This window comes from Flavobacterium sp., from assembly GCF_035299245.1.
Classification (GTDB): Bacteria; Bacteroidota; Bacteroidia; order Flavobacteriales; family Flavobacteriaceae; genus Flavobacterium.
This window is the reverse complement of record NZ_DATGWY010000016.1, coordinates 115343-173013: the sequence shown is the minus strand read 5'-3', so window position 1 is coordinate 173013 and position 57671 is coordinate 115343. Positions and strand designations below refer to the sequence as shown.

At 36.1% G+C, this 57671-nt stretch carries 54 protein-coding genes (2 of these 54 running past the window's edge); 26 read left to right on the top strand and 28 right to left on the bottom strand.

Annotated elements, in window-relative coordinates:
* The 3 genes in view from VK161_RS12095 to VK161_RS12085 are tightly spaced (at most 24 nt apart) and all read left to right on the top strand, a layout consistent with a single transcriptional unit that may run on beyond the window.
* Positions 1-239 carry the end of a DUF294 nucleotidyltransferase-like domain-containing protein gene (locus tag VK161_RS12095; RefSeq protein ID WP_324215041.1) on the top strand. 1672 nt of this gene lie to the left of the window's left edge, so 239 of the gene's 1911 nt are visible here — the last part of the coding sequence; its start codon lies beyond the left edge, outside the window; the stop codon is at positions 237-239.
* 2 nt (positions 240-241) lie between these two features.
* On the top strand, positions 242-844 hold the full coding sequence (locus tag VK161_RS12090; protein ID WP_324215040.1) for a 3'-5' exonuclease: 603 nt from the start codon (positions 242-244) through the stop codon (positions 842-844).
* Between the two features lie 24 nt (positions 845-868).
* Entirely contained in the window at positions 869-1246 is a 378-nt protein-coding gene (locus VK161_RS12085) for a hypothetical protein (RefSeq protein WP_324215039.1), read from the top strand.
* Positions 1247-1253: 7 nt separating this feature from the next.
* Here VK161_RS12085 and VK161_RS12080 read toward each other — a convergent pair whose 3' ends face one another.
* From VK161_RS12080 to VK161_RS12000, 17 genes are all read right to left on the bottom strand, one after another.
* Positions 1254-1730 carry a 4'-phosphopantetheinyl transferase superfamily protein gene (locus tag VK161_RS12080; protein ID WP_324215038.1) on the bottom strand — a complete coding sequence of 159 codons (477 nt, stop codon included), beginning with the start codon at positions 1728-1730 and terminating at the stop codon, positions 1254-1256.
* On the bottom strand, positions 1727-1984 hold the full coding sequence (locus VK161_RS12075; RefSeq protein WP_324215037.1) for an acyl carrier protein: 258 nt from the start codon (positions 1982-1984) through the stop codon (positions 1727-1729). Before VK161_RS12075 ends, VK161_RS12080 begins: the two co-directional genes overlap by 4 nt.
* The gene (locus VK161_RS12070; RefSeq protein ID WP_324215036.1) at positions 1981-3258 is read right to left on the bottom strand and encodes a beta-ketoacyl-[acyl-carrier-protein] synthase family protein; all 1278 of its coding nucleotides are present in this window, start codon (positions 3256-3258) and stop codon (positions 1981-1983) included. Before VK161_RS12070 ends, VK161_RS12075 begins: the two co-directional genes overlap by 4 nt.
* 20 nt (positions 3259-3278) lie before the next feature.
* Positions 3279-3707: a hydroxymyristoyl-ACP dehydratase gene (locus VK161_RS12065; RefSeq protein WP_324215035.1), complete on the bottom strand. Its 429-nt coding sequence runs from the start codon at positions 3705-3707 to the stop codon at positions 3279-3281.
* 4 nt (positions 3708-3711) lie between these two features.
* A complete protein-coding gene (locus VK161_RS12060; protein ID WP_324215117.1) occupies positions 3712-4764 on the bottom strand; it encodes a type III polyketide synthase in 1053 nt (350 codons plus the stop codon).
* 37 nt (positions 4765-4801) lie between these two features.
* On the bottom strand, positions 4802-5518 hold the full coding sequence (locus VK161_RS12055; RefSeq protein WP_324215034.1) for a methyltransferase domain-containing protein: 717 nt from the start codon (positions 5516-5518) through the stop codon (positions 4802-4804).
* 10 nt (positions 5519-5528) lie between these two features.
* On the bottom strand, positions 5529-6647 hold the full coding sequence (locus tag VK161_RS12050) for an NAD(P)/FAD-dependent oxidoreductase (protein ID WP_324215033.1): 1119 nt from the start codon (positions 6645-6647) through the stop codon (positions 5529-5531).
* 132 nt (positions 6648-6779) lie between these two features.
* A complete protein-coding gene (locus VK161_RS12045) occupies positions 6780-8027 on the bottom strand; it encodes a T9SS type A sorting domain-containing protein (RefSeq protein WP_324215032.1) in 1248 nt (415 codons plus the stop codon).
* Between the two features lie 128 nt (positions 8028-8155).
* Positions 8156-10063, bottom strand: coding sequence for an acetate--CoA ligase (gene acs / locus VK161_RS12040; RefSeq protein WP_324215031.1), 1908 nt, complete (start codon positions 10061-10063; stop codon positions 8156-8158).
* Between the two features lie 151 nt (positions 10064-10214).
* The gene (locus VK161_RS12035) at positions 10215-12110 is read right to left on the bottom strand and encodes an acetate--CoA ligase (RefSeq protein WP_324215116.1); all 1896 of its coding nucleotides are present in this window, start codon (positions 12108-12110) and stop codon (positions 10215-10217) included.
* 171 nt (positions 12111-12281) lie between these two features.
* A complete protein-coding gene (locus VK161_RS12030; protein WP_324215030.1) occupies positions 12282-12644 on the bottom strand; it encodes a response regulator in 363 nt (120 codons plus the stop codon).
* A gap of 6 nt (positions 12645-12650) precedes the next feature.
* Positions 12651-15341, bottom strand: a complete 2691-nt coding sequence (locus VK161_RS12025) for an ATP-binding protein (RefSeq protein ID WP_324215029.1) — start codon at positions 15339-15341, stop codon at positions 12651-12653.
* On the bottom strand, positions 15334-15528 hold the full coding sequence (locus VK161_RS12020; protein WP_324215028.1) for a hypothetical protein: 195 nt from the start codon (positions 15526-15528) through the stop codon (positions 15334-15336). Before VK161_RS12020 ends, VK161_RS12025 begins: the two co-directional genes overlap by 8 nt.
* A gap of 112 nt (positions 15529-15640) precedes the next feature.
* On the bottom strand, positions 15641-15856 hold the full coding sequence (locus VK161_RS12015) for a DUF6814 family protein (protein WP_324215027.1): 216 nt from the start codon (positions 15854-15856) through the stop codon (positions 15641-15643).
* 12 nt (positions 15857-15868) lie between these two features.
* Positions 15869-17407, bottom strand: a complete 1539-nt coding sequence (locus VK161_RS12010) for an MFS transporter (RefSeq protein ID WP_324215026.1) — start codon at positions 17405-17407, stop codon at positions 15869-15871.
* A 26-nt stretch (positions 17408-17433) separates the two neighbouring features.
* The gene (locus VK161_RS12005; protein ID WP_324215025.1) at positions 17434-18717 is read right to left on the bottom strand and encodes a hypothetical protein; all 1284 of its coding nucleotides are present in this window, start codon (positions 18715-18717) and stop codon (positions 17434-17436) included.
* Positions 18718-18818: 101 nt separating this feature from the next.
* The gene (locus VK161_RS12000) at positions 18819-19238 is read right to left on the bottom strand and encodes an IS1/IS1595 family N-terminal zinc-binding domain-containing protein (protein WP_324215024.1); all 420 of its coding nucleotides are present in this window, start codon (positions 19236-19238) and stop codon (positions 18819-18821) included.
* Between the two features lie 290 nt (positions 19239-19528).
* On the opposite strand from VK161_RS12000, the gene VK161_RS11995 reads away from it, so the two are divergent.
* The 13 genes from VK161_RS11995 (at position 19529) to VK161_RS11935 (ending at position 36328) form a co-directional block, all read left to right on the top strand.
* The gene (locus VK161_RS11995) at positions 19529-22777 is read left to right on the top strand and encodes a LodA/GoxA family CTQ-dependent oxidase (protein WP_324215023.1); all 3249 of its coding nucleotides are present in this window, start codon (positions 19529-19531) and stop codon (positions 22775-22777) included.
* A 14-nt stretch (positions 22778-22791) separates the two neighbouring features.
* Positions 22792-23919 carry an NAD(P)/FAD-dependent oxidoreductase gene (locus tag VK161_RS11990; RefSeq protein ID WP_324215022.1) on the top strand — a complete coding sequence of 376 codons (1128 nt, stop codon included), beginning with the start codon at positions 22792-22794 and terminating at the stop codon, positions 23917-23919.
* A 121-nt stretch (positions 23920-24040) separates the two neighbouring features.
* On the top strand, positions 24041-24646 hold the full coding sequence (locus VK161_RS11985; protein ID WP_324215021.1) for a flavin reductase family protein: 606 nt from the start codon (positions 24041-24043) through the stop codon (positions 24644-24646).
* A gap of 121 nt (positions 24647-24767) precedes the next feature.
* The gene (locus tag VK161_RS11980) at positions 24768-27059 is read left to right on the top strand and encodes a bifunctional salicylyl-CoA 5-hydroxylase/oxidoreductase (protein ID WP_324215020.1); all 2292 of its coding nucleotides are present in this window, start codon (positions 24768-24770) and stop codon (positions 27057-27059) included.
* A gap of 47 nt (positions 27060-27106) precedes the next feature.
* A complete protein-coding gene (locus VK161_RS11975) occupies positions 27107-27961 on the top strand; it encodes an alpha/beta fold hydrolase (RefSeq protein WP_324215019.1) in 855 nt (284 codons plus the stop codon).
* 40 nt (positions 27962-28001) lie between these two features.
* Positions 28002-29591, top strand: a complete 1590-nt coding sequence (locus VK161_RS11970; protein WP_324215018.1) for an AMP-binding protein — start codon at positions 28002-28004, stop codon at positions 29589-29591.
* A gap of 58 nt (positions 29592-29649) precedes the next feature.
* Complete coding sequence (locus VK161_RS11965; protein ID WP_324215017.1) at positions 29650-31230, top strand: FMN-binding glutamate synthase family protein; 1581 nt, start codon at positions 29650-29652, stop codon at positions 31228-31230.
* Positions 31231-31371: 141 nt separating this feature from the next.
* Complete coding sequence (locus VK161_RS11960; RefSeq protein ID WP_324215016.1) at positions 31372-31806, top strand: thioesterase family protein; 435 nt, start codon at positions 31372-31374, stop codon at positions 31804-31806.
* A 73-nt stretch (positions 31807-31879) separates the two neighbouring features.
* On the top strand, positions 31880-32860 hold the full coding sequence (locus VK161_RS11955) for a carbon-nitrogen hydrolase family protein (RefSeq protein WP_324215015.1): 981 nt from the start codon (positions 31880-31882) through the stop codon (positions 32858-32860).
* A gap of 57 nt (positions 32861-32917) precedes the next feature.
* Positions 32918-34027: a cupin domain-containing protein gene (locus VK161_RS11950; protein WP_324215014.1), complete on the top strand. Its 1110-nt coding sequence runs from the start codon at positions 32918-32920 to the stop codon at positions 34025-34027.
* A gap of 57 nt (positions 34028-34084) precedes the next feature.
* Positions 34085-34999, top strand: coding sequence for a fumarylacetoacetate hydrolase family protein (locus tag VK161_RS11945; RefSeq protein ID WP_324215013.1), 915 nt, complete (start codon positions 34085-34087; stop codon positions 34997-34999).
* Between the two features lie 195 nt (positions 35000-35194).
* The gene (locus VK161_RS11940; protein ID WP_324215012.1) at positions 35195-35947 is read left to right on the top strand and encodes an Asp/Glu racemase; all 753 of its coding nucleotides are present in this window, start codon (positions 35195-35197) and stop codon (positions 35945-35947) included.
* A 138-nt stretch (positions 35948-36085) separates the two neighbouring features.
* The gene (locus tag VK161_RS11935; RefSeq protein WP_324215011.1) at positions 36086-36328 is read left to right on the top strand and encodes a 4a-hydroxytetrahydrobiopterin dehydratase; all 243 of its coding nucleotides are present in this window, start codon (positions 36086-36088) and stop codon (positions 36326-36328) included.
* A gap of 215 nt (positions 36329-36543) precedes the next feature.
* On the opposite strand, the gene VK161_RS11930 is transcribed toward VK161_RS11935, so the two are convergent.
* Together VK161_RS11930 and VK161_RS11925 are read right to left on the bottom strand one after the other, a co-directional pair.
* The gene (locus VK161_RS11930) at positions 36544-37167 is read right to left on the bottom strand and encodes a matrixin family metalloprotease (RefSeq protein WP_324215010.1); all 624 of its coding nucleotides are present in this window, start codon (positions 37165-37167) and stop codon (positions 36544-36546) included.
* A gap of 91 nt (positions 37168-37258) precedes the next feature.
* Positions 37259-37951: a Bax inhibitor-1 family protein gene (locus VK161_RS11925; RefSeq protein WP_324215009.1), complete on the bottom strand. Its 693-nt coding sequence runs from the start codon at positions 37949-37951 to the stop codon at positions 37259-37261.
* 274 nt (positions 37952-38225) lie between these two features.
* Between VK161_RS11925 and VK161_RS11920 the strand changes: the two genes are divergently transcribed.
* A complete protein-coding gene (locus VK161_RS11920; protein WP_324215008.1) occupies positions 38226-42812 on the top strand; it encodes a reprolysin-like metallopeptidase in 4587 nt (1528 codons plus the stop codon).
* 111 nt (positions 42813-42923) lie between these two features.
* Here the strand turns inward: VK161_RS11920 and VK161_RS11915 are convergent, their stop codons facing one another.
* Genes VK161_RS11915 through VK161_RS11890 form a run of 6 tightly spaced genes read right to left on the bottom strand, consistent with a single transcriptional unit; the run spans position 42924 to position 47608 of the window.
* Positions 42924-43886 carry a sodium-dependent bicarbonate transport family permease gene (locus tag VK161_RS11915; RefSeq protein ID WP_324215007.1) on the bottom strand — a complete coding sequence of 321 codons (963 nt, stop codon included), beginning with the start codon at positions 43884-43886 and terminating at the stop codon, positions 42924-42926.
* 15 nt (positions 43887-43901) lie between these two features.
* Complete coding sequence (locus tag VK161_RS11910; protein ID WP_324215006.1) at positions 43902-44855, bottom strand: L-threonylcarbamoyladenylate synthase; 954 nt, start codon at positions 44853-44855, stop codon at positions 43902-43904.
* 6 nt (positions 44856-44861) lie between these two features.
* Positions 44862-45716 carry a DUF6671 family protein gene (locus VK161_RS11905; protein ID WP_324215005.1) on the bottom strand — a complete coding sequence of 285 codons (855 nt, stop codon included), beginning with the start codon at positions 45714-45716 and terminating at the stop codon, positions 44862-44864.
* Positions 45706-45984 (bottom strand): hypothetical protein, encoded by a 279-nt coding sequence (locus VK161_RS11900; RefSeq protein ID WP_324215004.1) that lies wholly within the window; start codon positions 45982-45984, stop codon positions 45706-45708. The genes VK161_RS11905 and VK161_RS11900 overlap by 11 nt, the downstream gene beginning before the upstream one ends.
* On the bottom strand, positions 45971-46159 hold the full coding sequence (locus VK161_RS11895) for a hypothetical protein (protein WP_324215003.1): 189 nt from the start codon (positions 46157-46159) through the stop codon (positions 45971-45973). Before VK161_RS11895 ends, VK161_RS11900 begins: the two co-directional genes overlap by 14 nt.
* Positions 46160-46177: 18 nt before the next feature.
* A complete protein-coding gene (locus VK161_RS11890) occupies positions 46178-47608 on the bottom strand; it encodes an NADP-dependent isocitrate dehydrogenase (protein ID WP_324215002.1) in 1431 nt (476 codons plus the stop codon).
* Positions 47609-47693: 85 nt separating this feature from the next.
* Here VK161_RS11890 and VK161_RS11885 point away from each other — a divergent pair, with 85 nt between their 5' ends.
* Positions 47694-48620 (top strand): LysR family transcriptional regulator, encoded by a 927-nt coding sequence (locus VK161_RS11885; RefSeq protein WP_324215001.1) that lies wholly within the window; start codon positions 47694-47696, stop codon positions 48618-48620.
* 27 nt (positions 48621-48647) lie between these two features.
* On the opposite strand, the gene VK161_RS11880 is transcribed toward VK161_RS11885, so the two are convergent.
* Entirely contained in the window at positions 48648-49538 is an 891-nt protein-coding gene (locus tag VK161_RS11880) for a phytanoyl-CoA dioxygenase family protein (RefSeq protein ID WP_324215000.1), read from the bottom strand.
* Between the two features lie 13 nt (positions 49539-49551).
* Complete coding sequence (locus tag VK161_RS11875) at positions 49552-51528, bottom strand: dehydrogenase E1 component subunit alpha/beta (protein ID WP_324214999.1); 1977 nt, start codon at positions 51526-51528, stop codon at positions 49552-49554.
* 367 nt (positions 51529-51895) lie between these two features.
* Here VK161_RS11875 and VK161_RS11870 point away from each other — a divergent pair, with 367 nt between their 5' ends.
* The 8 genes from VK161_RS11870 (at position 51896) to VK161_RS11835 (ending at position 57397) form a co-directional block, all read left to right on the top strand.
* Positions 51896-52849, top strand: coding sequence for an isopenicillin N synthase family dioxygenase (locus VK161_RS11870; RefSeq protein WP_324214998.1), 954 nt, complete (start codon positions 51896-51898; stop codon positions 52847-52849).
* A 135-nt stretch (positions 52850-52984) separates the two neighbouring features.
* Complete coding sequence (locus VK161_RS11865; RefSeq protein ID WP_324214997.1) at positions 52985-53317, top strand: translation initiation factor; 333 nt, start codon at positions 52985-52987, stop codon at positions 53315-53317.
* A 117-nt stretch (positions 53318-53434) separates the two neighbouring features.
* Positions 53435-54301, top strand: a complete 867-nt coding sequence (locus tag VK161_RS11860) for a nucleoside phosphorylase (protein ID WP_324214996.1) — start codon at positions 53435-53437, stop codon at positions 54299-54301.
* A gap of 92 nt (positions 54302-54393) precedes the next feature.
* Complete coding sequence (locus tag VK161_RS11855; protein ID WP_324214995.1) at positions 54394-54630, top strand: hypothetical protein; 237 nt, start codon at positions 54394-54396, stop codon at positions 54628-54630.
* Between the two features lie 17 nt (positions 54631-54647).
* Complete coding sequence (locus VK161_RS11850; RefSeq protein ID WP_324214994.1) at positions 54648-55025, top strand: VOC family protein; 378 nt, start codon at positions 54648-54650, stop codon at positions 55023-55025.
* Positions 55022-55552 (top strand): GNAT family N-acetyltransferase, encoded by a 531-nt coding sequence (locus VK161_RS11845; protein WP_324214993.1) that lies wholly within the window; start codon positions 55022-55024, stop codon positions 55550-55552. The genes VK161_RS11850 and VK161_RS11845 overlap by 4 nt, the downstream gene beginning before the upstream one ends.
* 40 nt (positions 55553-55592) lie before the next feature.
* Entirely contained in the window at positions 55593-56444 is an 852-nt protein-coding gene (locus tag VK161_RS11840; RefSeq protein WP_324214992.1) for a substrate-binding domain-containing protein, read from the top strand.
* 20 nt (positions 56445-56464) lie between these two features.
* Entirely contained in the window at positions 56465-57397 is a 933-nt protein-coding gene (locus VK161_RS11835) for a transglutaminase (RefSeq protein WP_324214991.1), read from the top strand.
* A 1-nt stretch (position 57398) separates the two neighbouring features.
* Here VK161_RS11835 and ung read toward each other — a convergent pair whose 3' ends face one another.
* Positions 57399-57671: the end of a uracil-DNA glycosylase gene (gene ung / locus VK161_RS11830; protein ID WP_324214990.1), read on the bottom strand. The gene runs 393 nt beyond the window's last position; the window shows 273 of its 666 coding nt (coding positions 394-666); the start codon falls outside the window, past its right edge; its stop codon occupies positions 57399-57401.

Genomic DNA, 57671 nt, shown 5'->3' with positions numbered 1-57671 from the left:
AACAATTGGCTATTTCTGATCCGAAACACGCTGAAATTTACTTGAATTGCGCCGAAGCATTTCTCAGTTTATCTAAGTTTAGAACTGTAAACGGAATCAAAAATGATTCGGATGGTCAATTTATTAATATTGAAGAGCTTTCTAAATCGGATAAAGAAAAACTCAAAAATGCTTTCGCACCGATGGAAGATTTAGAGGAATTAATTAAAGACCGTTTTCAACTCACTCAATTTTCATAATCATGCTTGATTGGTTAAAAAACATCAATAAACCGTATCCAGAGTTTTACAAAAACTACTTGTCTAAATTTGAAAAAAAATCAAACCGATTTGTAGCAATAAGTATAGAAACAACTGGCTTGAATGTTGAAAAAGATGTCATTCTATCTTTTGGTTGTGTAGCAGTCATCAACGATACAATCATTGTTGGTGATGCATTCGAAATTGCCATTCCGCAATACAAATACCTTCATGATAACGGAATCACCAACGATTTCATCATCGAAAGTAGTATTCCGAAATTAGCCGAACCGGCAGCAATTGAAAAACTTTTGGAATACCTTGGTAATGCCACTCTAATTGGTCATCGGATTCATTTTGATATTGAAATGCTCAACGAAGCCTTGTCAAAATTAGAATGCGGTCGTATTAAAAACGAAGCATTGGATATTGAAGTAATGCATAGAAAATTATTGGATATTACGGACAAAAGTTTTTCTTTAGACGAATTGAGTACGGCTTATAAAATACCTAAAGCCGAGCGAATTACAGCTTCAGATGATGCTTACACTATTGCGTTACTGTTTTTAAAGTTAAAATCTCGCTTGGGAATTTCGCTGCAGTAATTTTTGATACATAATTTTAGTAGTATGAAACGGCTTATAAATTTAAGTTTACTGATAACATTTCTATTTTGTTACTTAGAATGGCCACCTAATAATTCTATGTTTGTTTTTCAAGGTGAATATGAGATTTTCACCAACACTAAAAACTGGGTTAGTAATTTCACACATCCATTGATTTTACTGGGATTATTAGCGCAACTGATTTTAATTTATGCTGTCATTAACCCTAAAATCAATACGAAACTAAATCATTTAGGTGTAGCAGTTTTAACTCCAATTGTTCTTTTGTTTTTTGTGGTTGGATTGTTGTCTTTCAATTTTAAAATTATGGCATCAACATTACCCTTTTTGATTTTGGTAGTTTATTATGTTGTGCAAGCAAAAAGAAAACAATTACAGTAGAAGCTTTTTAAATCAGCGTAATGATTCTCTCAAATCTACCGTGATGCGTTATGGATAATTGCTTTTTTATTGAATCGGATGATTCTAAATAATACGGAATTCCATCTTCTTTTATGATAACTGAAGGTCGAGAAATACCTTGAATTTTATTAAAATCATTGCTGTTCAAAACGGCTTCGCTGTAAATGAACTCGGAAGTGATTGTTGTTTTGGTGAAATAAACTTGATCATCAAAAATAACTTTTCCATCATCCAAACATTCCAACTGAATGGGATTGAATTTTCGAATGCCTGTTGTACGATTGAAAATTTTGTAAACGGCTTCCTTTCTACTCCATAAATTCCAAACCATAATTTCTGGATTGATGGATGAATGAATCATAAGTTGCTCATCTGAAGTAAAAAGTTTGTTTAAAAAACCGTTCCGCTTCCAATTGCTCTCTTTTTGTGCTAAAGCCAAATCTACAATATCATTTCCAATCATTTTTTTTCGGCTAATTTGGTGTTTATTATCTCTAAAGCAGCCTTAATCGTCAGCATTTTTTCCATTGATTGATTGTCTATTTCGATGTCAAATGCTTCTTCAGTATCCAAAACTATATCAACCAAATTGGCCGAATTTATTTGCAAATCGGTAATAAAGTCAGTTTCTTCATTAAGATTCATGAACGCTTCTTCATTTTTTACAAACGGTTTTACAATTGATTTCAATTGTTCTAAAATTTCTTCTTGATTCATGATTTGTTGTATTTTTTAAAAATTACACATCCATTGACGTCACCAAAACCAAAACTGGCTTTGGCTACAATTGCGATTTCTTTTTGGATTAATTGGTGTGGAATTCTAGATTCTGATACTAATGCAGCAATTTCAGGATGTAAATCTTCGCAATTGGTATTCGGAAAAATAAATCGGTGGTGAATTTGCAATACTGTAGCGATACTTTCAATGCTACCTGCAGCAGAAAGACAATGGCCAACCATCGATTTCAGTGAATTGATATACGGAAAATCGGCTCCACTCCTATTCAACGCTTCCGCCCAATTTTTGATTTCTAAACTGTCTTTGGATGTAGCGGTTAAATGACCGTTTATAGCATCAATATCGATAGCTGAAATTTGAGCATTTTTTATGGCATCAACAATGCATTTTTGCACTGCAACCGAATTGGGCGCTGTCATTGTACCTTCTCCACGTTGTCCACCCGAATTGATGTTTCCACCTAAAACTTCGGCGTAAATTTTGGCTCCGCGATTCAAAGCTGTTTCTAAATCTTCCAAAATCAATGCTCCTGCTCCACTTCCTGGCACAAATCCAGAAGCTGAGGCACTCATAGGACGCGAACCTTTTTCGGGTTCATGATTGTGTTTGAACGTACACACTCTCATCGCATCAAATCCACCCCAAATATAAGGTCCGGAGTCACTTGTGCTTCCCGCAATGATTCGCTTTGCTTGTCCGGATTGTATTCGATCAAAAGCCATCAAAATACTTTCAGTTCCTGTGGTACATGCCGATGAATTAGTAGTCACTTGATTTCCTAAGCCTAATTTTCCACCTATATAAGCACTTACTCCCGAATTCATTGTTTGCGCTACTGCAGTACTTCCTAGTTTTCGAGTTTGAAAATCGTCAATTTTGTAAATGCTTTCTCTGAATTTATCAATTCCGGATGTTCCAGTTCCAAAAATCACACCTGAATCCCAATCTGGACTTTCGTTATTATCAACAGTTAATCCCGCGTCATTCCATGCATCGAGAGCTGCGATGACTCCGTATAAAATTCCAGATGAATTGAAATTGCGCAATTCTAATTCAGAGAAATACTTCAACGCCAATTCAGTAGAAACTTCAGGCGTTCCAGCTATTTGACACGAAAATTGAAGACGCTCCAACTCAGCATCGTGTTTGATTCCAGATGTGCCCAATTGTATAGAATGGGTAAATTCGTCGAGCCCAATTCCGTTGGGAGCAACTACACCTAATCCTGTTATGACGACTCTATTTTTCAAAATCAATGTCAATTTCAATTTTAAACCAGCATTCCAGCTATTGTTCCGTTGCAGACTTCAATTCCGGATGCATTTATCATTTTTACTTTGCATTTTAGTTTACCAAATCGGAAATAAATTTTCTCCGAAATCACGGTCACTTTTTCGTTGGGATAAACAGGTTTTAAAAATTCTATTTCATTTGATGTTAAGGCAATTAGACTATTTTTATTAATGTTGTCATTCACTAAAAAAACACCTAAACACACTACTCCGATTTGCGCCATTACTTCCGTTAAAATGACTCCAGGTGTTACCGGATGGTCTTTAAAATGACCTTTATAAAAATCGGATGCTGCATCAAAAGTATAGTTACCTTCTACTCCATTTTCATTGATTGAAACAATTTCATCCACAAACAAAAACGGCTTGGAATACGGCAATTTTGAGATAATTTCTTTGCTATTCATCACTTTAAAACTCTACTAAAATGCGTTGTGCTGAAAATCCGGGTCCAAAACTCAACATTAATCCTTTTTCACCTTTATTGGGCTTCGAATCCATGATGCGCTCCAAAACATACAAAACAGTTGCACTTGACATGTTTCCATATAAACGCAAAACCTCTTTAGTATCGTTTATGTTTTTTCCCAAATCTGAAAATAAATCGTCTACTGTATTTACAATTTTTTTTCCGCCGGGATGAAAAATAAGATGGTCTATATTTTCAATTGCCAAATCATTTTTCTTCAAAAAAGGATGAATAATATCTGGAAAATGCGATGAAATAGTCTCTGGAACTTCAATATCCAACACCATTTGCAAACCCGAATTGGTCAATTTAAAACCCATCATGTGAATGTTGTCATAAAAATGATACATTTCTTCAGCAATTATTTCTGGGCCTTCATCTTCTTCATTAGATGATAATAAAACACAAGCTGCACCATCTCCGAATATAGCCGCACTGACAATATTAGCCATCGAAAAATCATCGAGTTGGAAAGTGGCTGTTGGACTTTCAACAGCAATTACAGCGGCGCGTTTTCCGGGATTGGCTTTAAGGAAATTTTTGGCATAAATAATACCCGAAATTCCTGCGGCGCAGCCCATTTCAGTTACAGGTAAACGCACAATATCTTGTCGTAATTGAAGCGAATTGATTAAGTAAGCATCGAGTGACGGAATCATAATTCCGGTGCAACTTACCGTTATAATGTAATCCAAATCCGTTGGTTTCCATTGAGCTTTATCGAGTGCTTTTTGAAGTACTTTTTCACCCAAATCGATTACTTCACGCACGTAAATATCGTTTCGTTCCTCGAAAGAGGTTTTGGTAAACACTTTAACAGGATCCATGATTGAATAACGCTTATCCACCATCGCACCTTCAAAAATCTTCTTTACTTTTCGAATGAAACGCGGTTCTTGATCGATCAACCAAGCGTCTAGAAAAGGTAAGATTTCTTCCGTGGTTCGAGAGAATTGGGGTAATTGCTTAGCAACTGTTGTTATTTTTACACTCATTTTTACTGCGAGACACGAATCCATCGCGTACTCAAATTTAGTATTGTTTTTGGATGATCCATTGATAGCGAAAAGCCCATTTCCATTGAATGGTGTACTTTTTAAAACCTAATTTTTCAGAAAAATTTTCTAATTCATTTCTTTTGAATCCACGTAAAATGGAAACTAAACCATCTTCTTTTGACATTGTATTCAAATTAAATACAAAGCACAAAGCTTGAAACAAACGATAAGCGACTGAACTTCGATGCAAATCATTGATGACTATTCCGATATTGGCATTTTTATAAAAAACCGACATTAATTGGAGTAGTTCTTCGTCTTTAAAATGATGCAATGTCAAGGCACATAAAACGATATCGTAGTGTAGCGAATTGAAATTATCCTCAAAAATATCTTCGCACAAGTAACTTATTGATGGATACTGTTGGGATAACTCTTTGGCATGGTTTATTGTAAATGGATTAGCGTCTATTCCGATTAATTTGAATTTAAGTTGTTGTTTTTGACCAAAATCAGCCAATGTTCGCAACATATCTCCATTTCCGCAACCAATATCCACTATAGTTAACTCTTGATTTAAATTTGTGTTATTCAATAAACTTTGAACTCCTTGTAAAGTTAGTTTGTTTCCGCCTAAAAGTTGGTTGATTTTTGCAATTTTATCCAAAGCATCTCGAAGAGTTTCACCTTCAAGAGCAAAATCATCCATTATTTCGGGTTTATTGGTTCGATATTTAGTACTTATTGGCATTCCAATTTATTTAAAACGATTTTCCATGAGTTCGTTTGATGATTGCATTTAACAAAAAAGGAAATACTATCAATATACGCATCAACGCTTCTGCAAGTTTTGGTTTTTGCATTGTTTTGGCTAATAAACGACCTGTTTTTAGTCGGGATTTAAAATTAGCATTCCATAACTTTTTGTATTTATTTTCTAATTCTTGTCGGGTTTTGATTGCATTATTTTTAAAATCGATGAGTAATTCAGAAGCAATTTTAGCGCTGTGAACCGCCATTGCCATTCCGTTTCCACACAAAGGATGAATCAATCCTGCGGTGTCACCAATCATCAAAATATGATTTTCTACGGCACGTTTTTCTTCGAACGAAATCTGACTAATGGTGAGTGGTTTTTCAAAAAGTAATGTTGAATTTTCAAATACTTCATTCAAATGCGGATTTTGTTTGACCACAAGGTTTTGAAAGTCGTTACTATTTTTATATTCTTTAAACTCTTTGTATTCGACTAAATAACAAATGTTGATGATGTTATTTTCTACTTTAGAAACGCCGCAATAACCACCTTTAAAATTATGTAAACCAACCAAATCATTAGGGAATTTACCCGAATAATGAGCTTTTACAGCCAGCCAAGGAGATTTTTTCTGAATGAAATCGCGATTCATTTTAATGTCTATTTTGGATCTTTTTCCAAAAGCACCGAGAACAAAGTCGGATTTTAAAATTGTGCCTTCAGCAGTTGTAATTGTGAATTTTTCATCTGAAAAAATGACATCAACGACTTCTTCTTGTATGATTTTACAACCTTTTTCAATGGCTTTTTTATAGAGATAAAAATCCAATTCATACCGACTAATCCCGAAACCACCTAAAGGTAATTTTGTGTCAATTGTAGTTCCGTCATTGGTAGAAAATTGTAGTTTAGTAATGATGGAAGGCTTTAAGTCGGCAATATTTATATCAAGTGAATTGAAATAATTTAAGACTTCATTCGAAATGTATTCTCCACACACTTTATGCTTGGGAAATTCATTCTTTTCAATAATAATCACAGATGCATTATGTTGCGCAAGATGAATTCCGGCTATCAATCCAGCCAAACCACCACCAATTATACTAATCTGCGAATCATTCATACTTCGTAAAAATACTGAAAATGATTTGCTAAAACATTACAGAATTATAAAATAATATTACACCATTTTTAGAGGTAAAGCAGTAAGCGATTAAGTTAGAAAATCAATGAAGTTTATTGGGTTTGCATCAAATCAATCAATAATTATTTTTTGATAGTTCATATTGCCTTCATTCATCAAATGAACTGCATAAACACCTTTTGTTAAATTACTTATATCAATAGTTGCGTTGTTACTAATTACTCCAGATTGGACAATTTTACCTAAAACATCCGAAATTTGGTAATCTGCCGTAGTTCCAACAAAAGTAATATTGATGTAATTATTGGCCGGATTTGGAGCAATTTTAAAGCTAGAAATGGTGTTTTCATTAACCGATAATGCTCCGTATTTAGCTTCAGCATACAGCGAATTGTCGCATTCCAACTCATTGATGTTTTGACCAAGCATTGGTAGAATTTCATAGTTTCCACTAGCTGTATTAACAATATACAAGCCAGCGGTAAAGTTGGCATCAAAACCAACAAAAATCATTGACTCTGAATCTTGGTCATAGGTTCGATTTGAGAATTGATATCCATAAATATTTTCAAGTGTAACTATTGATGATAGTTCACCTGTATTAGGATTCAAACTTCCTACCATTATTTGATTGAAATTGCCTGTAACCGGATTGTAAATGGAGTACATGGCATAAATAGTATTGGTTTCATTACTAAATTCCAAGCCAATATTTCCGCTGTTATCGGTGTTAGATAATGGAATAACAGTGTAGGTAAAAGGTTGAGAGGCAACTGAGGCAGTTACTAATTTAACTACATTGTCTTCTAAAATCAAGAAATAATATTTTTTAGAATTACTATCGTAACAAGTCGAATCCGGAAAATATCCAGTTCCTGCATTAAAAGAAAAGGAACCTAAGTTAGTTTGTGTTCCTGAAAAAGGATTAAATTCACTTAAAAACACATTGTTATTTGAATCACTGTCATAAGTATATACCAATCCATTTTCCATATCTACTTCAGAGCCACCATTGAAAATATTCTCGATTGGAGTCAACGAAATTGATTCTGAATTCGTGTTGAATTTAATTAACCGTGCTAATGTATTTCCAGTCGTATTGTCTAATACACGAGCAAAATAATTCGCTCGCTTTGAATCAAAGGCCGATGAACCCGATATAATTCCTTGAACATTTGTAGTATACACATTGTCAAATTGAGTTTCTCCTGCGTTCCATCGCACTATTGATGTTTCTTGTGTATCATAGTTAAAGGCAATCAACTTGATTGTATTTGATTGAGCAAATGAAAAATTGCCATACACAGTAAACAATAGAGCAATAGCATAAAATAAGGTTTGAGTAATTTTATTTTTCATAACAGCTTGATTTTTAAAATTATAATCAAATTTAGTTTAAAAATAGCAATCTAAAAGTTGAACAAAAGTTAAAATAAAAAACCGCTCTATTTCTAAAGCGGCTCATCACAAAATAAACTCAAATAATCTTATAGTTTTCCGTCTTTGATTTCATCAACAATTTCTGGATTGAGCAGTGTTGATGTGTCGCCAAAGTTAGAGAAGTCGCCTTCTGCTATTTTACGTAAAATTCTACGCATGATTTTCCCCGAACGGGTTTTGGGTAAACCGCTCACAAATTGAATTTTATCTAATTTGGCGATAGGTCCGATTTGATCAGAAATCAACTGATTCACCTCTTTGGCTAAGTTGTCTCGATCACGACTCTCACCTACTTCTTTCAAAATAATGAAACCATACAGTGCATTTCCTTTGATGTCATGTGGGAAACCAACAATCGCACTTTCGGCAACCGCTGGATGCTCGTTGATTGCATCTTCAATTGGTGCAGTTCCTAAATTGTGACCCGAAACGATTATTACGTCGTCTACTCTACCCGTGATTCGGTAATAGCCAACTTCGTCTCTCAAAGCACCGTCACCCGTAAAATATTTTCCAGGAAAAGCAGTAAAATACGTTTCTTTATAGCGTTGATGATCGCCCCAAATTGTACGCGCCATCGAAGGCCATGGGAATTTGATACACAAACTTCCGGTTACTTGATTGCCTTCAATTTCGTTGCGCAATTCGTCCATTAACACCGGTTGAATTCCAGGTAACGGTAACGACGCATAAGTTGGTTTTGTTGGTGTTACGAAAGGAACTGGAGAAATCATGATTCCGCCCGTTTCCGTTTGCCACCACGTATCTACCAATGGACAGCGCTTTCCTCCTACATGATCATTGTACCAGTGCCAAGCTTCTTCATTAATAGGTTCACCTACAGATCCGATTACTTTAAGTGAACTCAATGGAAAACGTTGTACGTAATCCAAACTTTCTTTTGCCAACGCACGAATCGCGGTTGGTGCTGTGTAAAATTGATTGACCTTATGTTTTTCGATTACTTCCCAAAAACGACTGAAATCAGGATACGAAGGAACACCTTCAAAAATTACGGTGGTCGCACCATTTAAAAGTGGTCCGTACAGAATATACGAATGTCCGGTAATCCAACCAATATCGGCTGTACACCAATACACATCGTTTTCTTCGTAATTGAATATATTTTTAAAAGTATAGGCTGTGTATACCATGTAACCTGCAGTTGTATGCAACATTCCTTTTGGTTTTCCTGTAGAACCTGAAGTATAAAGGATGAATAATGGATCTTCAGCGTCCATGATTTCGGCTACATTATTCGGAATGGCTTCGTCTAAAAGAGGTTGCAACCAGATGTCGCGACCTTCTTTCATGTTGACGTTAGTATGCGTTCTTTTAACTACTAAAACTTTCTCAACACAAGGCGATTTTTCCAAAGCTTCGTCAACAATTCCTTTCAAATCGATGGCTTTGTTTCCGCGGTAACTTCCATCAGAAGTGATGACCATTTTACATTCGCAATCGTTGATTCGAGCCGAAACAGCCGATGCAGAAAATCCGGCAAAAACCACCGAGTGAATCGCTCCAACTCGGGCACAAGCTAATACAGCCACTGCCAATTCTGGAATCATGGGCAAATAAATGCAAACTCGGTCGCCTTTTTTTATACCTTGATCACGTAATACGTTGGCCATTTTAGCTACTCGAGCATACAATTCGTTGTACGATATATGTTGTGCTTCTTCGCTCGGATCGTTGGGTTCGAAGATGATTGCTGTTTTTTCACCTCTTTTAGCCAAATGACGATCAATGCAATTTTTAGTGATGTTTACTTTGGCATCAACAAACCATTTGAACTTGGCTTCTTGCATATCAAATTCGAGTACTTTATCCCATTTTTGATACCAAGTAAAGTTTTCATCGGCAATACGATCCCAAAATTTGCGGGGTTCACGTACCGATTTTTTATACATTTTAAAATAATGCTCTAAATTCTGTATACTGTAGTAACTCATTGTTCTTCTCTTAATATTATTTGTTTGTAATGTAAATGTAAGGATTCTGTTCAAGTGAAAAAGAAAATTCTTGCTAAATAGATATAGTTATTTTTAGAATAAATGAACTTAGAATAAAGAAAAAAGATGCTACTCTGTTTTTCATATCAATTTATCTGAATGAACCTATTTTACTGTGTTGAAAAACTTCGGTAATTTCATCTATAATAGCTTCATCATCAATAGTTGATGGAATTTGGAAATTCTCACCATCAGCAATACTTCTAAGCAATTTGCGTAGAATTTTTCCTGAACGAGTTTTCGGCAATCGTTGCACAATAACCACGTCGCGCAAAGAGGCAACTGCGCCAATTTGTTCGCGAACCAATTGAACTACTTCGTGTTGCAATTGAAAATGCTCGATACTTTCACCAGATTTGTTGACTACCATTGCTAACGGAACTTGGCCTTTAAGTTCATCGTTGATTCCAATAACAGCACATTCTGCTACCGAATGATGAGAAGAGACAATTTCTTCCATTTCGGCAGTTGATAATCGATGGCCAGCCACATTGATGACATCATCTACTCTTCCTGTGATAAAAATATAATTGCTTTCGTCTTTGAAACCACCATCTCCAGAAAAATAATAACCTGGAAATTTATTGAGATAGCCTGCTTTGAAACGTTCATTATCGTTCCATAAATCGAGCATGGTTCCCGGAGGTAAAGGCAACTTAATGACTACATAACCTTCTTCATTCGGACCTAATTCTTGACCATTTTCGCCAAAAATCCGGATGTCATAACCCGTTACTGCTTTTCCGGCCGAACCAGGTTTGATAGGTAAATACTCTACTCCCATCATAATGGCAATCATTGGCCAACCCGATTCGGTTTGCCACCAATGGTCGATGGCTGGAACCGGAATGTGTTCGCGGTACCATTCTAATGTAGCCACATCGCATCGTTCGCCCGCTAGAAATTGAGTTCGCAAACACGATAAATCGTATTGTTTTATGAATTCTCCGTTTGGATCTTCTTTTTTAATGGCTCGAATGGCTGTTGGTGCCGTAAACATTACGCTGACTTTATGTTCGGCAATGACTCTCCAAAACGTACTCGCATCGGGAGTTTTGATTGGTTTTCCTTCAAAAATTACAGTCGTGTTTCGGTTGATTAGCGGACCATAAACAATGTAACTATGTCCGACAACCCAACCCACATCCGATGCTGCCCAGAAAACTTCATCTGAATTTACCCCATAAATATAGTTCATTGAAAATTTAAGTGCTGTAGCATAACCTCCTGTATCTCTGACAATTCCTTTTGGTTTTCCTGTAGTTCCTGAGGTATATAAAACATACAATGGATGAGTTGATTTTACAGGAACGCAAGGAGTTTCTTCTGAACCATAAACCAACGCATCGTAATCCACATCGTACTTTTTAAACGGAATTCTTGCGCCTAACTTTCGGTTGAGAACAATAACTTTTTTGGGTTTGTGTGAGGCTAATTCAATGGCTTCATCAACCAAAGGTTTGTAGGCTATCAGTCGGTCGATTTCTATTCCGGATGAAGCAGTAATAATCAATCTTGGTTTACAATCGTCAATTCGGATGGCGAGTTCATGTGGAGCAAATCCGCCAAAAACTACTGAATGCGTTACTCCTATTCTAGCGCAAGCCAACATTGCAAAAGCTGCTTGTGGAATCATTGGCATGTAAATAACAGCGGTATCACCAGTTTTTAACCCGAGTGAGATCATTCCGCCCGCTAACTTAGCAACTTCTGTTTTTACTTCATTGAAAGTATATTTCTTAACAGTTTGAGTAACGGGTGAATCGTAAATAATGGCAATTTGTTCACCAAATCCATCTTGAATGTGTTTGTCTAAAGCCAAATAACAAGCATTTAAATCTCCATCTTTGAACCAAAGTGGGTAATCATTATTGTCTTTTGATAGAATTGTGGTTGGTTTGGTGTACCATTCTATTTGATCTGCTTGTTCTTTCCAAAAGTCTTCAGGAGATTGAATGCTTTTAGAGTAAAATTCTTCGTAATTCATTGGTAATGGATAGTTTGTGGTTGTTGTAATAGTATAGTAAATGTAGTTATTTTCAAGGTACGATTTCAAAAATTATTGCTAAATAGATATACACGAAATCGATTTCGTTAAGTGCAAAAAAAAAGACTGAATTATTACGTTCAGTCTTTCAATTTATAATTGTTTTGCTACTTAAGAAATCAACTCCATGACTTGTTCAACTACTTTTTTGATGGAAAAAGGTTTGGTGAGATACGCATCCGCTCCGAGTGCTAATCCTTTTTCGATGTCACTTTCTTTATTTTTAGCCGAAAGGAAAATGACTTTGGTATGTTTAAGATTATCATCTTTTCGAATTTGTTCGATTGTGGCATAACCGTCTACCATTGGCATCATTACATCCAAAATGATTACATCAGGATAACTTGTTTTTACAATATCTAACGCTTCTTGACCATCACGAGCGATGAATACTTCAAAATTGTTCTTTTTGAAAGTATACTCTAAAGACATTACAATATTAGGTTCGTCGTCTACGATTAAAATCTTTTTCATATTTTATTATTCAATATTCTTATTCTTGGGTAATGTAAACACTACACATGCACCTTTTATACTTGATTGCGCCCAGATTTTTCCTTTATGGTGTTCAATAATCTGCTTACAAATCGCCAATCCCAATCCGCTACCAACAGGTTTTTTTATGTTTTGGTTGGTCGATTGATAAAACTTTTCAAAGATAGCTTCAAAATCGTTCGGATTGATACCTTTACCGTTATCTTGCACTAAAGTATGAATAAAATCATCTTTTTCAAACACTTGAATTGTAATTAATCCTTCATCATCAGGGCAAAATTTGACGGCATTCGAAATCAAATTAGTGATTACCTGAACGATACGATCTTCATCATAATAAGCTGTTACCTTGTCTTTGCTTTCTATGTGAACTGCTATTTTTTTGTTCTTGATTAATTGTTGCAAAGGCTCGATTGCATTTTCAATGGTGTGAATTAAATTATTTTTAGACGGATTGATGGTTTGTTTACCTGTTTCGAATTTCTCTAAATCAAGAATTTTATCAATCAGGCGATTCAAACGATCGGATTCGGATATGATGTTTTGCAAAAATTGCTTTTTGAGCTCGTCTGGAATGTCATCGTCATCGTGTAAAATCTCACTAGAAGCACGAATTGCAGTAATTGGTGTTCTGAGTTCGTGCGTAACGGTATCTAGAAATTCGTCTTTTTGTTTGTCTTTAAGCATCAACGACTCGTTGGCGTCTTTTAGTTTAGCCGAGATTTCTTTCAATTCATTTGACGTTTCGGTAAGTTTTTTATTGATGATGATATTTTCTTTGGATTCTTCTAAGATTTTCAACACTTCAGGTAAAGTGATTTTTTCTTCTTTGACCACACTTGAAATTAAAATTCGTGCTGAAGCCGTTCCGATGTGACCTGTAAGTAGATTTTCAGAAAACTTGATCAATCGTGCATCGGCCAATTCAATATTTGAATCAACATTGTATTTTACATTGAAAATATGCATGGCACGTTTGGTACGTTCTTCTCCTAGGAAGCGAATCAATACTTTTTCAATATCATTACGGTACGCAGTTCCTTTCCATATAAAAGCATTTTCGTGATTGGTAATGTATTTATTGATGTCGACAAACATTTCGGCATAATTGCGTTCGCGGTAATTCCCTTTAAAACTAACCGAAACCGAAAAATAAGTAATTGTATTGAACAGCATACTCCAAAACAAAGCATGCGGAACAGGTTGCAAATAATCCAAACCAAATAGTTGAAAGGGTTTAAGCAATTGGATTCCCATGAAACCTTCGGTTATAAAGTTACTATCACTCGATGAAATTCCGATGCTGTATGGAATTAAAAGTGTGTAAATACAAACTGCAAATCCGACTAAAACACCATAAATTGCTCCCAAACGCGAACCTCTTCGCCAAAATAAAGCACCGAAAAATGCGGGTGCTAATTGAGCAATAATGACAAAAGCTACTAATCCTATTGAAACCAAACTATAATCCAATCCAAAGAAGCGATAGATAAAATACGATAGAATAATCAGAGAAAAAATACCAATTTTTCTACTATTCAAAATGGTTTTACTACTGATGGTTTCAGCACTTTTTAATTTTCCTAAAAGATTATACGGAATTAATATATTGTTGGTCACCATAGTGGAAAGTCCGATTGATGATACTACAATCATCGAAATGGCAGCTGAAAATCCGCCTAAAAACACCATAACGGTGAGCACTTTGTTATTGAATAACTGCGGAATCAAAAGCGAATAAGCATCTGAGTTCACTTCTTGACCATCAAATAGAAAATTTCCGCCCCAAGCAATTGGATACACAAAAATATTGAAGATTAACAGGTATAGTGGAAACAACCAAACAGCAGTGTTGATGTGGTTTTCACGATTGTTTTCGATTACTCCAACTTGAAATTGTCGTGGCAACAAGAATATGGCAAACATCGATAAAATACAAAGTAAAAACCAGTTGATGGCTTGAGGCAAACCACCGATAGTATTTTTTTCTTTGAAATGTTCTAAAGTTGATGCTTTTTGGTAAATATCATTAAAACCATCAAACACAAAATAGGTCACATAAACCCCAATGATGACGAAGAAAACCAATTTCAAAACACTTTCCATGGCTACTGCAGTAACAATTCCTTTGCGTTTTTCGGAAGCATCTACATAACGCGTTCCGTAATACGATGAAAACAAGGCCAAGGCAACCGCTACATAAGTAGTTGTGTCGTCAAAAATATACGAACGGATTTCAGTATTGGTTACCACATGAAACGTTTCGGCGATGGCTTTGAGTTGCAAAGCGATGTAAGGTAAAATTCCGGTTAAGCAAATAACAGTTACAATAGCTCCTAAAAAACGACTATTTCCATACCGCAAGGAAATAAAATCGGCTATACTTGAAATTTTGTTTACTCTTGAAATTCGGATGATTTTCTTTAGAATTAAAATCCACGATGGCGCAATAATTATTGGTCCGAGGTAAATGGGCAAATAGCTTAATCCACTATCTGCTGCTACACCAATACTTCCGTAGTACGTCCAAGCGGTGCAATACACAGCCAATGATAAAGTATAAACATACGGATTATTTGTCCATTTACTGTTTCCTTTTTTTTCTGCCCAGTGTGCGATGTAAAAAAGTACAGCTAAATAGCCCGATAGAATCACTAAAAGGATTATACTATTCATTGTATCGTTTTACAATTAAAAAAGAAGCTAAAATAGAAAACAACCAGATAGAGAAAAAATAAATATAAATGACTGGAAATCCGAACAAATTCTGAGCCGAATCAAACAATAAAGCAATAGGAAGATTTAATCCTATGAGCAAAATCATTGAAACGATTACAAGTTTTTGTTGGTGTCTTTTTTTCATTTTTACACTAAAGCCTTAAGGCACTAAATTAATTTATTTTTTCAAATATATATAAAAACCCAAAAGCCCTTATAAAAATAAGAGCTTTCAGTGCTAACCAATAGCAATCTAATTAATCATCGTACTCATCGGTGATTGCATACCAACCAAAAATGGTCAAACCGGTAACAACCATGGGTAAAAGAATGAAAAATATGATAATTCCAAATACCAAATCATCTTGTTTTCCAGAAGTCAATTTTCCTCCGAAAATACCAATTGCATAATAAGCAACTGCTGCTGCTAAAGCAATCCAAACTATTCCTAAATATTTTTTTAATGTGTTCATAATTTTGGTGTATTAATCGTGAAGAGTATTAATTTTTTTATCGATGTAAATCATTCCGATGACAAAACAAACGGCTGCAATTCCGATGGGATACCAAAGGCCTTCTAAATAGAATTCGGCATCTCCGGCATCTTTAGCCTGAGTAACAAAATAAGTTGAAATGGCTGGAAGTAATCCTCCAAATATACCATTTCCTACGTGATAAGGCAACGACATCGAAGTATATCTGATTTTTACTGGGAACATTTCTACTAAGAATGCTGCAATTGGTCCGTACACCATAGTTACAAAGATTACTTGTATGAAAACCATGAAAATCAAGAACCAACGATCACTATTATTGATTGTTTTGGTAACTTTCGTTTCAATTTTATCTTTTCCTTTATCATCCAGCATTACTTTTCCGTTTTCAAAATGAATGGTTTTGATTTCTTCTACTTTTGTGCCGTCTGAATAGGCTTTAGTTGTAGTGTAAATAGAATCCATTTTAGCAGCATCAACTTCTTTTATGGATGGAACTGTTTTTGTTTGATCAACAAGTTCTGTTTTTAAAGTTAAATCAGTTGAAGCATACATGGCTCTGTAAATTGGGCGGTACAATAATATGGCCAATAACATACCTGCCATCATGATTGATTTTCTTCCTAATTTATCACTCAACCAACCAAATACTACGAAGAATGGAGTTCCTAAAATTAAGGCAACACCCAATAACATATCCACTTGTGAAGAATCAATGCTTTGTACTGTTTTTAGGAAGTTCATAGCATAGAATTGTCCTGTATACCAAACCACACCTTGACCCATTGTAGCTCCAAATAAAGCCAACAAAACAAATTTTAAATTGTATTTGTGTCCGAAACTTTCTTTTAAAGGATTTGTTGATGTTTTACCTTCCGATTTTGCTTTTGCAAAAACTGGTGATTCATGCATATTTTTACGAATCATGTATGAAATATAAACCATCAAGATGGATACCCAAAAAGGAACTCTCCAACCCCATTCGTCAAACGCTTCTTTGGATAAGGCAGCTTTGGTTAATAAGATTACCATCAATGAGATAAATAAACCTACTGTTGCAGTAGTTTGAATCCATGAAGTCCAATATCCTTTTTCGCCTTTGGGTGCATGTTCAGCTACGTAAGTTGCGGCTCCACCGTATTCACCACCAAGGGCTAAACCTTGAAGTAAACGAAGGATCAATACCAAAACTGGCGCTGCAAAACCAATGGTTTCATAACTCGGAATACATCCGATTACAAAAGTGGCTCCACCCATCAACATTAATGTTACCATGAAAGTATATTTTCTTCCGATTAAATCGCCTAATCTTCCGAAGAAAAGTGCACCAAACGGACGAACTACGAAACCTGCAGCGAATGTAGCTAAGGTTGATAAGAATGCAGCTGTAGGATTATCGGTTGGAAAGAATTTGGTAGACAATACAACGGCTAAACTACCAAAGATGTAGAAGTCGTACCATTCAATCATTGTACCCATTGAGGAAGCGGAAATCACTTTCCAAATTCCGGTTGTTTTTTTGTCGCTCATAATTATTTTTTTAGATGGTTAATGGTTTAAAATGAATAAGCGCATGAAATCATGGCTCTGAAGTTGGCTACATCTTTTTGGTTTAAATCGGCTGTAGCATTTGCATTTGCATTTAAATCGCCCCAAGTAGCAGTAGTGTATTCTAATTCAGGTGTTATTCTGAATTTGTTTTGCTTGAAATCAACTCTTCCTGAAATTCTCATCACGTTATCCACTACTCTAGTTCCAGAAACACCTCTCATGTAGTATTTTACAGTTTCGCCAGCAGCAAGCCCATTTTTGTCTACACCATCATTTTTGGTATATCCGAAGAATAAACCAGGTGCTATTTTTTTGCCATTGCCAGCAATATCAAACCAAAAAGCGGTAGTTTTTGAAGATTCGTATTTCTCTGCTTGTCCGGGTTCGGTGTAACCAACGAAACCGCCTAACATTACTAAATTGTACATATCAGTTCCTGTGATTCCGTATCCTTTGATGTGGAATTTATCGTTTGAATATTTAAAATATCCCACAAATGAAGTGCTGTTTGCTTTTTCATCTGATACTTTTCCACCTGATTCAGTTAAAGGTTGTAATGATTTGAATTCGGCTCCCAAACCTGCAATCCAATTTTTGTTTTTGAATTGAAATTGACCATGAAAAGTAGGGATTGGTGAGTTGATTGATGCTGAGTTTTGAGTTCCTCCAGCGGCAGTTTGAGTGGTAAATTCTCTTTCTTTATAGGCTGTTACAGCAAATGAAAGTTCTTTGGTTAAATTTTGTTTAAGGCGAACTTGGGAAGCCCAACCAAATGGATTGAATAAAATTCCAGTACTGAAATTAGCAACTCCAGGAAAAACTTCTGGAATAAAAGTTGGGTACCATGTTTGTCCCATTGTTAGAGAAGTTTTAGACCAATCTAAGTTTACATACGCATGACGCAAACGAAACAAACCAATTGAAGCTTCTGTATTTCCGAAGAAATCACCTTCTAAAGTACCATTTACTTTTGCTCCCCAAACATTAGGTCCTTTTGCTTTAACACCTAAACGAGAAACAACTGATAAAAAGTTAGAAGCACCAGCATCATTTAAATCGGCTCCATTAGCATCTAAAACTTCATCTAAAGGATATAAGTTTAAGTTGTATTCTCTTACTTGAGCTGATTTACGAGTATCCCAGATGTAATCGGTTCTAACAAAACCGTAAAGGCTTACATCCCACTCTTTTTCTGCAGGAGCAGCTGGCGCTGGCGTTGCTGTAGTTGTCGTTTGTGCATTTCCTGTAAATGAGAAAGCAACAAAAGACAATAAAATAATTTTTTTCATAAGGTTTAAAATTTGGTTAGTAATACATTTTTTGCATGACCAAATTCTAAATTTTTGTGAATGAAAAAAATTATGATATATATTTATGTAAACTACTATAGTTAATCTTTAAAACGCTCCCATTTTATGAGCATAAATTTGTCCCCTAATTCGGTAATAATCATCCCAGCTCCTTTTAATTGTTCCTTGTTTTTTAAGAATTCCACTAATTCTAAATGGTTATATATCTTATATGTAGGATGATAATCTGTATGATTTGGTTTAGTGACTTTGTACTCTTTCACCCAATTACTTATTGTAACATGCGAAACCCCAATAATACGCTCAATTTCTCTGAAACTCAAGCCTTCTAAATACAACTGCAAAGCTTTAGTAACATAATAGCTATCAATCTTTTTACCTAGTTTATTAACCGTAAAATAATAGTTGCAGCTTTTGCATAAATACCTTTGTCGGTCTTTGATGACACCGCTTTTAACAATAGTATCACTTTGGCACTTTGGACAAGCAACAATTTCCATATATATAAATTTTGCATAAATATACTAATTTAGCAAATATACAAAAGCATTTTTTATACTTTTTTTGGATAAAAATTATTCACTATGCAATTTTAAAGGGAAATAATTGTGTTAAGTGTAATTTTTAGGAATTTTACAAAAAACGAAAGTTTTTCAAGAATTATAATCCATTTTAAAGTAATCTTCTATCCAATGCAATGATGCTATTTAAAAACGGGTATTTATACTCTATTACAACCATAGGATATGAATTAAATTTGAACAACTTAACTAACCAATTATCATAAACTATGGCACAAAAACCGGACAACCCGAAAAAAAACAATGCTTCTAACAACAGCAAAAACAAACAAAACAATGTTTTGAAAAATAAACCCTCAGCAAACGATGTAACTTGTTGGGACAGTAATGGAAATCTAAAAGTGGTTACTCAGCGACTCGAAGAAATGTTTGTAGAAATGGGTCAAAAAACCCGAATTGAAAATGGTCAAAAACCTGCTGAACGTCCAGTTTTCAGGAAACAGCACGGAATTGCATATGGAAACTTTGTTATAAATAAAGACATTGATCCAAAATTTAAAATTGGTATTTTTAGCGGAGAATCGTATGAATGTGCGGTTCGTTTTTCAAGTGATACCTCGCCTACTTCACCCGATTTGTATTCAACACTTGGAATTGGATTAAAACTATTTGGAGTTAAAGGCCCCAAACTACTTGGTGAAGGCAATAACGCTGATTTTATCTTTCAAAATATTGATCGATTTTTTGCTCGTGACGCACAACAAATGTGCAGTTTCACAACCGCTGGTGTGGTCGACAAAGATTACGACACCTATATTAATCATCATCCCGATGTGTCTGAAATCTTAAACGCTATGACCAAAGTAGAAGCAAGTTGCCTAAGCGCAAGTTATTGGGCTATTTTGCCTTTCAAATTAGGCGATAAACAAATCGTAAAGTACCGTTTAGTTCCAGACGATACTTATCAAGGCGCACCAGCAGATGACAACAACTACTTGGCACTTGATTTACAACAGCGTCTTCGCAATCAATCCGTTAAATTTCGATTTGAAATTCAACTCCGTACCAATGACAAAACAATGCCATTAGATGATGCTCAAGTGGTTTGGAGCACAGAAGAAAGTCCGTACCTATGCATCGCCGAACTTCATTTTCCTCAGCAAGACATCTGTGGTATTGGTCAATCGGAATTTGGAAATAATCTTTCGTTCAACATTTTTAGAACATTAGCAGAACACGAACCTCTCGGATCTATTGCTGCTACCCGAAAAGTAGTATACGCAGCAAGTTCAGAAGTTCGACATCAAGCCAATGGTTTATCTACTCAAGAGCCCAATCAAATTAATCGTCCTTTTAAAGGCAATGATGATGAAAATAGTGATTGCATTGTAAAAGCAGGTATCTACCCACCAATTGGTGTAATGCGTGTTGGAAATAGCGAAAAAGAATTCTTTGTTGGACCATTAGTTTCAGAACCGGTTCCAATGTCTGATGAAAATGCGTACAGAGACGAAACAGGCGCTTTAAAGCGTCAAGCTGCTCAATTTAGAATCTACGGATTCAATGCTGCTGGTAAAGCGATAAAAGAATTAACTACAGAGAATTCCAAAATTACATGGTATTCTCATCTTGCCAACCAAAAAGCCTCTTGGTATCAGTTTCAGATGGCTTTGGATATTCCTGATGCTACTACTGCTCCACCTTCTTTTTTGAGAAATATCGATGTCAAAGATCGAAGTTCTCTGATAATTGATGGTGGCGAACAATCGGTTGGGAAACCTAATGTGAAAAGCGGACATGAATTTATAGGTAAATTCCAAGGAAAACCTGTATACCTCGGAGAAATGCAAACCGATGCAAAAGGACGTTTGCTAATGCTTGGAGGTCGTGGTTTATCAGAAAATTTGAATGGTGATATTGCTATCACTTTTGCCAATAATGAAGGTTGGTACGACGATATTTCAGATGGTCCAGTAACAGCTGATGTTGAGTACAACGGAGTACAACTCAAAGTTGATCCTGCCTGGGTTGTTTGCGCTCCACCTGATTATGCACCTATGCAAAAATCAGTCCGAACTATGTGGGATCTAATGAGAGATGTTGCGGTAAGTTCGGGAATGTTGACTCGACCCACTCGTCCTTCATTTACCAAAGATATTTTACCCATTTTTGAACGAATGACCAATTTGCAATGGGTTAATGCCGGATTTGCAGCTGCTTTTGGTTGGGGTGGACAATTTGATTATACTACATCCCAATGGAAAGTTCGATTGAACGATCCTTCTCCTGCCAATATAGAAATGCGTCGAACCATTTCAAATAATTTCAGACGATTTGATGTTTCAGGTGCCGAAGCACCACAATTATGGCCTTGGTTGTACGGAGATGCGATTAGTATACCTACTGAAGGTTCGGTAAGACAACATACTACTCTGTCTAATTTGCAACTCTCCTTTCTTGACCAATGGGTTATGGGTGATTTTGATGCTGATTATGTTGATATGACAGGTTGTCCTTATGTTCCAGAGCCAATAACATTAGATAAACTACCAGTAGCTGAACAACCAGACATGATGACGCGTGCTGCAATGGAGTTTTGTCTAGCCGATGCCTTCCATCCGGGTTGTGAAATGACATGGCCAATGCGTACTGCGGGAATGTATATGGCACCTTTTCGACTATTACATGCTCCAAAAACGCCATTAGTCAACACCTCCTATTATGGTCCAACAATGAGTAGTGATGTTTTTACTTTGGCGAAAGGTCCACTTTTAGGAGGTCAAGTTGCGGGCGGAATTACACGTTGGATGGCCATACCGTGGCAAACCGACACAGCAAGTTGTCGTGATGGCTATGTATCTACTTACGATCCTTATGTTCCAACGTTTTGGCCAGCTCGAGTTCCTAATAATATTTTAGATGAAGAGCGTTACAAAGAAGCCATCAACACCAGTCTTCCAGAGGAAACTCGTAAACAAGCCTTTGCTTACAGGAGAATGTGGTTGGATGATTTACCTTTAGATGGTCAAGATCCAACCTATACTAATCAAATTAATAGCATGGTCAAATACTTTGATAAATTAGCGATTGTTCAACCTCAAAAAGGTGTTGAAAACGATCCTAATTTTCCAAGTAAAATGCAAGTCGGACTTACTCCAACTCCAGAACAAGAAGCGCGTTTATTAAATCAAGCCATGAAAGAATTGGAAGGTATTCTGAAAAGTAAAAAAGCTTTGGATAAAAATGTACAAGTTGTATTAAAATCGGCTGTTACTCAATTGTCAGATAAAGATTTATTTACTGAACAAGATTTAACAACTAGTGCAAAAGATCAATTAATTGCATTAGTCGAAACCGAATTAACGGATGATTTTAAATCATCTTCAACCGTTCAAAAATTACTGAACTTATTATCATCCAAAACCAACCAATTAGTAAGAGCCAAACACCCAGGAAGTAATCGAATTAATTTGGCCATGACCGATAAAGGGAATCGATTCCGTCGTTACAATCCTTAGTGAAGTAGTGATTTATGGAAATAACGCAATCAAATTCAGTTGACATTGCAATTATAGGCGGTGGTGTAGCAGGTTGTACTGCTGCCATCGCCTTATCCAATTCATATAATGTTGCACTAATTGATAAATTATCCGAACCTGTTGAACGTGTTGGTGAATGCCTAGCGCCAGCAGCTCGACGCATTTTCAAACAACTTGGTTTACTTGATGAATTTGAGAAAAAAATTAATGAGATTCATCAACGAAATAACGGTATGCAATCGTATTGGGGAAGTAAAAATGTACAAATTGTCGACCCTTTACGTAATCCAGACGGATTCGGATGGCAATTGAACCGTAAAGAATTCGAAAGTTTTCTACGAAAAAAAGCTGTTGAAAGAAGTCCAAATTGTTTTTGGAGTTATCAATTATTTCAGTGCAAGTTTGAAAATGAACATTGGGTACTCACTTTTGCTTCAACCAACGAAATTTCTAAAAAAAAGGTTATTAGAGCAAAATTTGTAATTGATGCTAGCGGAAGACAATCCCATTTTGCAAAAAAAATAGGTGTTGAAAGACAAAGTGTAGACAAACTTATTTCGATTTGGGCCACCTTGACTAACGAAGAAATTTCAACTTTAAGCACCATTTCTGCTTCTCAATCAGGTTGGTGGTACACTGCGCCATTACCAAATAAAAAACGCATTATGGCTTTTCAAACGGATTCTGATTTAATAGAACACGCCCAACTTAAAACAAAAGAAGCTTTTATAAATTTAGCCCTGTGCAATGAGCAAATGAAAACTATTTTGGAGAAAAGTAAAAATTCAATCCAATTCAATGGTATAGTTGCAGCAAATTCAACTCAACTCAAGCAAGTAACAGGACAACAATGGGCTGCTTTGGGTGATGCTGCCATTAGTTTTGATCCATTGTCTTCTCAAGGAATGTTCAATGCTATGGCAAATGCTCTTCAACTCACCGATTTACTCACAGAACATCAAATTATTTTCCAACCAAATTCTGAAAAAACAAATCAATTTCAAAGAGAATATTCTGAACAAGTCAATCAAATCTGGAAACACTATCTCCATCACAAACGCATTTTCTACAGTCAAGAACTTCGATGGAGCAATAGCGAATTTTGGAAAAGACGAAGATAGTTCTTGTTTTATTTCAATGTATTACTAAAAAAACACCTTCATTCATTCTCATAAATTTTAATTTCCATCATAAAAATTCAAAAAAATAGTTTTAATTTGTGTAGAACAAACAAAACTAAAAATGCATTTCGACCCAAATGAATTAGAACATTCGGCAGTATACAAATTACTCACCGGTTCTGTAATTCCACGACCTATTGGTTGGATTTCGTCCATCGATGAAAACGGCATTAACAATTTAGCTCCTTTTTCCTATTTCAATGCTGTTGGTGAAGATCCACCTCATGTCATGTTTTCCACTGTTCGAGGTAACAATACCAATAAAGACACGTTGAATAATGTGTTGTCAAACGGTCAATTTGTAGTAAATATGGTTACTGAAGAATTAGCTGAGCAAATGAATACTACTTCTCAATCAGTAGCATCTGATGTTGACGAGTTTCAATTAGCTAACCTTACACCTATTTCTTCTATAAAAATAAAACCCATGCGAGTGAAAGAAAGTCCTATTTCTTTTGAATGCGAACTCGTACACCATTATTTTTTAGAAAATCACAAAAACGGCGGAGCTTGTATACTGATTGGTAGAATTGTGATGATGCATTTTGCTGATGGTATTCTGATGGAAAATTACAAAATCAATTTAGAAACCTACAAACCAATAGCGCGTCTAGCAGGATCGAATTATGCGAAATTAGGAGAATTGTTTTCAATAAAAAGAAGTTAGTGATATATAGTATATTAGTAATAAAATTTCAGAAATCTGTAACTCAGAATAAAAATAAATAAATAAAATCCGTGGAAATCCGCGTTGCAAGGCATCCGTTTCATCCGCGTTCAACCAAATTATGAAAATAGCAGTAATCGGTGGTGGTCCAGGCGGACTTTACTTTTCAATCCTTACTAAAAAAGCAATGCCACATTGTCAGATCGACGTGTATGAACGCAACAAACCCGATGATAGTTTCGGATTTGGTGTGGTTTTCTCAGACGAAACCTTGGGCGAATTTCTGAAACGTGATATGCAATCCTACGAACTTATCCGCAGTGAATTTGCTTATTGGGATGATATTATCGTAGCTCGTGATGGGCAAAATGTTAGTATATCTGGAAATGGTTTTTGTGGATGTTCTCGTAAAACACTTTTAAAATTATTGCACCAACGATGTGGAGAAGAAGGAGTAAATCTGCACTTTGAGCAAACTATTGACGACTTATCACAATACAAAGACGCCGATATGATCTTGGCATCCGACGGAATTGGAAGCGGAATCCGAACGCAATACGAAAAAGAATTTGGAACTAAAATCGTTTTAAAGAAAAACCGTTTTGTTTGGTTAGGATCAACTAAACCCTTGGATGCTTTTACCTACTTTTTCAGAACTACTCCACACGGAACCATCGTTGCTCATACTTATCAATACGAAGCTGGAATGAGTACTTGGATATTTGAATGTTCCGATGAAACGTGGCAGAAATTCAAGTTTGAAGTCACCAATGAAGAAGATACGATTACTAAAATCAGTGCAATTTTTGAAGAAGAATTAGACGGTCATCCGCTAATTTCAAATAAATCACATTGGCGTCAATTTCCGCATGTAACCAACCAAAATTGGCATCACGAGAACATTGTTTTATTAGGCGATGCGAAAGCAACCGCACACTACTCTATCGGTTCGGGAACCAAATTAGCTATGGATTGTGCTATTGGTTTATCAGATGCCGTGATTGCCAATCCGAATGATATTCAAGCAGCATTCAAGCAATACGATGCTACTCGTAGAAACACTGTCGAAATGATTCAACACGCGGCTTTAGTTTCGCTCGATTGGTTCGAAAACATGGATCGCAACAGCCAACATCCATTTTATCAATTTGCTTTCGGATGCATGACGCGTTCCAAAAAAGTGACCTACGAAAACCTTCGTTTGCGCGACCCATCGTTTACTAATAAGGTTCTAGAAGAATTCAATAGCAACAACAATGTCGATTCCAAAAATCAATCGGCTGCTTTTTCTAAATTCAAACTGCGCGATTTGGAATTGCAAAACCGAATTGTCATGGCGCCAATGGGACAATATTCGGCACAAAACGGTCTTATTAACGATTGGCATTTTCAACATTATGTTTCTCGAGCGGTTGCTGGATTGGGATTGATTATTACTGAAATGACTGCTGTCTCAGAAACAGGACGCATTACTTTAGGTTGTGCTGGTTTGTATAATGAAAATCAAACAATTGAATGGAAAAAAATAACCGATTTTATACACATAAACACTGCAACTAAAATCGGAATTCAGTTAGGTCATTCGGGTAGAAAAGGAGGTTCGAAAATTCCGTGGGAGGAAACTTTCAATGGAGCTTCTTGGGAATTACTTTCGGCTTCAGCAATACCATTTAGTCAAAATTCAGCTGTACCAAAAGAAATGACTTTGACCGACATGGATTTAGTCACTTCTCAATTCGTTCAAGCTACCAAAAACGCTAATGAAGCGGGATTTGATTTAGTCGAATTACAAGCACATCACGGATTCTTACTGGCTTCTTTCCTATCACCTTTAACCAACATTCGAAACGACGAATTTGGCGGAAGTGTAGAAAACCGATTGAAATTTCCGCTCAGAGTTTTCAACGAAATGAGAGCCGTTTTCCCTAAAGAAAAACCAATGTCGGTTCGAATATCAGCTTCTGATTGGGCCGAAAACGGAATTGCAGAAACGGATGTATTCAAAATTGCAACTGCATTTAAAAACGCTGGCGCAGATATCATCAATGTTTCAACAGGAAATACAGTGGAACACCAAAAACCGCAAACGGGTAGAATGTGGCAAACTCCTTTTGCCGATGCAGTGCGAAACACCGTTCACATTCCAACAATCACGGCTGGATACATTCAAGATATTGATCAAATTAACACTATTATTTTAAACGGTAGAGCCGATTTAGTAGCGTTGGGAAGACCTTTATTATTGGATGCTAATTTTGTGCGAAATGCTCAGGCTTATGAAGCATTTGAAGCTCAAGATATTCCGAATCAATACAAAATGGGTGTTTCACACCTCTATCCTTTAAAAACCAATGAGCGAAAGCAATTGGAAGGAATGAAAAAAGCATTGAAACCAAAAAGTAATAAGAAATAGTGATGAAGATTACTGTAGTGTTACTCGTTTTTTTTAATTATTTGGGAATGGCACAAAATAGCGAAACAATTGTCAGCGGGAATTCCAAATTGAATTACACCACTTTTGGTTCGGGTAAACCTATTTTAATTATTAATGGCGGACCCGGAATGAACAGTGACGGTTTTGCTTATGTTGCGCAAGAATTAGCCAAAATGAATTTTCAAACCATCATTTACGACCAGCGTGGTACAGGTAAATCGACAGTAGAAAACCCCAATAACAAAAACATAACTATGGATTTAATGACCGAAGACATCGAAAACCTTCGTCGTCATTTAAAAATTGAAAAATGGACCATTTTAGGACACTCTTTTGGTGGAATCATGGCAACCTATTACGCTACAAAACATCCAGAAACTATAGACAAATTAATTTTTTCTTCATCGGGCGGTGTTAATATGAAATTCACTTTATACCTTCAAGAAAGACTGAATAAAAACCTTACGAAATCTGAAAGAGACAGTTTAAACTTTTACCAAAGAAAAAGAGACGCAGGTGATAACTCAAAAGAAACCATTACAAAAAGAGCTCAGTTTTTGGCAAAAGCTTATGTTTTTGACAAATCCAATTCGGATGTAATAGCACAACGTTTGACACAAATAAATTTTACTGTCAATTCGCTCGTTATTGAAAATCTGCAAAAAATCAACTTTGACTGTTCTTCTTTATTCAGTAATTTCAGACAACCAGCATTAGTTTTACAAGGAAAAAACGACATCATTTCAGTTGAAACAGCTCAGGAAATCGCCACTGCTTTTCCAAATTCAAAATTAATCCTAATTGAAAATTGTGGTCATTACGGCTGGTTAGATGCAAACGAACTGTATTTTAATTCGATAAATATATTTTTAAATAATTAGGCTCAGCAACTCAGTTACTCAGCCACTTAGTAACTTAAAAATGAAACACTACGACGATTCTTTTGCTCATGATAATTTGCCAAGTTTAGACTTGCAACCAAACTATATTTTTCATGATTTACCGCAATTTCAACATCCAGAAATGCTAAATTGTGTTCACCGATTGTTGGATTATCACGTTGAAAATGGTAGCGGAAATAGCATTTGCATTCGCACCTTTGAAGAAACTTGGACGTATCATGACTTGTATGAAAAAGCCAATCAAATTGCTCATGTTTTAGTAGATGATTTAGGCTTGAAATCAGGTAATCGTGTACTCATTCGCTCCGCTAATAATCCAATGATGGTCGCGTGTTGGTACGCTATTTTAAAAGCAGGCGGAATTGTAGTAGCGACCATGCCGTTACTGCGGTCAAAAGAATTAACTACAATAATTGATTGTGCCGAAATTTCACATGCTTTGTGCGATAAAGAGTTGGAAGAAGAAATGCATTTAGTGAAATCACCATTTTTAAAGCAAACATGTTTTTATGGCAATTCACAGTTGGAAAATCTGATGCAATCCAAATCCAAAACTTTTGATAATTACCATTCTAAATCGGATTCGGTTGCCTTAATAGGTTTTACCTCAGGAACTACAGGTTTACCCAAAATGACCTCTCATTTCCATAAAGATATTTTAAACATCTGTGAATGTTTCCCACAGTATTCGCTCCAACCAACTCCTGATGACATTTTCACTGGAAGTCCGCCTATTGGTTTCACTTTTGGTTTAGGTGGATTGGTTTTGTTTCCAATGTATTTTGGTGCTTCCACATTTTTAATAGAAAAACCAAGTCCCGATTTATTATTAAAAGCCATACAAGAGCACAAAATCACAACCTGCTTCACTGCTCCAACTGCTTGGCGCATCATCACTACGAAAGTCAACGAGTTTGATATTTCTAGTTTGCGCAATTGTGTCTCAGCCGGCGAAACCTTGCCTTTAAAAGTCTGGCAAGATTGGTACGATGCGACAGGTTTAAAAATAATAGACGGAATTGGCGCAACTGAAATGCTGCATATTTTTATTTCATCCAATAAAGATAATATGAAACCCGGTGCAACTGGAGTAGCAATTACAGGCTACGAAGCAAAAATCATTGATAGTCAAGGAAATGAATTGCCTAGAAACGAAGCTGGACGATTAGCAGTACGAGGAATAACGGGCTGTAAATATTTAAATCGAATTGAAAAACAAAAAGAATACGTAGAAAAGGGTTGGAATATTACAGGTGATATTTTCCGTCAAGATGATGACGGCTATTTTTGGTTTGTAGCTCGAGGTGACGATATGATTATTTCGGCTGGATACAACATAGCAGCGATTGAAGTAGAAAGTGTTTTACTTACACACGAAGACATCTTAGAATGTGCTGTGGTTGGTCTACCCGATGAAGAACGCGGAATGTTAGTTTGTGCTCATATTGTTCTTAAAAATCAATCTAAAGCAACCGACGCAATGAAAAACCGTATCCAACACTGGTTCAAAGAAGTAGCTGCACCGTATAAATATCCGCGCGTTATTTATTTTACAGAAAATCTACCTAAAACAGAAACTGGTAAAATCCAACGATTTAAATTGAAATAATATTCCTAACAGGTTTCAAAAACCTGTTAGGTTTTACTAAAATTATTTAGCAATTATAATGAGAAAAGCATTCTTAGTCATTAGTTTCACACTGCTTTCCTTAACCGGAATACTAATCTACATCAATTGGAAATTCGCTTTCCTCCTATTGATATTCATCCCCTTAATCCTAATGGGTTTGTACGATATGTACCAATCCCAAAAAACCATTCGCAGAAATTTCCCACTTTTAGGAAGAATGCGCTATTTACTAGAATCATTAGGTCCGGAAATGCGTCAATATTTCATCGAAACCGATACCGATGGAAAACCTTTCAACCGTTTGCAACGCAGTTTGGTGTACCAAAGAAGCAAAAAACAAAGTGATTCGATGCCTTTCGGAACACAATTAGACGTTTATGAAGACGGTTACGAATGGATCAATCACAGTATTCGTGCCATTCTGTTTTCACAAGTCAATCCCAATCCGAGAATTAAAGTTGGTTCTTCTCAATGTACTAAACCTTATGAAGCGAGTTTGTTCAACATCAGCGCAATGAGTTTTGGTTCGTTGAGTAAAAATGCGATTATTGCATTAAACAATGGAGCCAAACAAGGAGGATTTTACCACAATACTGGCGAAGGTGGTTTGTCGCCCTATCATTTGCAAGGTGGCGATGTAGTATGGAACATCGGAACAGGATATTTCAGTTGCCGTACTGATGACGGAAAATTCAATTACGACGAATTCGTCAAAAGAGCGACTTTAGACAACGTCAAAATGATTGAAATTAAGTTCTCTCAAGGTGCCAAACCCGGTCACGGCGGAATATTACCAAAAGAAAAAGTAACCGACGAAATTGCTGCTATTCGTCTAGTATCCAAAGGAAAAGACATTTTATCACCACCAACACATTCAGCCTTTACCAATCCGTTAGAATTAATGGATTTTGTACAATTATTGCGTAAAGGTTCGGGTGGAAAACCCATCGGAATTAAGATTTGCATCGGAAATAAATCAGAATTCCTTTCCATTTGCAAAGCCATGGTCGAAACCAAAACCTATTTGGATTTCATCACTGTTGATGGCGGTGAAGGCGGAACTGGCGCAGCGCCACAAGAATATTCCGATCACGTTGGAATGCCTTTGCGCGATGCTATTGCCTTTGTGTATGATGCTTTAAATGGCTTCGGACTCAAAGATCAAATCAAAATCATAGCGAGCGGAAAAGTGATTTCAGGCTTTGATATTGTTCGCACGCTTTCGTTGGGTGCTGATTTGTGTAATTCGGCTCGCGGAATGATGTTCGCTTTGGGCTGTATTCAGGCATTGGAATGTCATAATAATACGTGTCCAACCGGAGTAGCTACTCAAAATCCTCACTTGATGAAAGGATTAGTTCCAGAAGAAAAAAGCGTTCGTGTAGCGCGTTTTCAACACGAAACAGTCAAAAGTGCCATGGATTTAATGGCTTCCGCAGGTTTAGCGCACCCAGATGATGTAACGCGAGACGCTGTAACCACGCGTATTGACCGAAACAAAGTAGAAACCTATGCCGAGATATTTCCCGAATTAGAAACCGGATGTTTGCTTTACGAAAGTACAGTTCCCAAAGAATTTTTGTACTTTTGGAGAAAAGCTAGTGTGGAGAAGTTTTAGGAGCTATTTCCCGCTATTCGCTATATCTTTCGCGGCGAACACCGCCACAAAAGGATATCGCTACTATCGGGGCTAGAACATAGAATTTAAATAGGACTATAATTTAAACTTAGTGACAAAATCGCGACTTACAATAGAAATATGAATCAACCTTTTACCAAACAAGAAAAAATCCGTTTCAAACACATTGATTATGCTGGAATCGTATTCTATCCGCGTTTCCTCGAAATGCTCAATGATTTAGTAGAAGATTGGTTTGAAGAAGCGTTAGAACGACCTTTTTCTAAAATGCACGAAACCAACGGAATTCCGACAGTGGATTTAAAAGTACAATTCAAAAATGCCGCCCGAATTGGCGAAATACTAACCAAACAACTTTGGGTAAACCAACTGAAAACATCTTCTATTATCTGCGGATTTAAGTTCGCCAACCAAAACGATACTACAGTACTAGAAGGCGAAGTCACTTTGGTCAATGTAAAAATTCAAGAAGATCGTAAAAGCATCAAAGCCGAGCCTTTCTCAGAAGAAATGAAAAGTAAAATTATGAAGTACGAAATACTAAGTACGAAGTAGAAAATCAATCAAAATCTGCGGTTATCCGTGTTTGCAAAGCAATCCGTTTCATCCGCGTTTCAAAAATAATAAAATGGAGTTTAAAAAATTCAAAGCCGCAACCGTTCAAACCTCACCAGTTTTTCTCAACGTAGAAAAAACGATTGAAAAAGCCATTTCATTCATCAAAGAAGCCAGTCAAAACGGTGCGCAACTCATCGCTTTCCCTGAGGTATTTGTTGCGGGTTATCCGTATTGGAATTGGGTACTAACTCCAGTTCAAGGAAGTAAATGGTACGAAGAATTGTATAAAAACTCAGTTGCCGTTACCGATGCTTCCATGCAACCGTTATACCAAGCGGCCAAAGATCACAACATTCATATTGTCATCGGAATTAACGAACGTGGCGACAGTTATGGCGAAATTTACAATACCAATTTAATCATTGATAATCACGGAAAATTAATTGGAAAACACCGAAAATTAGTTCCAACGTGGGCCGAAAAACTAACCTGGACTTCGGGCGATGGCTCGTCTTTGAAAGTGTATAACACTGAAATTGGTCCAATTGGAACCTTGGCATGTGGAGAAAACACCAATACTTTGGCACGATTCACTCTACTATCTCAAGGCGAATTGATTCACATAGCCAACTACATTTCGTTGCCTACTGCTCCACCCGAATACAACATGGCAGAAGCCATTAAAATTCGCGCAGCAGCACATTCTTTTGAAGGAAAATTATTTACGATTGTTTCGTGTTCCACTATCTCCAAAGAAATTGTGGATATTTTAAAACCAGAAGCACCACAAATTGAAGAATTGGCCCAACGAAAAGATGCCGCTTTTTCCGGATTTATTGGTCCGAATGGAGCTGTAATCGGTCAACCCTTAATAGATGATGAAGGAATGATTTATGCCGATATCGATTTGGAAAAATGCATCCAACCGAAACAAATGCACGATATACTCGGACATTACAATCGATTTGATATATTTGACTTACGAGTGAATACAGCTCCAACTCGTAAAATTACATTCATTGACAATCATGAAGACTTTAATAAAAGATAAATTATAAACTTAACCCTCGAAGGGTTTGAAACCCTTCGAGGGTTAAAACATAATAATATGGAAACAAAACATTCAGACGACGTTATCGGTCGCGCACGAGTTCAAGACACACCCGAACTTGAAGCCTATTATAAAGAATTAGAAACTCTTGGCGCCGGTGCATTGTGGACAGTAGCCAACGATATAGAACCATGGGAACCGAGAAGCTCATCTGTTCCTATGTTATGGAAATACGATGATTTACGTGAATTAGTGCTCAAATCATCCGAATTAGTTACTCCAGAACAAGCAGGTAGACGCGTTGTTTATTTAGTTAATGACAAACGCAAAGACGTTTCGGCTGCCGTGGGTTGGTTGTACACCGGAATTCAAGTCACTCGCCCGGGCGAGAGTACTTCTGCGCATCGTCATCGCGCATCTGCATTACGTTTCATCATGGAAGGCGACAAAGGTTATACTGTTGTTGATGGCAACAAAATCATGTTGGAAGTCAACGATTTTGTCATTACTCCTAATTCGACTTGGCACGAACACGGCGTAGAAGAAGGCGGAAAAACCTGTATTTGGCAGGATGGTTTGGATATTCCGTTGGTAAATGCTTTGGAAGCCAATGATTATGCAGTTTACGACGGAAAACAGCCTTTAGTTGCGCCATTAAATCAATCGCCCATCACTTTTGGTTGCGCCGGATTGATACCAGCCGACAAATCGTGGGACAAACCGTATTCTCCTTTATTTAAATTTTCGTGGTCAAAAGTGTATCCAGCTTTGTTAGAAGCACAAAAAGTAAACGACATTAATCCGTTTGACGGAATTTTCATGAATTATTCGAATCCGTTGACTGGCGGACACGTAATGCAAACTATGGGTGCAGCGATGCAATTATTGCCTGCCGGTTTCAAAGGAAAAGCACACAAGCATACGGGTTCATTTGTATACCAATGTGCTAAAGGAAAAGGATATTCAATCATCAATGGAAAACGATACGACTGGAAAGAGCGCGATATTTTCTGTGTTCCATCATGGGCGTGGCACGAACATCACAATGCATCAGAAACTGAAGATGCGTGTTTGTTCAATTTTAATGATTTGCCTGTAATTGAAGGCTTAGGATTATATCAAGGAAGAGAATATTTAGAAAACAACGGACATCAGAAAATAGAATAAAGAACATATAGAATAGACTTATAACTTGGCGTCTTTGCGCCTTTGCGAGAAATAAACATGAAACTACTTACTTACACAACAGCCGATACAGAACCACGACTCGGATTCATCCACAACAATCAAGTGATTGATATGGAAGATTTTGGTGAAATATCCAATTTTCCTTTGCCTGATAATATGTTGGATTTGATTGATATGGGAATTGAAATCGTAGAAGAGCTCAACGATATGATAGCCGAAACGGAGCCGTCTTTCTTTGAAGAAATTGCCTACGAAATGAACGAAGTAACGTTCCTCGCTCCTATTCCGAAACCGCGTAAAAACATCATCGGAATTGGACTGAATTATACTGAGCACGTTGCCGAAAGCGCTCGTACATTAGACACAACTGGAAAATTACCTCAAAAACCCATTATTTTTTCAAAGCCACCCACAACGGTTACAGCTACGAATACTGAAGTGATTAAAAACACTCAACTTACTTCGCAATTGGATTGGGAAGTAGAATTAGCGGTTGTCATTGGTAAAAAAGGGAAATACGTTCCGAAATCAGAGGCTTTGGATTATGTTTTTGGATACACCGTAATTAATGATATTTCTGCACGTGATTGCCGCCGTGAAGGCCAATGGATCGTTTCCAAAGGACAAGATACCTTTGCGCCAATGGGTCCGATTTTAGTGACCAAAGACGAAATTGAAAATCCGCACAACTTAAACCTATCATTAAAAGTAAACGGAGTTGAAAAGCAAAATTCAAATACCAAATTCTTATTATTCAACATCAATGATTTGATAGAAGATTTGAGTATTGTTTTCACATTAGAACCAGGTGATATTATTGCAACCGGAACTCCAGCCGGCGTTGGTGCTGGTCGTGATCCGCAAGAATGGTTGTACGATGGTGATGTTATGGAAGCTACTGTGGAAGGAATTGGAACGATTGTGAATACAGTAAAGGAGATTTCTAGGTAAACTACTAATTGCGTTAGGGATTATAGTGGAAATCCTGTTATTGCGTTACGAAATAGCCTCTTTAGATTGCTTCGTTCTTCGCAATAACAGATTGTAACGGAAAGCCCGACCTGTCATTGCGAGGTACGAAGCAAACAGGAAACGCCCAAATAATTAAGTTCCTACTTCAACTTGGAATTTTAAACTTGAAACAAAATGAACAAAAAATACAGAATAGGCCAAATAGTTCCGTCATCGAATGTGACGATGGAAACCGAAATACCCGCAATTTTTAAAGCTCGAGAAACCATTCTTCCCGAGCGATTTACTTTTCACAGCAGTAGAATGCGAATGAAAAAAGTGACCAAAGAAGAACTCGAAGCGATGGATGCGATGAGTTTGAAATGCGCTCAAGAATTATCTGATGCTCACGTTGATGTAATGGGTTATGCGTGTTTAGTGGCAATTATGTCTATGGGACGCGGTTATCATTGTGTTTCGGAAGTCAATTTGCATCAAGAAACGGTGGCCAACGACTTTCCCACTCCAATTGTAACTTCGGCGGGTGCTTTGATTAACGGTTTAAAGGTTTTGGGCGCCAAACAAATATCAATTATCACTCCGTATATGCGTCCGCTTACTGATATGGTAGTTGATTATATTGAACATCAAGGAATTAAAGTAAAAGAAAGTATCGCTTTGGAAATTCCGGATAACTTAGAAGTGGCGGCTCAAAATCCGATGAATTTGTTGGAAATATACAAACAACTGGATTTGACGGATGTGGATGTTTTAGTAGCTTCGGCTTGTGTTCAAATGCCATCTTTGGAAGCCATTGATTTGATTCAAAAAGAATGTGGAATTCCAGTTACTTCTGCGGCAGTTTGTACCACTTATGAAATGATGAAAAAACTCAATATCGAAGCAAAATCGGCTATTGGTGGTGAATTATTAAACGGGAACTATTAACTAAATTTTCAATGCTATGAAAAACATTATTGCCTTCTTTGCAGCCTTTTTTGCTGCTAAAAAAACCAAGTTTGGTTGTTTCGGAACGATTATCGTATTTATTGTTGTGTATTATTTGGTGAAAAAAATACTATAATTGTGGAGTGGAAAATTGTCGACGGAAAGCTAGTACAGCTTTACCAATTCGACACTCAAACCCAATTAGCTGAATTTCTATTGAAAGTGGCAAAATACGCCGATTCTGTAAATCATCATCCAGATTATAGAGTGTTTCAATGTTCAAAAGTTGAGTTTACTTTATTCACTCATGATAAAAATCAAATTACCGAATTGGATCATCAACTTGCTAAATTTATAACATCATGCTACAATAATTACTGATGAGTCTTATTTTGTTATTGATTACCATTTCGCCTCTACTATTCTATCTTGTAGATGGTTATTATGAAAAGAACGTTCTAAAAGGAGTGTATATGATTCTGGGATTTCTTTCGTTAATGGCTGTGGTTGTATTAATAACAAAAAATATGGGTTGGTATGTAATAGGTTTTGTACCAGTATTTTTTACCGCATTGGTGCTTTATAAAATAGTCAGATCAAAGTAACTTTGATTTACAATCAGTACACAGTTCCATTTTTTCGGTATCAATAGTTGAAATCTTTTCGTTGGCGCTGGTCATGACACAATGTGAATTTGGGCAATGCGGTAATCCTAAATTATGTCCGAATTCGTGGATAGTTACTTTTTTAAGGCGAGTGAAATGCAACTTAGAATCATTGGTTTTTAGTCGAAATGACGAAATTATAGCGCTTTTACCCGGTTGATACGCCAATCCCATTACACCAAAATCATTGTACTTCCATTCCGGTTTTTTGATGGTACCATCGGTCTCTTTTTTAGTAATTGAAATATCTTTTTCTGTCAAACCCACAATAAAATCAATAGAATCGGGTCGGTTTCTATTTTGAATTCGGATAATGCTATCGGCCCGATAACGTGGCGATTTGATGTTAATAAAAGCTGATTTTGGGACATTAATAGCAGGAAGAATTACAACTTTAACACGATAGAACTCACTAATGGTCTTACTTATAGTGTCTATTTTCTCAGTTGGGAAACCTTTGTAAGGTTGAAGTGCAACAACTGTCGTTGGGTTTATTTCTTTTGATTTAGAGCAAGAAATAAGGATAAAGGCAAACACTAAATAATAGAATTTCATTGCAAAATAGTTTCCCATTATTCACCAACAATTATACCATAAAAAAAGAGCCCTAATTGGACTCTTTTTTACTATTTTATAAAAGAAAATACTAATCTCTTCTGCTCATTAATATTCTTAAAATATACCAGAATAATAGCATAATAGAAGCAAATAGCTGTAAAGCTGCTCCTACGTACTGACCAGTGTGAAATTGATCTTTAATCTGGCTTGTTTGGTACAAAATACTTGCGGATGCTAAAATCACCATACCTACTGAAAACCATAATCCTAAGTCAAAACCGAAAATAGCACCAACAACAATAATTCCCAATGCTATAAAACCACCAACTACTACAACAGTTCTTAAAAAAGAAAAGTCCGTTTTAGTGAAAAAGACTACCGCAGTTAATCCCGAAAACATAAATAAAGTTATGATTGCAGCCTGATACAACATATTCGGTCCATCAACAAATGATAGCGCAATAACTATCATTGGTAAAAATATAATTGCCTCTAATAAAATATACAATCCCAAACCTAAATACTGTTGGTTTTGCGAAGGATGAAAAACTAATTTGTTTGACATCGTTGATCCTAACCAAAATAGCCCTAAAATAAATAGCCAAACGTATTTTCCACCCAACATCCAGGCGATTACATCATAAGGCACTACATTGATTAAAATGGCTTCAACCACAATAAAAGCCAAAAGAGCTAATGCAACATGTGAATACGTTTTTCTGTAAAAAGCTGCTTTTTGTACCTCTGATGCGCTTGAAACTAAGACGTTTTGATTTTCCATAGAATGAAGTTTTAAATTGTTGTGAAAGTTAATTATTTTTTTTTTACAAAATCATCACGAATATTCAAAAAATACTCTTCCAGATTTAAATTTAAATTTGTAAGATTAATATGTTTTTTTGAACAATCCGTTAACTATTCATATTTCTCAAAAGTCCATGTTTTACAGTATTAATTAATTCATTATGAATAAAGTCAGGTTAATTTTTGAATGTTAATAATTAGGAAAAATCGATTATTTTTTTATCTTTGGTAAGACAATTAACCTACTTCTTATGAAAAACAAACTACAACTCCTGTTCATGGTCTTGCTTTTTGCCAATTCGTATGCGCAAAATGATTTATGGAAACCAACAACCGATGAAAAACTGCGTTCCGCCATTAAAATGGAACGCGCTTCCACACCGAGAGAATTTAGACTTTTCTCACTTGATCTTAATGCATTAAAAACCGAATTAGCGAATGCTCCTTTGGATTCACAAAACATTGAATCAACAGTAATTGTAACTTTCCCAAACCCAAAAGGTGAACTGATTCAATATCGTGTTTATGAAGCTCCCGTTATGGAAGAAGGATTGGCTGCTAAATTTCCTGATATCAAATCGTATTCTGGAAGAAACATCACTAATTCTGCCGAAACCATTCGTTTTAGTGTAACACTATTTGGTTTGCATTTAATGTCGTTCAATAGCGATTCAGGAACACATTACATCGATACTTATACTAAAGATTTATCGAATTACATTGTGTATCGCAAAAAAGATATTTCTGCATCTCGAACCTTTACTTGTGAAGTGGAAAGCGACGAAGACATTCAACGTATTGGTGATACCAATTCGCTCAATCCTTCGGTAATGGTTAATGATGGAAATTTCAGAACGTATCGTTTAGCAATGGCGTGCACTATTGAATATGCTGCCTATCATGTAAATGCTGCTGGATTGAACGCTGGAACATTAGCTCAAAAGAAAGCCGCCGTTTTAGCCGCAATGGTAGTAACAATGACTCGCGTAAACGGAGTTTTTGAAATTGATATGTCACTTCGTATGAATCTCATTGCCAATAATGATCTGATTATTTTCATAACTTCTGACTCGTTCAACAATACCAATGCGAATACATTAATCAATCAAAGTCAAACGGTCATTGATGCCACTATTGGTGCAGCCAATTATGATATTGGTCATACCGTTAGTACTGGCGGCGGTGGTTTAGCACAATTATTTTCTCCATGTACCGCCAACAAAGCGCGTGGAATAACAGGTTCAGCTGCTCCAGTTGGTGATCCTTATGATATTGATTACGTTGCTCACGAAATGGGTCATCAATGGGGAGCCAATCATACACAAAATAATGCTTGCAATCGAAATGCAGGAACTGCTGTTGAACCCGGAAGTGCTAGTACAATTATGGGATACGCCGGAATTTGCGCACCGAATGTTCAAAGCAACTCTGATGATCATTTTCATGGTGTGAGTATCACAGAGATGACAAACTTTATTTTGGGTACAGGCGGAACATGCGCAGTAACGGTTGCAAATGGCAACTTTGCTCCTGTAACCAATGCCGGTCCAAATTATACTATTCCAAGAGGAACAGCATTTATACTAAAAGGAAGTGCAACTGACGCTAATAATGACGCATTGACGTATTGTTGGGAACAAACCAATACTGAAGTTTCTACTCAACCTCCAGTTAATACTTCAACTGGCGGACCTAATTTTAGATCCAATCCACCAAGTACTTCTCCAGATCGATACATGCCTCCATTGGCAAGTGTTGTCGCAGGAAATTTATCTCCAACGTGGGAAGTAGTTCCAAATGTAGCCCGAACTATGAATTTTGCTTTAACGGTAAGAGATAATCGAACTCCAAATGGTGGTCAGACAGGCAGAGATGATACCGTTATTACTGTTGCTAGTGTGGGACCATTTTTAGTTACGAGCCCAAATACTGCTGTTTCCTATGTTGCGGGAACCAATCAAACTGTTACTTGGGATGTGGCAGGAACAACTGCCAACGGAATCAACTGTGCCAATATCAATATTTTTCTTTCTACTGATGGCGGACTGACTTTCCCCACTCTTTTGGCCAGTAATGTACCGAATGATGGCTCTGAAGTGGTTACAATTCCGAATACTGTTGGAACAACCAATCGGATTATGGTCATCGGAAATAATCATATCTTTTATGATGTTTCCAATGCAAATTTCTCTATAACTGCTCCTCCATCAAGTTTTGCCTTGGCTTTTTCTGGAATTGAAAACGGACAAAACAAAGAAGTATGTCAGGGTTCATCAGTATCTTTTGATTTAAATTACACTGCATTAACTGGTTTCTCCGGAACAACCTCTTTTACTGTAACAGGAAATCCTGGTGGAACTACAGCTACTTTCACTCCATCTTCTACTAGTACGAGCGGATTGGTTTCTCTCACCATAAGCAACACAACAACAGCAACACCTGGATTTTATACTATAGTAGTGACGGGAACCTCAGGTGCAACAACGCGAACAGTAAACCTTTATCTTAATTTATTGAATTCGTCGTTTGCCACTATGTCATTGACATCGCCTGCAAATTTAGCGTATGCTCAAGCAACTAACGTTACATTATCATGGGCAAATGATCCATCGGCAACTTTATATGATGTGCAAATTGCCACTAATGAAGATTTTTCAACTATAATTCAAAGTGCGACTGTAGCTACTAATAGTTATCTTGTCACAGGCTTGTCGCAATTGACCAATTATTTTTGGAGGGTTTTACCTCGAAACACCTCTTGTTTGGGAACGTACAGTTTGCCTTTTCGATTTACAACTGGACAACAAGCATGTACTAGTTTTTCCTCAACTAATGTACCTTTAGCAATCTCTGGAACAGGAACACCAACTGTTAATTCCACTCTTACTGTTCCTGCAGGAAGTAATGTTTCGATTTCTGACATCAATGTTTCGGTGCAACTTACTCATACATGGACTGAAGATTTGATTCTTACATTAATCAGTCCATCAGGAACGCAAATTCAACTAGTAAATGCTCAATGCGCCGATAATGATAACATCAATGCTACTTTTGATGATTCGGGTGTCACTTTAGTTTGTGGCACCAATCCAGCAATTTCAGGAACCATTCGACCTACACAATTATTATCGGCTTTGAACGGTCAAAATTCACAAGGAGTTTGGACGTTGCGCATCAACGATATTGCTACTGGCGATGGCGGTTCACTAACTGCTTGGAGTTTAAATATTTGTAATGTACCCAATGTACCGATTACTTGTGGCCAAATTTCCACAACTTGGAACGGAACTACGTGGAGTAATGGAAAACCTTTAGATAATGTCGCAGCTACAATTAATGGTAATTATACTTCGTTAGAAGATGTTCATGCATGTTCATTAAGTGTGACAGGAACATCGCAAGTCATTATTTCTTCTGGGAATAACTTTTTTATCGATGGTGTGGTGAATGTTGCTCCAACTGCGAGTTTAACTATTCAAAACAATGCCAACTTAGTCCAAAACCAAAATGTTGCTAATTCGGCAAACGCTACTGTATTTAGAAACAGTAATCCATTGCGTCGTTTGGATTATACCATTTGGTCTTCGCCGGTAACAGGAACACAAACCTTGAAGCAATTTTCACCAAACACATTAAATAATCGTTTTTACAATTACAATACAACCACTAACTTGTACAATGCTGTTGCTAACCCAGTTACACAAACATTTGGTTTAGGAAGTGGTTATTTGATTCGAATGCCCGACAACCATCCAACTACTCCAACCATTTGGAACGGACAGTTTTTAGGCAATCTAAACAATGGTAATGTAGATGTAAATTTGACTTACATTGGCGCAGGGCAAAGTTTTAATATGATTGGAAATCCGTATCCATCTACTTTGAATGCAGATGATTTTATTACGGATAACTTATCGGATATTTTCGGAACCATTTATTTCTGGAGAAAAATTAATAATGCACCGGGAACAGCTTATGCCACTTACACTTTGGGTGGAGCAACAACTACATCGCCTTCAAGCCCTACTCCGAATGGAATCATACAAGTGGGACAAGGATTCATTGTAGAAGCACGAAATGTTCCGAGTCCAACAGCCAGTTTCATCAATTCTCAACGTGTTGGCAACAACCAAAATCAGTTTTTCAGAAGTACTACAGACATTGAAAGAAGTCGAATTTGGGTCAATATTACTAATGATGCCGATTTATTCAGTCAGTTTATGGTAGGTTACATGACGGATGCAACCGATGGTTATGATTACGGAATTGACGGAAGATATGTGAATGACAGTGCTGTTTCATTGACATCCACTTTTAACAACGATGAATATACCATTCAGTTAAACGAGTTACCGTTTGTGACTACTGATGTATTTCCGTTGAATTTTGAAACCGATCAAGCGGGAACATTTACCATTGCTCTCGATCATGTAGATGGCTTATTTGAAGGTGGAAATCAAGTTGTTTATTTAAGAGATAATGCGCTTCAAACGGTACATGAATTGACTGTTGACCCTTATACTTTTGTTTCTGATATTGGCGTTTTTGCATCTCGTTTTGAAATCATTTTTGAAAGCACGCTTACTACTCCAAGCGTTTCAGCAATTGAAAACTCAGTAATCGCTTATGCCGAAAATGAAATCATTAATGTAAAATCGAGTGTTGAAGAACTTTCAAAAATTAAAGTATATGACACACTAGGTCGACTGTTGTTCGCTTCAGAGGAAATCAATTCGATGAATTTTGTGATTCCGAATTTAAACGCTCCAAACCAAGCCTTGCTGATTGATATCGAACTGGAAAGTGGTCAGAAAGTCACCAAGAAAATTATTTATTAAAAAAACGAAAGCCTTCAACTTAAAAACTGAAGGCTTTTTTTTGAAGCTTATCACTATATAAATCAAATGGTTATAACATCTACTACAGAAAAGAAAAATCAAAATAAAACATCAATAATTCTGTGCTATGTAAAAATACAGAGGCATTCCAACTGTTATATTTATAGGAAAAGTCACTGCCAAAGCCATGGGTAGAAACAAGCCCGGATTGGCTTTTGGTACTGCAATTTTCATAGCAGCAGGAACGGCAATGTAGGAAGCACTTGCAGCCAAAATGGCGAAAATAAAACGATTGGAAGTATCTTGAGTTACGATACTACTTAAGTAAGCAAAAACACAGCCATTAACTAAAGGTATTATCATAGCGAAAGCAAACGGAAACCAACCGTATGAAAAAAATGATTTTAGTTTTTTTCCGCTTGTAATTCCCATATCCAACAAAAAGATCGCTAAAAATCCTTTGAATAAGTCGTTGGTAAAAGGCTGAATTCCTTGGGCTTCTTTGGCACTAGTCAAATAACCAATAACCAAACTTCCTACTATTAATAAAACGCTACCATTGGTGAAAGAATGCCTGAGAATAGCGCTATTATTAATCTTTTTATTTTGTTCTGAGTTAAAAAGTGAAATTAAAACAAGGCCAACAATTATAGCTGGTGATTCCATTAATGCCATTATGGCAACCATATAACCGTGAAGCTCTAATTGGTGCATTTCTAAATAAGAAACTGCCGTCACAAATGTTACTGCACTAATCGATCCATAGGAAGCAGCAATTACTCCAGCATCATTAACACTAATTTTTCGTTTGAGGATGAAAAAGGTATAAGTCGGAATAATAACAGTAATTGAGATTCCAAAAAACATTGACCAGATGATTTCGCTATTGATGACTTCATGAGACAACTCTTGCCCACCTTTAAATCCAATTGAAAAGAGTAAATAAAGAGAAATGAATTTGGATGAGTTGTGAGGAATTTCTAAGTCACTTTTTAAACCAACGGCAATGATTCCTAGAATAAAATATAATAAAGCAGGATTGGTTAAATTTTCAAAAAGTAAGTCTAAATTCATAGGTAGCTTTTTTTATTATTTTCTGGAAGCCCTTTCCAAACGATCATTGATTGCTAATCCTAATCCGTAATTAGGAAAATATTCTGCTATGATTACATCAAAGTTTTCGTTATCCAACTGATGTAATGCTTCAAACAATTGGGATGCTGCTTCTTCTAAACTTCCTTTTTCAGAAAGTACATATTGTTGATTTAGATTCATGTTTTCAATAGTTGCTTTGAAAAGAAGCAAACCTATTTTTTGTCCCGAAAATAATGTCAGAGTTTCTAAAACATCATGAGTGAGAATGAAATTTGTTGAAGGTGCATAATGCTTTAGGTGCATTCCTGGTGTTATCGTTTTTTCATCTTTTTTCGAATGAAAATGAACTTTTCCTACTACCTTCTCAATTTCATCTACAGCCAACGCACCCAAGCGGTAAATCACCACTTTATCGTCATCAAAACCAACTATTGTTGATTCAATACCCGCAGTACAACTACCACCATCTAACACCATATCGACTTCATTTTTGAAATAATGTTCAACATGAACTGCTTTGGTTGGACTTATTCGGGTGAAAGGGTTTGCGCTTGGAGCCACTAATGGAAATTCGAGTTGATTTAAAAGTTCTAACGCAATAGGATGATTTGGAATTCTGACAGCAACGGTATCTTGGTTGGCAGTAATCAGATCAGAAATTGTAGATTGCTTCTTTAAAATTAAAGTCAGTGGTCCAGGCCAAAAAGCATCTGCTAACTGCTTGGCCTTTTCTGGAACTTCGATTGCTATTTTTGACAATTCCTTTTGGCACTTGATGTGAACAATCAACGGATTGAATGAAGGTCTTTTTTTGACCTCAAAGATTTTTTTTATGGACTTTTCGCTGAAAGCATTTCCTGCTAAACCATAAACTGTTTCGGTAGGTAATCCGATAATTCCATCGTTTTTTAAATAATCAATTGCTAGGTTAATGTTGTTACTTATCATTTTTTATTAAGGGTTACAAAAATCACAATACATTGGATCTTCAGTTCTTTTTCCGTGAGGGAAATAGTCACGCTCAACGTAATTACAACCCTTGCATTCATAAACAAAAGCTAAGGTAGAACGAGTTTTACTGGAACACCAATCACAGGGTAAACCTTCCTCTGCTCTCACTATTCCAAATCCCGGAAAATCACAACTTGGGCAGACCGTTTGCGCTTTTTTTATCAATTTCAAACACGCTTCCTCAATTACTGTCATTCGAGTTGGATTGTACATTGCTCGCATATCCGTTTCAATATAAAAGGATCTGTTTTCGTCAGCAAAATTGGTATAATGCCGTTCTAAATCAGTCCAATTATCTATTCCTTTGATTATGGTTTTGGGATTGTCTTTTGTGTCTTTTATGATCACGCCGTGAGAAGGAAACTGAGCTTTTTTCAAAAAATCCTCTAACTGTAATCTTGTTTCAATTAATGCTTCATTAAAATTTGTATTCAAACTCAGCACTCTTTCAATTACTTCGATGTTATTTTTTTTATCGTACAATAAAATTAACTCATCGTTAGCCGGTGCAAAAAAAATGGAAGGATGATTTCCGAAAGAACCTTCAGTGGCAATGGCTAATTCAAACCCTTCGAGTTCCATTGCCAGCTGGCATTTCTGTCTTAACGTGGTCAGTGGGTCATTTTTTCGAGGTATTTCTCCACTAAATGTGCCCAAACTATCCGTGTCGAATTTTTCAGAAGTGAAACATCTCATGCTTAATTCTTTCTTCAATAGTGGTGCAATTACCTTTTCTTTTTCATGCTTGGTAACGATGAGTATTTTTCTGTCTCTAAAAAAAGTAGTATTACTCTTCAAGTTCAATTTCTAGGAATGATTTTATAAAAACATTTCTTTGACTGGCTTTGGCTTCCGTCACAATTTCTTTAATCTGTTCAACACTTTCTTTCAACTCTTGAATTCGAGACAAGGCATTTTCATCGTCAACACCAAAGCGAACTTGTGAACTAAAATTTTGAATTTTATTAAAATTAATGTTCTTATTGTATAAGTCAATTAATAATTCACTGGCCTCGATTGGAGTGAATTCACCGTTAATTAAATTAATTTTTCTAATCGTTTCCATAAATATTATTTGTTAAATAGTTGAGTAATCTGAATATTGTAAGCATCATCAAAATTGCTAATCCTGAATACAGTGCGTTGTGAATTACATCAGTAATCATGAATGCCTTTAGAAGTAAAATACCCTCAATGATGACACACAAAATCAATAGTATTTGAATAATTAATTTGTTCATATTTATCTCTTTTTATAATTATTGACCTTGACCCATTGAATAGGCCTTTTTACCATTAAATTGATAAAGATTTTCGGTTTTAATCACATCAATTCCACTATCAATTGCCTTTCCTAACAGTTGGATTATTCTGTTTTTCTCAATTGGCTTCTCCGATTGAAAACGACATCTCCAATGATCGGTACAAAATGTCTCAGAGAATCCGTTAGGCCAAACCTTAACTCCACGATTTGAAATCATGACTAATGACAATTCATTATCAACCAACGGATTTAATTTTTCAGCCAAAATGTTAGCATCTGTTCCGTTCCAATGAACAAATAAATCAACACCGAGAAGTTCTTTTTGGGATGCTTCTTTTCGTTTGTATTCGGGAAGTGTAATGATGGAATTTTTTGGAGAAGCAGCAGGTTTTAGTACACTTGGAATCTTACCAAAGTTGGCAATTACTGCCTCTCCAAATTCGCTCGTACCCACTAACTGCTTACTCAATTCTTCGTTATAAATATCAGCTGTATGAATCCCATCCTCCAGAGTTTTAAGCCAAGCATTTTGAATCATTGTCGCTTCTTTTGCAAAACCCAAATGGAGAAGCATTGCGATTGCGGCTTGCAGAAGTCCCGAAGGATTAGCACTATTTTGCCCAGCAATATCCGGTGCTGATCCATGAATGGCTTCAAACATAGAACATTCATTTCCTATGTTGACAGAACCGGCTAAACCTACTGAACCTGCAATCTGAGCGGCTACATCAGAAATAATATCTCCATATAAATTTGAAGTTACTATAACATCGAACTTCTCAGGATGATCGGCCAAATATGCTGTTCCAATATCGATAATCATGTGATTGGATTCAATATTTGGGTATTCCATTGCAATTTCTCTAAACACCTGATGAAATAATCCGTCGGTTTGCTTCATGATGTTGTCTTTACTGAAGCACGTCACTTTTTTTCTGCCATAGTTTTGCGCATACTCAAAAGCATATCGAATTATTTTTTCGCATCCTGGGCGACTTATCAATTTCAAGCATTGTACAACTTCATCGGTTTGTTGGTGTTCAATACCTGCATACAAGTCTTCTTCGTTTTCACGAACGATTACAATGTCAAGATTTGGAAAATTAGTTGCTACAAAAGGATGTAATGATACGCACGGACGAATATTGGCGTATAACCCTAATGCTTTTCGCATGGTTACATTTAAACTTTTGTATCCGCCACCTTGAGGAGTTGTGATTGGGGCTTTCAACAACACCTTATTGTTGCGAATAGTTTGCCATGATGCATCTGAAATTCCTGAGGTGTTTCCTGATAAATAAACTTTTTCACCAATTTCAATTTCTTCAAATTCAATCGGAACTTTCGAACTTTTAATAATTTTTAGAACAGCTTCCATGATTTCTGGACCTATTCCGTCTCCTTTAGCAATCGTTACTTTTTTCATGATGGTGGGATTTTTTTTGCAAATCTCTAAAGTTTATTTCATATATTTTTATTTATATTTGTAATGAAATATATAAATTATTTTTATGAATTATACTTTAAACCAGTTGAGAATATTTCTTAAAATAGTTGAAAAACAGAGCGTTACTAAAGCATCTGAAGAGCTACATTTAACGCAACCAGCAGTATCAATTCAATTAAAAAATTTTCAAGATCAATTTGAAATTCCACTCACTGAAGTGGTTGGAAGAAAAATTTATGTAACCGATTTTGGTAAAGAAATAGCAGAAGCAGCTGAACAAATTTTGCAACAAGTAGATACTATAAGTTACAAAACGTTGGCTTACAAAGGTCGTCTTTTTGGAAAAATTAGAATCTCTGTGGTGTCAACGGGTAAATATGTAATGCCCTATTTTTTAACTGATTTTTTACGATTACACCCAGGCATTGAGTTGGAAATGGATGTAACTAATAAAAATAAAGTCATTAAAAGTTTAGAAAATAATGAAGTTGATTTTGCTTTGGTCTCTATTTTACCCGATAAATTGAAAGTGGACACTATCGAATTAATGCAAAACAAGTTGTTTTTTGTAGGGAATAATGAAGAGCAGTTTAAAGGAAAAGCAACTATGGAAAAAATCCTAAAAAATCGACCATTATTATTCAGAGAATTGGGTTCAGGAACTCGATTGACTATGCAAAATTTTATTGAAAAAAATAATATTAAAGTTGAAAAGAAAATGGAATTAACATCCAACGAAGCAGTCAAACAAGCGGTTTTAGCTGGATTAGGTTATTCTATTATGCCACTAATTGGAATTCAAAGAGAAATTCAAAATAATGATTTACGAATCATTCCATTAAAAGGATTACCAATCAAAACCAATTGGAATTTAATTTGGATGAAAGGTAAAAATCATAGTCCAGCTGCAGCTGCTTACATGGATTATTTGCGAAAGAACAAGGACGACATAATAAATAATCGCTTTAGTTGGTATGAAAATTTTAATTAAAAACATTCTTTATTACCAAATATCCATTTACTGATTTACGGAGGATTGCCACCCAACAAAATCAAAGCAATAGTTAGCCGCTTTTACTTTTTTTGGTTCTTGATGCAGTTCTTGAATAAATGAATGTGGATTACTATTTGGTAAATATCTGTCTTTTTCAGGATGGTTCCATTTGAAAGGAATTGCTTCTCTATATTTTTGCTGAAAACATTGAATTGCATTCGGAATAAGTTGAGTACGTAAGCTTATAAATGATTCAGAATAAATCTGTTCTTTTAGTATTTCACTTGCCGACATGAATTCAAAATAAACAACTCGACGTTGAGGAAATGAAGTCAATTCACCCGAGCTGTGCGCCATTTTAAGATTGTGAATCAATACATCTCCTGCTTCCATATCCAACGATTGATATTCCATTTTTTGTAATTCACAAATCGAAAGATTGCTCCTATGACTGTTGGGTATAACTCGCAAAGCTCCGTTTTCATCATTAGCTGCATCAAGGTAAAATCCAATCATAAAGGACTTTTCGTGTGCTGTAGTAATTACATCTTGATGCCAGTTAATTTCATTCTGATCACCCAACGTCTTAATAACAATAAAATCTTGAACTGGAAAAAAATCTGCTCCACACAATGATTCTGCAATAGATAAAAGCAAAGGACTGCCCATCAATTCTACAAAAATTGAATTTGATTTAGCAATAATTTTATCAATTGCTACCACAAATTTTTTATTTGAAGATTCCAAGACAGTACAATCAGAATCATGGTTTTCTACTGAACATATAGTGTCGACAGCAATTCGCAATTCATTCAAAAATAAAGGAGAAATTACTTGAGATAGTTTTAAAAAACCATTTTCAGCAAAGTACTCCTTTTGATCAACACTTAAATAATATGTTTGTGAAATCGGCATCTAGTAAGGTTGCCTAATAGTTTAACAACTCCAAAAGTTGTTGTTCAAATCGCACTTTCGGTAAATACTGATCTTCTAATGGTTTTACAAACGGAATAGCGCTTTCGATACTTGCAACACGTTGCACTGGCGCATCCAAATATTCAAAGCAATTCTCCATAATTAAAGCCGATATATCACTCGAAATTCCACCAAATAGAGTATCTTCTTGAAGAATAATGCATTTATTGGTTTTCTTAACCGAAGTATAAATGGTTTCTACATCTAAAGGTTGTAACGTTCTTAAATCAATTACATCAGCCTTAATTTCAGGATGTTTGCTCAAAGTTTCCAATGCCCAATGTACTCCTGCTCCAAAAGAAATGACGGTGACATCAGTTCCTCCTTTAACTAAAGCTGCTTTTCCGAACGGAATGGTATAATACTCTTTTGGAACATCTTGATACACCGAACGGTACAATTGCTTGTGTTCAAAAAACAATACCGGATTTGGATCGTTGATGGCAGTATTTAACAATCCTTTTGTATCGTAGGGAAATGCAGGATATACTACTTTTAAACCAGGCGTTTTGGTAAACCACGCTTCGTTGGTCTGCGAGTGAAATGGTCCAGCTTGAGTTCCACCACCGCAAGGCATTCTAACCACTACATCCGATTTTTCGCCCCAACGGTAATGTTGTTTGGCCAATAAATTCACAATCGGATTGAAACCTGTAGAGACGAAATCAGCAAACTGCATTTCAACAATCGCTTTATGGCCATTAATTGACAAACCATTAGCCGCCGAAACAACAGCACTTTCACAGATTGGCGTGTTGCGAACTCGTTCTTTTCCGAATTGCTCAACAAAACCTTCTGTGATTTTAAATGCGCCACCGTATTCGGCAATGTCTTGACCCATAATCACCAAATTTGGATGACGTTCCATCGATTGTTTTAAGGCTTGGGTAATGGCATCAACCACACGTATGTTTTCAACTTCATTTGAATGATTAACTTCTTCAAAATCATACGGTTCATACACATCATTTAACTCTTCAGATAAATCAGCAACAATATCGGGTTCAGCTTGAGTAATCGCCCAATGTTCATCGATTTCGGCTTTGATTTTGGCTTTGAATTCTTCATCTAATTCTTCAGACAACACACTAATTCTAAGCAAATATTCTCTGTAATTCGATATCGGATCTTTAATTGCCCATAGGTCCATCAACTCTTGCGGAACGTATTTGGTACCACTCGCCTCTTCGTGTCCACGCATTCTAAAGGTTTTGAACTCTAATAAAACCGGACGTGGATTTTCAGCCAATGAAGCTTTCAATTCGGCTATTTTAGTATAAACTTCTAATATATTATTTCCGTCGATGATGTGGCTTTCCATTCCGTAACCAATACCTTTATCGGCAAGGTTTTCACAACGGTATTGCTCATTAGTTGGTGTAGATAAACCATAACCATTATTTTCGATGACAAATAAAACGGGTAAATCCCATACAGCGGCAATATTTAACGCTTCGTGAAAATCACCTTCAGAAGTGGCGCCTTCTCCAGTAAAAACAGCGGTTACTTTTCCGTTTTTCTTTAATTTATTAGCTAGTGCGATTCCGTCAGCAACACCCATTTGCGGACCAAGATGCGAAATCATTCCGATGATTTTGTACTCTTGAGTTCCGAAGTGAAAACTGCGATCGCGCCCTTTGGTGAAACCGGTTTTCTTGCCTTGCCATTGCGAAAATAAACGATGTAATGGAATGTCTCTTCCTGTAAAAACTCCGAGGTTTCTGTGCATAGGCAAAATGTACTCATCTTGATCTAAAGCAGCTGTAATTCCGACTGAAATGGCTTCTTGACCGATTCCGGAAAACCATTTGGACACTTTTCCTTGGCGCAGAAGAATAAGCATTTTTTCTTCTATTAAACGAGGTTTTAAAAGGCGTTTGTATAAATCTAATAATTGAATATTGGATAAGTCTTTTCTATCGAAGTTCATTGTTGTTTTTTTAGCATCGCAAAAGTATAAAAAAATGGAACGCAGATGCTACTGATTTTGCGGATTTATACTGATTTTTTATTATTTGTTGTGGATTTAATAATGCATGATTTATTTTAACCTAAATTTCTGATGATTACAATTGCCCTAGCCCTGATTGAGCCGATATCCTTTTTTGTTTAGACAAATGCGTTCTTCTAAAATCAGATTGGCAAAACAAAAAAGATAAAGGCGAAAGCAGGATTAGCTTCTAAAAAACAAAATCAAAATGTTAATAACTAAGATTGCGGAATTTCAAAAATTGCTTACATTTGTAGTTATGATTGGTTTTGTGCCAATTTAAGTTATTAACAAAAAAAGTTTAGTGATGCAACAAATTCCTAGTGTTGACTTACGTGATTTCCTGTCGGATGATCCGGCACGTAAACAAAAATTTGTAAATGAAATCGGAAGAGCTTATGAAGATATTGGCTTCGTAGCATTAAAAGGTCATTTTTTGGATGATCAATTGGTTGAAAATTTATATGCTGAAGTGCGTAATTTTTTCAATCTGCCTTTGGAAGTTAAAGAAAAGTACGAAATTCCAGGAATTGGTGGCCAACGCGGTTATATTTCGTTTGGAAAAGAGCATGCAAAAGGTCGTTCTGCGGGCGATTTAAAAGAGTTTTGGCATTTTGGTCAATACGTGAGCGAAGGCTCAAAATACGCTGATGAATATCCTGAAAATGTAACTGTAAATGAGTTAGCGAACTTCAATTCGACTGGAAAAGAAGCCTATCAAATGCTAGAAAAGACAGGAGTTTATGTATTGAGAGCATTGGCCTTACACATTGGTTTGGATGAGTTTTATTTTGACAATTACATCAAAGACGGAAACAGTATTTTAAGACCTATTCACTATCCGCCAATTACAGATGAGCCTAAAGATGGCGCTGTACGTGCTGCTGCTCATGGTGATATCAATTTGATTACCTTATTGATGGGCGCGCAAGGAAAAGGATTGCAGGTTCAAAATCACGATGGTGAATGGATTGACGCTATGGCACAACCCGATGAGTTGATGATTAATGTGGGTGATATGTTATCGAGACATACCAACAATAAGTTAAAATCGACGATACACCAAGTGGTTAATCCACCAAGAGAATTGTGGGGAACATCGCGTTATTCGATTCCGTTTTTCATGCATCCTGTAAGTGATATGAAATTGGATTGTCTGCCGCAATGCATTGACGAGAACAACCCAAAACAATTTGAAGACATCACTGCTGGTGAGTATTTACACGAGCGACTGGTGGATTTGGGATTGATAAAAAAGTAAAAGAATAGTAAACTTCAATAAAAAAAAGACATTGAGTTTACTTGATGTCTTTTTTGGTTTAAAATAGCCACAGATTCACAGATTTAAAAAAAATAAATTGAAAATCTGTGAATCTGTGGCAAGAAAAAAAAGTAAATGGACTTACATGAACAACTCAAAAAACTATTTCCTGATCACGAAGTTTCTAACGAGCCAGAAGCTATCGAAGAAAAAGAACATGAATTATTCGTTCAAAAAGAACCAATGATTTGTAAGTTTGAAAAACGAAAGGGAAAACCAACGACCATCATCTCTGGTTATGAAGGTGAAGACGAAGACTTTAAACTACTAGCCAAAGAATTAAAGAATAAACTCGCTGTTGGCGGAACGTTCAAAGACGGTGAAATCATTATTCAAGGCGATTACCGCGATAAAATAATGAAACTATTACAAGACAAAGGCTTTAAAACCAAACGTGTAGGAGGATAAATTCAATTAACGATTAACAATGGATAATTAACAATTATCAGAGTTGTTTAATCACAGAATTATCAATTATCAATTATCAATTATCAATTATCAATTATCAATTATCAATTAAAAAAAATGATAGCATCATCAGAATTAATACTAAACCCCGACGGAAGTGTGTACCACTTGAATTTACTTCCTGAACATATTGCCCACGACATTATTTTTGTAGGCGACCAAAATCGTGTGGAAAAAATCACGAAACATTTCGAAAAAATTGAATATTCCCAACAAAAACGCGAATTCAAAACCCAAACCGGAATCTACAAAGGAAAGCGCATTACGGTAATGTCAACCGGAATTGGTCCGGACAACATTGACATCGTAATGAACGAATTGGACGCGTTAGTCAATATCGATTTAAAAACACGTGAAATCAAAGAGGAATTGACTTCATTAAACATTATTCGCATCGGAACCTCGGGTTCGTTACAAGCCGATGTACCTTGCGATAGTTTTGTGATGAGTCAATACGGCTTAGGTTTAGACAACATGCTTCGCTCCTATCTGATTGATGAAGTTTCAGAAAAAGCCATGGAAGATGCGTTCATTACTCAAACCAATTGGGACATGAAAAAAGGTCGTCCGTACGTAATTAAAGGAAGTGAAATTCTTGAAAAAAAATTAGAAAGTGATAAAATAATCAAAGGTTTTACCGGAACTGCTGGCGGATTTTACGGTCCACAAGGTCGCGTATTGCGCTTGAACATTCAAGATCCAGATCTGAATTCGAAAATGGACCAATTTGAATACGAAGGCATCAAAATGACCAACCTTGAAATGGAAACAGGCGCTATTTATGGCTTAGGAAAACTTCTAGGTCATCAGTGTTTATCTCTCAACGCCATCATCGCCAATCGTGCCACAGGAACTTTTAGCGAAGACCCATACAAAGCAGTCGATGCATTAATCGAATACGCTTTGGATAAATTGGCTGAATAATTTTTTTTGAAGCTATTCCCGCTTTCGCCTTTATCTCGCTCCGTAAACTACGCGAGGATATCGGCTCTATCGGGGCTAAAAAAGTAGAAAATATGACTGATGTAATTCAAAAAATTCTATTTGCATTAGGAGGTTTGGCTCGATGGATTTATGCAATGTTTATGAACATCGTTTTTGACAAAAATCACCAAAAAAATATTGGATACTATCTGTTTGAAGACGAAGAAGTCAATGATAATAGTGGCATGGATTCTAAAAAGAAAAATTTCGTTCTCGGTATATTCATGTTCATTTTAATTATTACGCTAATTCAATTCATTGAAAATTAATAAAAATAGCAAAGATTATGACGTTTCGTTTTGCTCGACATACTAATAATTTAGAACCACTCAAATCATTTTATTGCACCATTTTGGGATTGGAAATTCTGGGTGGTTTTGAAAATCACGACGGTTACGACGGAGTTTTCATCGGAAAAGCTGACGAAAATTGGCATTTGGAATTCACAAAATCTACAGAAATTATTGAATTTAATTTCGGTGAAGAAGACATTTTGGTGTTTTACCCCAATTCTAAATTAGAATACGAAGTACTGCTCGAAAATCTAAAAATTCACTCAGTTGAACTAATTAAAGCTAAAAATCCGTATTGGAATGGTAACGGCATTCTATTTCTTGATCCTGATGGCTATCGCATCGCAATTTCACACTTAAAAATCCAATGAACATCCAATTTGAATCGGAGCGATTACTTTATCGCCCAATAACAATCAGCGACGCTGAAGCACTTTTTGAACTCGACCGCAATCCTAATGTACATTTGTATTTAGGAAATAATCCTGTGACTTCCATCGATGAAGTATTGGATTATATCAACAGCATTCAACAGCAATACATCACTAACGGAATCGGTCGTTTTGCTGCGGTTTTAAAAGAGACCAATAAAGTAATCGGTTGGGCTGGAATAAAATTCATCACGCAACCCGAAAACAATCACGTTAACTTTTATGATTTAGGTTATCGTTTGCAAGAAAAACACTGGCGAAAAGGTTATGCGTTAGAAGCCGCAAAAGCCTGGTTGGACTATGGTTTTAATCAAATGAATATCCAAAAAATGTACGCATCTGCTCATGTCGATAATTTGGGTTCGAATACTATTTTGCAACGCATTGGCATGAAACAAAACGGTCAATTTTACTGGGAAGATTTATTGTGCAATTGGTACGAATTAGAGAATAATAATAGCAACTAATTGTACGTTACAGTTAGTAGATCTTTATCTTTGTGCAACTATGAAAACAATAAAAATAGCTGGAGTTCCTGAACATTTCAATTTACCATGGCATTTAAGTATTGATAACGGCGAATTTGAAGCAATCGGAATTAATTTAGAATGGACCGATGTTCCTGAAGGTACTGGAAAAATGTGTCAGATGTTGCGCGATGGAGAAACCGATATTGCCGTAATTTTATCCGAAGGAATTGTAAAAGATATTGTAGGTGGAAATCCGAGTAAAATTGTACAAGTGTATGTTGAAAGTCCGCTGATTTGGGGAATTCACGTAAGTGCCAACTCAAAATACAAATCCATTTCCGACATTGAAAACACCAAAATTGCCATTTCTCGTCTAGGTTCGGGTTCGCAATTAATGGCGTATGTCAATGCCGATAATCAAGGTTGGAAAACCGATAATTTAGAATTTGTTATCGTCAATACAATTGATGGCGCAGTAGAAGCTTTAACCAATGGAACAGCCGATTATTTTATGTGGGAACGCTTCATGACAAAGCCTTTGGTTGATAAAGGAATTTTTCGCCGCATAGCGGATTGCCCTACACCTTGGCCTTGCTTTGTAATTGCTGTTCGAGATGAAATTTTAAAAAAGCATCCTAATACGATTGCACAAATTTTAGAAGTCATTAATCTAACAACTCAAGAATTCAAGGAAATTCCAAGTATTGACAAAACCTTAGCTTCCAAATACCATCAAAAAATTGACGACATCAATGAATGGCTTTCCTTAACTGAATGGTCGCAAAAACCTCTATCGGAGAAAGTGTTAAACAAAATTCAAAATCAACTATTTGACCTTAAAATTATTGAGAAAAAAGGTACTTTTGCTGAAATTGTAAAAACAGTATAGCTTTTTGCATTTTGCCATCAATGATACAATTTAATAATTCAACTTATCTAAAACTTAAAGATAAACTCACGGTAAAAAAACCTTGGGACATGATTATTATATTCATCTTAAACATTTTAATTACGATTCCGGTATTCATTATTGCTCATCAGAATTTTATTGACTTGAATTGGTTTTGGCATTTGGATCGCATCATTATATTTTTGGTAATTCTGATTAGTATTCAGTTGATATTAAGAGCAATGCGACGGGTAACCTTAATATCGATTTTTCTGTACCTAATTATTCTTTTTATCGGAACTGTTTTTGGAGGCTACGGATTCAAAAGTGTATTTGATGATTACAAATACATGATGTATTTTATGTCGGAAAACCCTAATCCACAAGACATCATTATTTCTAAATTATTGCCATTTCCCAATAAATCAAAGATTGAAAGCGCCATTGAATTTGACAACCCTAAAGTACGCAACTTTGCTATAATGTCAACTTCTAAACACTTTAAAGACGTCAAAGGGTATCACGAGTATTCCAGTATAATCCATTGTTTTGCCGTTTTTAAGGAAATTAATTCACGGTGGAATTACGTTAGCGATCCCAAAGGAAAAGATTACATCGCCAAAGCGTCCGAATCATTGATGTATTTGTCGGGAGATTGTGATGATCACTCCATTTTGATGGCTGCATGTGTAAAATCGATTGGTGGAACTCCACGACTAATTCATACGGATGGTCATATCTATCCCGAAATTTTAATTGGAAGTAAAAAAGATTTTGAGCGTGTCAATTACCTCATTCAAGAAGTTTTATTTAAAGATGAGTCTAAAGATCAAGTGTTGCATTATCATATTGACGAATACCATCAAATATGGCTGAATTTGGATTATACCGCAAAATATCCGGGCGGACCGTTTTTAAATGAAGTTATTTTAGGAGCTCTAACAGTATATTAATTTACCAATGAATTGGATTTTTCCCTTTGGATGAAAGAAATTTATTTGTAGAACTAAAGTGTTTATTTCCAAACCATAATCCACGATTAGCACTCAAAGGTGAAGGATGACCAGTTTCTAATACATAATGTTTGCTTCGGTCGATTTTAGCTCCTTTTTTCTTAGCAAATCCACCCCAAAGCAGAAAAACTACATTTTCTTTTTCATCAGAAATTTTCTGAATAACAGCATCTGTAAACGATTCCCAACCTCTGTTTTGGTGGCTACCCGCTTC

Coding starts and splice junctions, on each gene's coding strand:
- VK161_RS12090 (WP_324215040.1), top strand. CDS start 242: ATGCTTGATTGGTTAAAAAACATCAATAAACCGTATCCAGAGTTTTAC.
- VK161_RS12085 (WP_324215039.1), top strand. CDS start 869: ATGAAACGGCTTATAAATTTAAGTTTACTGATAACATTTCTATTTTGT.
- VK161_RS12080 (WP_324215038.1), bottom strand. CDS start 1,730: ATGATTGGAAATGATATTGTAGATTTGGCTTTAGCACAAAAAGAGAGC.
- VK161_RS12075 (WP_324215037.1), bottom strand. CDS start 1,984: ATGAATCAAGAAGAAATTTTAGAACAATTGAAATCAATTGTAAAACCG.
- VK161_RS12065 (WP_324215035.1), bottom strand. CDS start 3,707: ATGAATAGCAAAGAAATTATCTCAAAATTGCCGTATTCCAAGCCGTTT.
- VK161_RS12060 (WP_324215117.1), bottom strand. CDS start 4,764: ATGAGTGTAAAAATAACAACAGTTGCTAAGCAATTACCCCAATTCTCT.
- VK161_RS12055 (WP_324215034.1), bottom strand. CDS start 5,518: ATGCCAATAAGTACTAAATATCGAACCAATAAACCCGAAATAATGGAT.
- VK161_RS12050 (WP_324215033.1), bottom strand. CDS start 6,647: ATGAATGATTCGCAGATTAGTATAATTGGTGGTGGTTTGGCTGGATTG.
- VK161_RS12045 (WP_324215032.1), bottom strand. CDS start 8,027: ATGAAAAATAAAATTACTCAAACCTTATTTTATGCTATTGCTCTATTG.
- acs (WP_324215031.1), bottom strand. CDS start 10,063: ATGAGTTACTACAGTATACAGAATTTAGAGCATTATTTTAAAATGTAT.
- VK161_RS12035 (WP_324215116.1), bottom strand. CDS start 12,110: ATGAATTACGAAGAATTTTACTCTAAAAGCATTCAATCTCCTGAAGAC.
- VK161_RS12030 (WP_324215030.1), bottom strand. CDS start 12,644: ATGAAAAAGATTTTAATCGTAGACGACGAACCTAATATTGTAATGTCT.
- VK161_RS12025 (WP_324215029.1), bottom strand. CDS start 15,341: ATGAATAGTATAATCCTTTTAGTGATTCTATCGGGCTATTTAGCTGTA.
- VK161_RS12020 (WP_324215028.1), bottom strand. CDS start 15,528: ATGAAAAAAAGACACCAACAAAAACTTGTAATCGTTTCAATGATTTTG.
- VK161_RS12015 (WP_324215027.1), bottom strand. CDS start 15,856: ATGAACACATTAAAAAAATATTTAGGAATAGTTTGGATTGCTTTAGCA.
- VK161_RS12010 (WP_324215026.1), bottom strand. CDS start 17,407: ATGAGCGACAAAAAAACAACCGGAATTTGGAAAGTGATTTCCGCTTCC.
- VK161_RS12005 (WP_324215025.1), bottom strand. CDS start 18,717: ATGAAAAAAATTATTTTATTGTCTTTTGTTGCTTTCTCATTTACAGGA.
- VK161_RS12000 (WP_324215024.1), bottom strand. CDS start 19,238: ATGGAAATTGTTGCTTGTCCAAAGTGCCAAAGTGATACTATTGTTAAA.
- VK161_RS11995 (WP_324215023.1), top strand. CDS start 19,529: ATGGCACAAAAACCGGACAACCCGAAAAAAAACAATGCTTCTAACAAC.
- VK161_RS11990 (WP_324215022.1), top strand. CDS start 22,792: ATGGAAATAACGCAATCAAATTCAGTTGACATTGCAATTATAGGCGGT.
- VK161_RS11985 (WP_324215021.1), top strand. CDS start 24,041: ATGCATTTCGACCCAAATGAATTAGAACATTCGGCAGTATACAAATTA.
- VK161_RS11980 (WP_324215020.1), top strand. CDS start 24,768: ATGAAAATAGCAGTAATCGGTGGTGGTCCAGGCGGACTTTACTTTTCA.
- VK161_RS11975 (WP_324215019.1), top strand. CDS start 27,107: ATGGCACAAAATAGCGAAACAATTGTCAGCGGGAATTCCAAATTGAAT.
- VK161_RS11970 (WP_324215018.1), top strand. CDS start 28,002: ATGAAACACTACGACGATTCTTTTGCTCATGATAATTTGCCAAGTTTA.
- VK161_RS11965 (WP_324215017.1), top strand. CDS start 29,650: ATGAGAAAAGCATTCTTAGTCATTAGTTTCACACTGCTTTCCTTAACC.
- VK161_RS11960 (WP_324215016.1), top strand. CDS start 31,372: ATGAATCAACCTTTTACCAAACAAGAAAAAATCCGTTTCAAACACATT.
- VK161_RS11955 (WP_324215015.1), top strand. CDS start 31,880: ATGGAGTTTAAAAAATTCAAAGCCGCAACCGTTCAAACCTCACCAGTT.
- VK161_RS11950 (WP_324215014.1), top strand. CDS start 32,918: ATGGAAACAAAACATTCAGACGACGTTATCGGTCGCGCACGAGTTCAA.
- VK161_RS11945 (WP_324215013.1), top strand. CDS start 34,085: ATGAAACTACTTACTTACACAACAGCCGATACAGAACCACGACTCGGA.
- VK161_RS11940 (WP_324215012.1), top strand. CDS start 35,195: ATGAACAAAAAATACAGAATAGGCCAAATAGTTCCGTCATCGAATGTG.
- VK161_RS11930 (WP_324215010.1), bottom strand. CDS start 37,167: ATGAAATTCTATTATTTAGTGTTTGCCTTTATCCTTATTTCTTGCTCT.
- VK161_RS11925 (WP_324215009.1), bottom strand. CDS start 37,951: ATGGAAAATCAAAACGTCTTAGTTTCAAGCGCATCAGAGGTACAAAAA.
- VK161_RS11920 (WP_324215008.1), top strand. CDS start 38,226: ATGAAAAACAAACTACAACTCCTGTTCATGGTCTTGCTTTTTGCCAAT.
- VK161_RS11915 (WP_324215007.1), bottom strand. CDS start 43,886: ATGAATTTAGACTTACTTTTTGAAAATTTAACCAATCCTGCTTTATTA.
- VK161_RS11910 (WP_324215006.1), bottom strand. CDS start 44,855: ATGATAAGTAACAACATTAACCTAGCAATTGATTATTTAAAAAACGAT.
- VK161_RS11900 (WP_324215004.1), bottom strand. CDS start 45,984: ATGGAAACGATTAGAAAAATTAATTTAATTAACGGTGAATTCACTCCA.
- VK161_RS11895 (WP_324215003.1), bottom strand. CDS start 46,159: ATGAACAAATTAATTATTCAAATACTATTGATTTTGTGTGTCATCATT.
- VK161_RS11890 (WP_324215002.1), bottom strand. CDS start 47,608: ATGAAAAAAGTAACGATTGCTAAAGGAGACGGAATAGGTCCAGAAATC.
- VK161_RS11885 (WP_324215001.1), top strand. CDS start 47,694: ATGAATTATACTTTAAACCAGTTGAGAATATTTCTTAAAATAGTTGAA.
- VK161_RS11880 (WP_324215000.1), bottom strand. CDS start 49,538: ATGCCGATTTCACAAACATATTATTTAAGTGTTGATCAAAAGGAGTAC.
- VK161_RS11875 (WP_324214999.1), bottom strand. CDS start 51,528: ATGAACTTCGATAGAAAAGACTTATCCAATATTCAATTATTAGATTTA.
- VK161_RS11870 (WP_324214998.1), top strand. CDS start 51,896: ATGCAACAAATTCCTAGTGTTGACTTACGTGATTTCCTGTCGGATGAT.
- VK161_RS11865 (WP_324214997.1), top strand. CDS start 52,985: ATGGACTTACATGAACAACTCAAAAAACTATTTCCTGATCACGAAGTT.
- VK161_RS11860 (WP_324214996.1), top strand. CDS start 53,435: ATGATAGCATCATCAGAATTAATACTAAACCCCGACGGAAGTGTGTAC.
- VK161_RS11855 (WP_324214995.1), top strand. CDS start 54,394: ATGACTGATGTAATTCAAAAAATTCTATTTGCATTAGGAGGTTTGGCT.
- VK161_RS11850 (WP_324214994.1), top strand. CDS start 54,648: ATGACGTTTCGTTTTGCTCGACATACTAATAATTTAGAACCACTCAAA.
- VK161_RS11845 (WP_324214993.1), top strand. CDS start 55,022: ATGAACATCCAATTTGAATCGGAGCGATTACTTTATCGCCCAATAACA.
- VK161_RS11840 (WP_324214992.1), top strand. CDS start 55,593: ATGAAAACAATAAAAATAGCTGGAGTTCCTGAACATTTCAATTTACCA.
- VK161_RS11835 (WP_324214991.1), top strand. CDS start 56,465: ATGATACAATTTAATAATTCAACTTATCTAAAACTTAAAGATAAACTC.